The sequence below is a fragment of the Sphingobium sp. VMM genome (assembly GCF_056790315.1).
Map to the genome: position 1 here is coordinate 229,768 of NZ_JBXGSI010000005.1, position 51,352 is coordinate 281,119.

Annotated in this window: 36 protein-coding genes, 1 tRNA gene and 1 pseudogene (1 of these 38 cut by a window edge); 20 read left to right on the top strand and 18 right to left on the bottom strand. The window is 64.9% G+C overall.

The annotated features are described in order from the left end of the window. A protein-coding gene (locus tag ACUCV3_RS08995) for an amidohydrolase family protein (protein WP_279730874.1) crosses the window boundary here: on the top strand, window positions 1-783 show its 3' portion. Its footprint begins 693 nt before the window's first position; the window shows 783 of its 1,476 coding nt (coding positions 694-1,476); its start codon lies beyond the left edge, outside the window; it ends in the stop codon at window positions 781-783. Window positions 784-825: 42 nt separating this feature from the next. Here the strand turns inward: ACUCV3_RS08995 and ACUCV3_RS09000 are convergent, their stop codons facing one another. After that, window positions 826-2,379 (bottom strand): S10 family peptidase, encoded by a 1,554-nt coding sequence (locus tag ACUCV3_RS09000; RefSeq protein ID WP_279730872.1) that lies wholly within the window; start codon window positions 2,377-2,379, stop codon window positions 826-828. Window positions 2,380-2,484: 105 nt separating this feature from the next. On the opposite strand from ACUCV3_RS09000, the gene ACUCV3_RS09005 reads away from it, so the two are divergent. Next, on the top strand, window positions 2,485-3,567 hold the full coding sequence (locus ACUCV3_RS09005) for an alpha/beta fold hydrolase (protein WP_482240573.1): 1,083 nt from the start codon (window positions 2,485-2,487) through the stop codon (window positions 3,565-3,567). A 4-nt stretch (window positions 3,568-3,571) separates the two neighbouring features. Here the strand turns inward: ACUCV3_RS09005 and ACUCV3_RS09010 are convergent, their stop codons facing one another. From ACUCV3_RS09010 to ACUCV3_RS09025, 4 genes are all read right to left on the bottom strand, one after another. Further along, the gene (locus ACUCV3_RS09010; protein WP_482240574.1) at window positions 3,572-5,074 is read right to left on the bottom strand and encodes a peptide MFS transporter; all 1,503 of its coding nucleotides are present in this window, start codon (window positions 5,072-5,074) and stop codon (window positions 3,572-3,574) included. Next, window positions 5,071-5,502 carry a YybH family protein gene (locus tag ACUCV3_RS09015; RefSeq protein WP_279776140.1) on the bottom strand — a complete coding sequence of 144 codons (432 nt, stop codon included), beginning with the start codon at window positions 5,500-5,502 and terminating at the stop codon, window positions 5,071-5,073. Before ACUCV3_RS09015 ends, ACUCV3_RS09010 begins: the two co-directional genes overlap by 4 nt. Window positions 5,503-5,539: 37 nt before the next feature. After that, the gene (locus ACUCV3_RS09020) at window positions 5,540-7,342 is read right to left on the bottom strand and encodes a DUF885 domain-containing protein (protein WP_279776136.1); all 1,803 of its coding nucleotides are present in this window, start codon (window positions 7,340-7,342) and stop codon (window positions 5,540-5,542) included. A gap of 85 nt (window positions 7,343-7,427) precedes the next feature. Next, window positions 7,428-9,836 carry a beta-L-arabinofuranosidase domain-containing protein gene (locus ACUCV3_RS09025; RefSeq protein ID WP_279730739.1) on the bottom strand — a complete coding sequence of 803 codons (2,409 nt, stop codon included), beginning with the start codon at window positions 9,834-9,836 and terminating at the stop codon, window positions 7,428-7,430. A gap of 115 nt (window positions 9,837-9,951) precedes the next feature. Between ACUCV3_RS09025 and ACUCV3_RS09030 the strand changes: the two genes are divergently transcribed. Further along, window positions 9,952-10,968 carry an Ldh family oxidoreductase gene (locus ACUCV3_RS09030; protein WP_482240575.1) on the top strand — a complete coding sequence of 339 codons (1,017 nt, stop codon included), beginning with the start codon at window positions 9,952-9,954 and terminating at the stop codon, window positions 10,966-10,968. A 15-nt stretch (window positions 10,969-10,983) separates the two neighbouring features. Here ACUCV3_RS09030 and ACUCV3_RS09035 read toward each other — a convergent pair whose 3' ends face one another. Both ACUCV3_RS09035 and ACUCV3_RS09040 read right to left on the bottom strand, forming a co-directional pair. After that, window positions 10,984-12,186: a M24 family metallopeptidase gene (locus ACUCV3_RS09035; protein WP_482240576.1), complete on the bottom strand. Its 1,203-nt coding sequence runs from the start codon at window positions 12,184-12,186 to the stop codon at window positions 10,984-10,986. A 3-nt stretch (window positions 12,187-12,189) separates the two neighbouring features. Next, window positions 12,190-13,440, bottom strand: a complete 1,251-nt coding sequence (locus ACUCV3_RS09040) for an NAD(P)/FAD-dependent oxidoreductase (protein ID WP_170978337.1) — start codon at window positions 13,438-13,440, stop codon at window positions 12,190-12,192. A 69-nt stretch (window positions 13,441-13,509) separates the two neighbouring features. Here ACUCV3_RS09040 and ACUCV3_RS09045 point away from each other — a divergent pair, with 69 nt between their 5' ends. The 4 genes from ACUCV3_RS09045 to ACUCV3_RS09060 all read left to right on the top strand — a co-directional run bounded on the left by ACUCV3_RS09045 (window position 13,510) and on the right by ACUCV3_RS09060 (window position 17,664). Further along, window positions 13,510-14,424 carry a dihydrodipicolinate synthase family protein gene (locus ACUCV3_RS09045; RefSeq protein ID WP_122928039.1) on the top strand — a complete coding sequence of 305 codons (915 nt, stop codon included), beginning with the start codon at window positions 13,510-13,512 and terminating at the stop codon, window positions 14,422-14,424. Beyond that, window positions 14,424-15,431, top strand: coding sequence for a 4-hydroxyproline epimerase (locus ACUCV3_RS09050; protein ID WP_048936521.1), 1,008 nt, complete (start codon window positions 14,424-14,426; stop codon window positions 15,429-15,431). Before ACUCV3_RS09045 ends, ACUCV3_RS09050 begins: the two co-directional genes overlap by 1 nt. A gap of 85 nt (window positions 15,432-15,516) precedes the next feature. Next, window positions 15,517-16,167 (top strand): GntR family transcriptional regulator, encoded by a 651-nt coding sequence (locus ACUCV3_RS09055; protein WP_279730749.1) that lies wholly within the window; start codon window positions 15,517-15,519, stop codon window positions 16,165-16,167. A gap of 51 nt (window positions 16,168-16,218) precedes the next feature. Next, window positions 16,219-17,664 carry an amino acid permease gene (locus ACUCV3_RS09060; protein WP_048936519.1) on the top strand — a complete coding sequence of 482 codons (1,446 nt, stop codon included), beginning with the start codon at window positions 16,219-16,221 and terminating at the stop codon, window positions 17,662-17,664. Window positions 17,665-17,716: 52 nt separating this feature from the next. Here the strand turns inward: ACUCV3_RS09060 and ACUCV3_RS09065 are convergent, their stop codons facing one another. Together ACUCV3_RS09065 and ACUCV3_RS09070 are read right to left on the bottom strand one after the other, a co-directional pair. After that, a complete protein-coding gene (locus ACUCV3_RS09065) occupies window positions 17,717-19,582 on the bottom strand; it encodes a gamma-glutamyltransferase (protein ID WP_482240577.1) in 1,866 nt (621 codons plus the stop codon). 80 nt (window positions 19,583-19,662) lie between these two features. Further along, window positions 19,663-22,722 (bottom strand): TonB-dependent receptor domain-containing protein, encoded by a 3,060-nt coding sequence (locus ACUCV3_RS09070; protein ID WP_482240583.1) that lies wholly within the window; start codon window positions 22,720-22,722, stop codon window positions 19,663-19,665. Between the two features lie 529 nt (window positions 22,723-23,251). Between ACUCV3_RS09070 and ACUCV3_RS09075 the strand changes: the two genes are divergently transcribed. The 10 genes from ACUCV3_RS09075 (at window position 23,252) to cobA (ending at window position 39,207) form a co-directional block, all read left to right on the top strand. Further along, window positions 23,252-25,141 (top strand): gamma-glutamyltransferase family protein, encoded by a 1,890-nt coding sequence (locus ACUCV3_RS09075; RefSeq protein ID WP_482240578.1) that lies wholly within the window; start codon window positions 23,252-23,254, stop codon window positions 25,139-25,141. Between the two features lie 13 nt (window positions 25,142-25,154). Continuing rightward, window positions 25,155-28,109, top strand: coding sequence for an amidohydrolase family protein (locus tag ACUCV3_RS09080; RefSeq protein WP_482240579.1), 2,955 nt, complete (start codon window positions 25,155-25,157; stop codon window positions 28,107-28,109). Between the two features lie 74 nt (window positions 28,110-28,183). After that, the gene (locus ACUCV3_RS09085) at window positions 28,184-28,765 is read left to right on the top strand and encodes an ANTAR domain-containing response regulator (protein ID WP_069338431.1); all 582 of its coding nucleotides are present in this window, start codon (window positions 28,184-28,186) and stop codon (window positions 28,763-28,765) included. Then, window positions 28,762-29,976 (top strand): CmpA/NrtA family ABC transporter substrate-binding protein, encoded by a 1,215-nt coding sequence (locus tag ACUCV3_RS09090; protein WP_279776137.1) that lies wholly within the window; start codon window positions 28,762-28,764, stop codon window positions 29,974-29,976. The genes ACUCV3_RS09085 and ACUCV3_RS09090 overlap by 4 nt, the downstream gene beginning before the upstream one ends. A gap of 219 nt (window positions 29,977-30,195) precedes the next feature. Beyond that, a complete protein-coding gene (locus ACUCV3_RS09095) occupies window positions 30,196-31,440 on the top strand; it encodes a nitrate/nitrite transporter (RefSeq protein ID WP_279731550.1) in 1,245 nt (414 codons plus the stop codon). 81 nt (window positions 31,441-31,521) lie between these two features. Next, window positions 31,522-32,727, top strand: coding sequence for a hypothetical protein (locus ACUCV3_RS09100; RefSeq protein ID WP_279731551.1), 1,206 nt, complete (start codon window positions 31,522-31,524; stop codon window positions 32,725-32,727). Between the two features lie 211 nt (window positions 32,728-32,938). Further along, the gene (gene nirB, locus ACUCV3_RS09105; protein WP_482240580.1) at window positions 32,939-35,452 is read left to right on the top strand and encodes a nitrite reductase large subunit NirB; all 2,514 of its coding nucleotides are present in this window, start codon (window positions 32,939-32,941) and stop codon (window positions 35,450-35,452) included. Continuing rightward, window positions 35,449-35,817, top strand: a complete 369-nt coding sequence (gene nirD / locus ACUCV3_RS09110) for a nitrite reductase small subunit NirD (RefSeq protein ID WP_004212514.1) — start codon at window positions 35,449-35,451, stop codon at window positions 35,815-35,817. Before nirB ends, nirD begins: the two co-directional genes overlap by 4 nt. Further along, on the top strand, window positions 35,817-38,426 hold the full coding sequence (locus ACUCV3_RS09115) for a nitrate reductase (protein WP_279731554.1): 2,610 nt from the start codon (window positions 35,817-35,819) through the stop codon (window positions 38,424-38,426). Before nirD ends, ACUCV3_RS09115 begins: the two co-directional genes overlap by 1 nt. Further along, window positions 38,413-39,207, top strand: a complete 795-nt coding sequence (gene cobA, locus ACUCV3_RS09120) for a uroporphyrinogen-III C-methyltransferase (RefSeq protein ID WP_279731555.1) — start codon at window positions 38,413-38,415, stop codon at window positions 39,205-39,207. Before ACUCV3_RS09115 ends, cobA begins: the two co-directional genes overlap by 14 nt. 45 nt (window positions 39,208-39,252) lie before the next feature. On the opposite strand, the gene ACUCV3_RS09125 is transcribed toward cobA, so the two are convergent. From ACUCV3_RS09125 to ACUCV3_RS09135, 3 genes are all read right to left on the bottom strand, one after another. Continuing rightward, a tRNA-Pro gene (locus ACUCV3_RS09125) sits at window positions 39,253-39,329 on the bottom strand. A 135-nt stretch (window positions 39,330-39,464) separates the two neighbouring features. Beyond that, window positions 39,465-39,677 carry a hypothetical protein gene (locus ACUCV3_RS09130; protein WP_004212530.1) on the bottom strand — a complete coding sequence of 71 codons (213 nt, stop codon included), beginning with the start codon at window positions 39,675-39,677 and terminating at the stop codon, window positions 39,465-39,467. A 158-nt stretch (window positions 39,678-39,835) separates the two neighbouring features. After that, window positions 39,836-41,209 (bottom strand): M20/M25/M40 family metallo-hydrolase, encoded by a 1,374-nt coding sequence (locus ACUCV3_RS09135; RefSeq protein WP_279731388.1) that lies wholly within the window; start codon window positions 41,207-41,209, stop codon window positions 39,836-39,838. Between the two features lie 102 nt (window positions 41,210-41,311). Here ACUCV3_RS09135 and ettA point away from each other — a divergent pair, with 102 nt between their 5' ends. Beyond that, window positions 41,312-42,997, top strand: a complete 1,686-nt coding sequence (gene ettA, locus ACUCV3_RS09140) for an energy-dependent translational throttle protein EttA (RefSeq protein ID WP_048936676.1) — start codon at window positions 41,312-41,314, stop codon at window positions 42,995-42,997. Window positions 42,998-43,285: 288 nt separating this feature from the next. Here the strand turns inward: ettA and ACUCV3_RS09145 are convergent, their stop codons facing one another. From ACUCV3_RS09145 to ACUCV3_RS09165, 5 genes are all read right to left on the bottom strand, one after another. Further along, complete coding sequence (locus tag ACUCV3_RS09145; protein ID WP_048936507.1) at window positions 43,286-44,287, bottom strand: cytochrome-c peroxidase; 1,002 nt, start codon at window positions 44,285-44,287, stop codon at window positions 43,286-43,288. 225 nt (window positions 44,288-44,512) lie between these two features. Then, window positions 44,513-44,911: a hypothetical protein gene (locus ACUCV3_RS09150; protein ID WP_482240581.1), complete on the bottom strand. Its 399-nt coding sequence runs from the start codon at window positions 44,909-44,911 to the stop codon at window positions 44,513-44,515. Between the two features lie 88 nt (window positions 44,912-44,999). Beyond that, window positions 45,000-46,010, bottom strand: coding sequence for an SMP-30/gluconolactonase/LRE family protein (locus tag ACUCV3_RS09155; protein WP_279731390.1), 1,011 nt, complete (start codon window positions 46,008-46,010; stop codon window positions 45,000-45,002). Then, window positions 46,007-47,110 (bottom strand): Gfo/Idh/MocA family protein, encoded by a 1,104-nt coding sequence (locus tag ACUCV3_RS09160; RefSeq protein ID WP_279731391.1) that lies wholly within the window; start codon window positions 47,108-47,110, stop codon window positions 46,007-46,009. Before ACUCV3_RS09160 ends, ACUCV3_RS09155 begins: the two co-directional genes overlap by 4 nt. A 28-nt stretch (window positions 47,111-47,138) precedes the next feature. Then, window positions 47,139-47,408, bottom strand: coding sequence for a helix-turn-helix domain-containing protein (locus ACUCV3_RS09165; RefSeq protein ID WP_004211034.1), 270 nt, complete (start codon window positions 47,406-47,408; stop codon window positions 47,139-47,141). 295 nt (window positions 47,409-47,703) lie between these two features. Between ACUCV3_RS09165 and ACUCV3_RS09170 the strand changes: the two genes are divergently transcribed. Together ACUCV3_RS09170 and ACUCV3_RS09175 are read left to right on the top strand one after the other, a co-directional pair. Continuing rightward, window positions 47,704-49,050: a GntT/GntP/DsdX family permease gene (locus tag ACUCV3_RS09170; protein WP_279776263.1), complete on the top strand. Its 1,347-nt coding sequence runs from the start codon at window positions 47,704-47,706 to the stop codon at window positions 49,048-49,050. An 84-nt stretch (window positions 49,051-49,134) separates the two neighbouring features. Beyond that, complete coding sequence (locus ACUCV3_RS09175) at window positions 49,135-49,812, top strand: FadR/GntR family transcriptional regulator (RefSeq protein WP_279729219.1); 678 nt, start codon at window positions 49,135-49,137, stop codon at window positions 49,810-49,812. Between the two features lie 574 nt (window positions 49,813-50,386). Here the strand turns inward: ACUCV3_RS09175 and ACUCV3_RS09180 are convergent. Beyond that, window positions 50,387-51,352: pseudogene (locus tag ACUCV3_RS09180) on the bottom strand (transposase); the annotation flags it as partial.

The window sequence follows — 51,352 nt, forward strand, 5'->3', positions numbered from 1 at the left end:
CATTTCATGATGCCCTCGCTGATCGGTTTCTCGCCGCGCCAGCAGGCGGTGATCGTGGCGGAGGCGCATAAGCGCGGCAAGATGGCCGAAACCCATGCCACCAGTTCGGAAGGGCTGCGCCTGGCGGTCGAGGCGGGGATCGACCTGATCCAGCATCCCGAGATATTGAGCCGCGACTATCCCGACGATCTGATCGCGCTGATCCTGTCAAAGGGGACGCTGTGCGCGATGCGGTCCAACATGGTCACCGGCGCGGTGCGACAGAAGCAAATCGCCAGGCGCGCCAGGGCGGTGGCGGACATTGCGCAGATGCCGCCGGCGCTGACCAGCACCGAATTGCGTCGCCGGGCGGCGATGCGCGGCGACGATGCGGAGATCGAGCGGCGCAATGCCGAGCGGCTGGTCGCGGCCGGATGCCCCGTCACGATCGCGACCGACAATTATCTGGGCGATGCGCCCGAGTTTCGCCGCAGCCCCAAATCGCCGGAGCAGGAGCCGGGCGAGGGGAGCCTGCTGGCGATCGAGGGGCTGGTGGAACTGGGCATGACGCCGATGCAGGCGATCGTCGCGGCAACCCGCAACGGCGCGCGGGCGGCCGGGCGACTACAGGATCTGGGCACGGTGGAGCCGGGCAAGATCGCCGACCTGCTGCTGCTCGATGCCGATCCGCTGGCCGACATCCATAATATCCGCCGCCTCGGCCGGCTGTTCGTCGCGGGGCAGGAGATTGATCTTCAGACCCTGCCGCAGACGCACCTGTTCATGGTCGCGGACAAGCGCTGAGCATAATCGGCGCCGCATCCTCATGGACGCGGCGCCCATAGATCACATGGCGCTGTCGTAGAAGGCCAGCAGGTCGCGGCGCAGGCCCTTCATCGACTCCGGGTGGATGTAGATCATGTGCCCGGATTCATAATAGCGATAGCTGATATTGGCCTGCAGCGCCTTGTCGAGCTGCATATGCTTCAGGTCATATTCGGCGCCGGCAAAGGGCGTCGCCATGTCATAATAGCCGTTGAGCGACAGCACCTTGAGATGGCTGTTGGTGCGCATCGCGCGGGCCAGGTCCAGCGCGGTGTCGGCTGCCGGCATCGGTCGGCCGCCGCCGCCCGGTGCGCGATGGCGCTGGTCCCAGGCCGGGCTGATCTCCTTGTAGAAATTCGGGCGGTAACTGAGCGGCGTCTTGTAGCCCAGCGTGCCGAACAGATAGGAATTGAGCGCCGCGATATAGGCGCCGCTGATCGATGTGTCGGCCGCGTCGAACTCGGGATCGGCGGCGCTGTCGTCGACATCGATGCCGACAAAGCGGGAATCCAGCCGGCCGACGGTGCGGCTGCTGTCGCGCATCAGCTCCTTGCGGAACCGGCCGAGATCGATGCGCAGCTTGTTCTGCAGGATGAAGCCCTTCGACAGGCCGGTATAGGCGGCCAGCTGGGTCGCGATCGCATCGCGCTCGCCATCGGGCAGGTCGTCGCCCTTGGCCAGCGCGGACAGATAGGGGCCCAGGGCAAAGGCGCGCACTTCGCTCAGGAACGGCTCCAGCGTCGCCGGCCGGTTGGGCAGGCGGTTATGATACCAGGCGGTCGCGGCATAGCTGGGCAGATAGGTGACGTTGATCTGGTCATAGCCCGGATTGCGGATGCCATAGTTCAGGATCGACGACAGCAGCACCACGCCGTTCATCTGCACGCCGCGTTCCTGCAACGTGTTGACCAGGCCCGCGGCGCGCAGCGTGCCATAGCTTTCACCAAGCAGGAATTTGGGTGCATTCCAGCGATTGTTGATCGTCAGATAGCGCTGGATGGCGCTGGCAAAGGCATCGATGTCCGGATCGACACCCCAGAAATCCTTGCCCTGTGCCTTGCCGAGCGGGCGCGACAGGCCGGTGCCGATCGCGTCGATGAAGACCAGGTCGCTGCGGTCGATCAGGCTGTCGGGATTGGGGCCGATGGCGAAGGGTGCGGGGCGGGCGGTATCGGGCGTGGGCGTATCCACCCGGACGGGGCCGAAGGAGCCGACGTGCAGCCACATGGTCGACGAACCCGGACCGCCGTTGAACAGGAAGGTAACGGGGCGTTCCTTCGCGCCCTTGGCCCGATCGGCGACATAGGCGGTGTAGAACATGCTCGCGATAGGCTCGCCGGCATCGTTGCGGATCGTCAGCGTGCCGGGCGTGGCGGTGTAGTGGATCAGCTTGCCGGCGACCGTCACCGACGCGCGGCTGGGCATCGCCTGTTCCTCGACCGGGGCGACGGCGCTATCGTCTTTCTTGGCCTCTTCCTTCTCCGCCGGGGCAGGCTTGTCGGCGGCGATCGACGGAGCAGCCAGTGCCGTCAGCAGCAGGGGAAGGGCGGAATATGCGATGTTTTTCGGGATCATGACTCTGCCTGTTGCCTAAATTTGCGGCGAACCGTACATCGTATACCAAATCTGTCAAATGCGCATATGCATCATCTTCGTAAAGTTCCAAGGGAGGACCAGAACATGAAGAACCGATGGCCCCGGCTCGCCGCCGCTGCCGCATTGCTGCTCGCCACGCCGGCACTGGCGCAGGGCTTCGATGCCGCGCTGGTCAAGCAGGGCGACCATGTCATTCGCGACTTTGCTTTCCGTTCGGGTGAGAAGCTGCCCGAACTGCGGATGCATTATCGCACCATCGGCACGCCGCATCGCGATGCCAAGGGGCGGATCGACAATGCGGTGATGATCCTGCACGGCACCGGCGGATCGGGCGCGCAATTCCTGCAACCGCAATTTGCCGACGAACTTTATGGCCCCGGCCAGCCGCTCGACGCGCGCCGCTATTTCATCATCCTGCCCGACAATATCGGCCATGGCGATTCCTCCAAGCCCAGCGACGGGCTGCGCATGGCCTTCCCGCATTATGATTATGACGACATGGTCGAGGCGCAGCGCCGCATGCTGGTCGACGGGCTCAAGGTCGATCATCTGCGGCTGACCTTCGGCACCTCGATGGGGTGCATGCACATCTTCGTCTGGGGCGAGAAGCATCCCGGCTTTGCCAGTGCGCTGATGCCGATGGCGTGCCAGGCAGCGCCGATCGCCGGGCGCAACCGGATGTGGCGCAAGGCGGCGATGGACGGCATCCGCGCCGATCCCGCCTGGCAGGACGGCAATTACAAGGCGCAGCCGCTGCTCGGCCTGCGCACGGCATCCAGCCTGTCGCAGATTGCCGGTGCCGCTGCCTGGTACATGCAGGTGCAATTCCCCACGCGCGATGCGGTCGACGCCTATTGGAAGGAACGGTTCGATCGCGACATCGCCAGCCGCGACGCCAATGATTATCTCTATCAACTCGATTCCTCGCGCGATTATGACCCCTCCACAGATCTGGAGAAGATCAGTGCGCCGATGACCTGGATCAATTCCTCCGACGACTTCATCAATCCATCAGAAATGGGCATGGCCGAAACGGCGGCCAAGCGGCTGAAGACCACCCGTTACAAGCTGATCCCCTATTCGCCCGAGACGCGGGGGCACAGCACCCACACTTGGGCGAAATTCTGGAAGGATGAACTGGTCGCGCTGCTGGCGCGGAGTAACTGACCTTTTATCGGCCGCCTTGTTGCATGAGGCGGCCGATACGCGGCGATACGATCAGGATGATTAGGCCGATCAGCATGGCAAGGCCGCCGATCCGGCCATAGGCGGCGAGCACCGTGCTGGCCTGGTCTGCCCCCGCCGATGCGCCGATGGCGGCGGCGATCACGCCCGACATGAAATTGCCGCCCGCCGTCGCCAGGAACCAGGTGCCCATCATCAGCCCCAGCATATGGGGGGGCGACAGGCGCGACATCGCTGCCAGTCCGACCGGCGACAGGCACAGTTCGCCCATGGTGTGGAGCAGGTAGAGCAGCAGGATGAAGAGCATCGGCATCTTCGCCCCCGGCAGCATCATGCCCGCGCCGACCAGCAGCAGGAAACCGGCGCCGACCTGGATGATGGCCAGGCCGAACTTGGCGGGGGCGGATGGCTCCAGCCCGCGCCGGCCGAGCTTCAGCCATAGCCAGGCGAAGAAGGGCGCGAGCAGGAAGATGGAGAAGGGGCCGACCGCCTGGAACAGCGAGGCCGGCACGGTGATGCCGAACAATGTACGGTCGACATGCCGATCGATGAACAGGTTGAGCGAGGAGCCGGTCTGTTCGAACAGACCCCAGAAGACGGGCTGCACCACCAGCAGGAAGATCGCCACCAGCAACCGCCCGCGCGCTGCGGGATCGAGCTTCAGGCAGGCATAGGCGACCAGGCCGATGCCCATGGCAAAGCCGCTGGCGCTCAGCAGATAGCCGACCGTCGCGGGGCTGGCGAGCAGGGCCAGCATCGCTGCGGTGAAGGGCAGGGCGCTGGCATAAAGCCAATATTCGCGCCGGATGCCGAACAGCGGGCTGGCCACCCAGGCCGGATCGGGCGCCTCGCCCTGGCCCTGCAACAATGGCCTGCCCATGACGAAGACGATGATACCCAGGATCATGCCCAGCGCGGCCGCGCCAAAACCCCAGGACCAGCCGATTGTTTCGCCCAGCAGGCCGCAGACGAGCGGGCCGAGTGCGCCGCCAAGGTTAATGCCCATGTAGAAGATGGTGTAGGCCGGGTCGCGGCGCATGTCGTCGCGGGGATAGAGCTGGCCGACCAGCACCGAGACATTGGCCTTGAGGAAGCCGGTGCCGACCACGATCACCGCCATGCCGGCGAGGAAGATGCGGGTCGCGCTCTCACGGTCGCTGCCCAGCGCATCGAGGCCGAGCAGGATATGGCCGCAGGCGATGACGATGCCGCCGAACAGCACCGCCTTGCGCGCGCCGAGGTAGCGATCGGCGAGCCAGCCGCCGACCAGCGGGCTGACGAACACCAGCGCGATATAGGCGCCATAGAGCATGCCCGCGCGCTCGTCGGAGAAGAGGAACTGCTTGGTCAGGTAGAAGATCAGCAGCGCCCGCATGCCGTAGAAGGAGAAGCGCTCCCACAATTCGGTGAAGAAGAGGATGAACAGGCCGCGTGGATGGCCGAGGAAGGTGGCGGTGGCGTGATGATCGGCTGGGGGCATGGCGCTCATTGGCAATAGGCGGGGTGGGTCGCGTCCGGCTCGAACGCGGACACATGGTTGAGAGCGATCACCCAGCGGCCCTCGACCTTGCGCATCAGCCGCGTGTTGATGCCGGACTGGCCGGGTTTGGCTGCAAGGTGGAAGCGGCTGATCAGCTGGGCCGCGTCGGGTGCCAGCATCTCGATCCTGATGTCGCAGAAATGGAGCGTGCCGCGCGTTTCGGGCGAGGCGCCATAGTCGCGGACATAATGGTCGAGCGTGCCCTGCCAGTCGCGCTGGAACTGGCCGCGCGACACGAAGGTGACGCCGGGGTTGAGGAAGCCCGCCATATAGCCGCGAAAATCACCCCGGTTCCAGGCAAACTCCATGTCGGCGATCACCTGCCGGATCGCCGCCTTCTCGGTCTCCACCGAAGGGGGGATCGGCGCGGCGCCCATGCAGAGCGCCGCGCCGATCAGGGGGAGGAGAATGCGCTTACTGCGCCGCACCGGACGCCCCGGCTGCGGCCTTGGCCTTTTCCGCCTGGATGAAGCGGTCAAGCTCCGCCTCCATCACCGGCAGCGGCACCGACCCCATGGTGAGCAGCGTGTCGTGGAACGGGCGCTGATCGAACTTGTCGCCCAGTTCCGCCTCGGCCTTGGCGCGCATCTTGCGGATCGACAATTCGCCCAGCTTGTAGGCCAGCGCCTGCGCCGGCCAGGCGATGTAGCGATCGACCTCATTGGTGATGTCGAGCTTCGCGAGCGCGGTGTGGCTGGCCATATAGTCGATCGCCTGCTGGCGGGTCCAACCCATGGAGTGCATGCCGGTGTCGATCACCAGCCGCACCGCGCGCCACATTTCGAACGTCTCGCGGCCGAATTCCTCATAGGGCGTCTCATACATGCCCAGCTTGGTCCCCAGCCATTCGGTATAAAGGCCCCAGCCCTCGCCATAGCCCGAGAAATAGGTCTGGCCACGGAATGCCGGGCGGTTGGGGGCTTCCAGCGCGTAGGCGGCCTGGAAGCTGTGGCCCGGATTACATTCGTGCAGCGTCAGCGCGGTCAGATTGTAGAGCGGGCGCGAGGGCAGGTCATAGGTGTTCATCAGGCAGGATTCGAGCCCGCCGCGACCCGAGGTGTAGATGGGCGCGATCTCATCCGGCACCGGCAGGATGGTGAAGCGATAGCGCGGCAGGTTGTTGAACGTGTCCTTCAGCTTGCCGTCCATCTTCTTGGTGACATAGGCGGAATAGGAGAGCAGCTCGCGCGGGGTCTTGGCATAGAATTGCGGATCGGTGCGCATGAATTCCAGGAACTCGGCGAAGCTGCCCTGGAACTTGGCATCAGCCATCGTCTTCTTCATGTCCGCATCGATGCGCGCGACTTCCTTGAGGCCGATCTCGTGGATCTGCTGGGGCGTCAGGTCCAGCGTCGTATATTCGCGGATCTGGTCCTGATAGAAGGCCTTGCCGTCGGGCAGCGAGTAGGCGTCGATCGTCTTGCGCGCCTTGGGCATATATTCGCCGCGCATGAAGGTCAGCAGCTTCTGATAGCTGGGCGCGATGGCGTCGCGGATCAGTGCCTGGGCCTGCGCCTGCATCGCCTGGCGCTGGTCGGCCGGGATGGTGTCCGGCATCGCGGCGAACGCCTTGTAGAAGGGATTGTCGGTGCCGGCGGCCAGGAACGGCTCGATCGTCTTGTCACGCCCCTCGATCGATACGCGCGGCACGGTATAGCCGCGCTTCAGGCCGGCCTGCATGTTCGCGATCTGCTCGTCGAAATAGCGCGGTATGTCCTTCATCCGACCGAGATAGCGGCGATAATTGTCGGCGCTGGAGAAGGGCGTGCGCGGGTTGAGGCCGGTCCAGAAGAAGGTGTCGCTGTTGAACGGCGCCTCATAGGTCTTGTATTTGATCTTGGTCGCATTCTCCCAGACCGATGTCTTGAACACCGCCTTGTTGATATATTCCTCATGCGACAGCTGGGCGTCGGGAATCTGGTCGAGCTGTTTGAGGATGTCGCTCCAATAGGCATAGCGGTGCTGCTGGGTGGCGGCGGTCACGCTGGGCAGATGATCGTCGGCGCCGCCTTCGGTCCGGCCGCTGCCGGGCAGGCGGGCGAATTCCTTCTGGCGCCAGCTCCATTCGGCGTCATACAACGCCTTGAGTTTCAGGTCGGCGGCGGTCGGCTGTGTGGCCGGTGCATTGGTGGTCGGCGCCGTCTGGGCGAGGACAACCGGGGCCGTGCCGGTGAGCCAGGCGATGGCGAGCAAGGATGCGGCATGGGGCATTTTCATAAATGTCTCTCTTCCCTGTTCGGCGAAGCGATCCGGCGCCCCGCTCCTATCAATAATGTATACGATATACCTTGGTTAAGGCGGGTCAAGTGCGCGTTTCGCCCGCGGGCGTGAAAATGCGCGCGCCGAACATCGGGCCGGCCCGCGTCATGCCGGGGGCCGGCTGGACGCGGATCATCACCGTGCTCTTGCCGCGCGTCAGCGCCTCGGGAATGGCGTAGGTGACGTCGAAAAATTCGCCGGGCCGGTCGGCATCCAGTTTCTGCGTCGCGATCTTCTGGCCGTCGACCAATATGTCGAACAGCCGGTTTCGCTCCTCGCCCCAATAAGTGGCCTGCAGGATCAGCGGGCCGGGCTTCACCTTCATGCGGAACTGGAAATGGCCGTCGGTGCGCGCATCGCGCCCATGCCGTCCGCGATAGGTGGTGGTGTAGGAGAGTTTGGCTTCCAGCCCATGGTCGCGCTCGGGCTGCATCTCGCCCAGATGCATGACGTCGACCGAGCGCCGCTCCAGGTCACGGAGGCGCGCCTGCTCGACGGCAAAGGCCTGCTGCTCGACGCCCCATTCCTGCTGGGTGAAGCGCTTGAAATAGACGGCGGTGCGGCGATCGCGCTGCTGGAAGAAGGGGGCGAAACTGAGGTCCGCCGGCTTGCCGATGCCGGCGGTGCGATAGGCGGGCACGGCGGCGGTCGTGGCAGAAAAGCCCTGCGTTACATCGGCGGCGACCAGCGCCGGGGCGGGACCGTCAAAGGGCTGGTCGGCCGCGCCCAGATCGGCCGCCAGCACGACCGGGCCGTGGAGCAGCGCGATGGTGCGGGCATCATCCGGCGTCGCTTCGATCCGCAATGCCATCGGCAGGTCCAGCGTCACCCGGTCGCCGGCCTTCCACTTGCGATCGATCAGGGCATAGCCATCGGCGATGCGCGGGGCGGGCAGGGGCGTGCCGTTGACGGCGATACGCGCGCCCTGGCACCAGCCGGGGATGCGCAGCGCCAGGGTAAAGCGGCCGGCCCGCGCCAGTTTCGGGATCGACAGGGCGATGTGGCCGTCGAACGGATAGCCGGTCTCGATCCGCAGCTTTGCACCCCGCGCCGCCCAGTCGGCTTCGCTGGGGATATAGAGATTGGCGATCAGCATGTCGGCCGGCCGGTCGGCATCTTCCCACCAGATGGATTCGCCATGCTTGGCATGGCTTTCCATGCCGCTGCCCACGCAGCACCAGAAATCGTCGAACGGTTCCGACCAGACGCGGTGCGCCCCCGACATCAGCGGCACCATATAGGCGAACATGCCGGTGGCCGGGTTCTGATGCGCCAGGATATGGTTGATATGGGCGCGCTCATAATAGTCGAACAGGCGCGCCTCGGGCTTCCAGGCATAGAGATGCCGGGTCAGCTTCAGCATGTTGTAGCTGTTGCAGCTTTCGCAGGTCTGTTCGGTGATATGTTTGGAAATGGTGCCGGGATCGGGGAAATATTCCCGGTCGGCATTGCCGCCGATGACATAGCTATATTGGCCGACCACCGTCTCCCAGAAGAAATTGGCGGCGATCGCGTCTGCGGCATTGCCGGTGATCTCGTGCAGGCGGGCAAGGCCGATGAGCTTGGGGATCTGGGTATTGGCGTGGATCCAGGGCAGGCTGTTCTGTCGCTGGGCCAGCGGATCGAGCACCTTGCGATGGCGCAGCCGCGTCGCCAGCGCCAGCCAGCGCGGATCGCCGGTGCGGGCGTGCAGTTCGGCGAAGCTCTCGTTGATGCCGCCATGCTCGCAGTCCAGCACCTGCTGCACCTGTGCATCGTCCAGTTTCGCGAACACGCCGTCGATATAGGCGGCCAGGGCCAGCGCGACGCCGCGCGCCTGGCTGTTGCCCAGATGGGTTTCGGCGTCGAACAGGCCGGCGAACAGCTTGTGCCAATTATAGAAGGGCACCCAGCAGCCGTTGAGATCGAACCCGGCCGATCGGATGTCGCCGCGCATGATCTCCGGAAAGATCAGCCTGCCATCCTCGATCACATCGTCGTGGCGACGGGTGAAGCCCGCGACATAGCCGTCGCCGGCTGCCGCCTGACAGGCGGCCAGTTCGTCGATGATATAGGCGGCGCGGCGGGCGCATTCGGCGTCGCCGGTCTGGGCGTGCATCAGCGCCAGCGCGGTCAGATAATGGCCCAGCGTATGGCCGGCGATGGTATCATTTTCCCAGCCGCCATAGATGGCCCCCTTGGGCGTCAGGCCGGCATGTTTGCGGAAATTGTGCAACAGCCGGTCCGGCTCCAGCCGCAGCAGATAGAGGCGATTGCCCTCGACCGCGTCGGCAAAGGGGGAGGGGAGAAGCCGGGTCGCCTGCAGCGGCAAGGCGCGCGCCGATTCGGGCAGCGCACTGCCGGTTGCGGCATGGGCGACGCTGCTCCATCCCTGCCAGGCGGGGGCCGTCGCGACGGCGGTCGCGGCCAGCAACATGGCCCTGCGGCTGAGGGGCGTGTGACGGTGGGACATGGCGGCTCCGGCTTGTCTGCAATCGTTATACGGTATACGATATTGCGATTATGGTTCGGGATCAAGACGGAGGATGCATGTCTATCTTCAATGCCGTGGCATGGGGCATAGCAGCATGAGTGCTGACGAAAGCGTTACGCTGACGCTGCAACAGGTTGCGGATCTGGCACATGCGGTGCTGCGCCGCCATGGTCTGGCGGAGGCGCATGTAGGCCCGGTCGCCGCGACGATCATCGCCGGCGAGCGCGACGAATGTGCGTCGCACGGCGTCTATCGGCTGCTCAACTGCGTCCATACGCTGAACAGCGGCAAGGTTGTGCCGGATGCCGTGCCGGTGGTGCATCATGTTTCGCCCGCGCTGCTGCGCGTGGATGCGGCCGGCGGCTTCGCCCAACTGGCTTTCGCTACGGGATTGCCTTTGCTGGTTGAAAAGGCGCGGACGATGGGCATCGCCGCCATCGGCATCAATCGCTGCGTCCATTTTGCCGCGCTCTGGCCGGAGATTGAGGCGCTGACCGATCAGGGTCTGGTCGCCTTCGCCTGTACCCCCAGCCATGCCTGGGTCGCGCCGGCCGGCGGCACCTCGCCGCTGTTCGGCACCAACCCGATCGCCTTTGGCTGGCCGCGTCCCGGCGGCGATCCCTTTGTCTTCGATTTCGCCACCAGCGCGGTCGCGCGCGGCGAGATCGAACTGCATCGCCGTGCCGGCAAGCCGATCCCGGAAGGCTGGACGATCGATGCCCAGGGCCATCCGACCACCGACGCGGAAGCGGGCCTGGCCGGAGCGCTGCTGACCTTTGGCGGGCACAAGGGATCGGCTCTGTCGGCGATGGTCGAACTGATTGCCGGGCCGCTGATCGGCGATATGACCAGTGCGGAATCGCTGGCGCATGACGATGGCGCCAAGGCATCGCCCTATGGCGGCGAACTGATCATCGCCATCGATCCCGCCGGCTTCCTGGGCGCGGCGGCCGCCGAGCATATGCAGCGGGCCGAGGCGCTGTTCGACGGCATTACCGGTCAGGGCGCACGCCTGCCATCGCAGCGGCGCTTCGCGGCGCGTCGTCGCACCCCCGATCAGGGCTGCCGCATTCCCCGCGCGCTCTATGAGGAACTGGCGGCGCTCAGCTGAGCGCCGCCAGCGATTTCAGGCAAAAGGCTGGTCGATCGCGACCGAGGGCGGGGTGAACCAGGCCGCCCCGGTATCGGTCACGTAAAAATGATCCTCCAGCCGGACGCCGAAGCGATCGGGCACGACGATCATCGGCTCGTTGGAGAAGCACATGCCCGGCTCCAGCGGGGTCATGTCGCCGCGCACCAGATAGGGCGCCTCATGGATCGACAGGCCGATGCCATGGCCGGTGCGATGGGGCAGGCCGGGCAGGCGATAGTCGGGGCCAAGGCCTGCCGCCTCCAGCACGCGCCGCGCTGCCGCGTCGATCGCGCCGCAGGGGATGCCGGGCTTGACCGCGTCGAACGCGGCCTGCTGCGCTTCCTTCTCCAGTGCCCAGATGCGCCGCTGCTCCGCGTCCGCCTCGCCATAGACATAGGATCGGGTGATGTCGCTATGATAGCCGCCGATGGTGCAGCCGGTATCGATCAGCACCATCTCGCCTTCGGCCAGCACGCTCTCGCCCGGCAGGCCGTGGGGATAGGCGGTCGATCGGCCGAACTGGACGATGCAGAAGCTGCTGCCCGACGCGCCCAGCGCCCTGTCTGCGGCCTCGATGAAGCGGCGCACTTCGGTTGCGGTGATGCCGGGGCGCAGGATGCGGGCGGCGCGGCGATGCACCTCCAGCGTCATCGACTTGGCCTGCTGCATCAGCGCCAGTTCGGCGGCCGACTTGCGGCTGCGGCAACCGTCGATCACGGCCGAGGCGGCGATCAGCGTCACATCCGGCGCGGCGGCACGAATGCGCTCGACGAACAGGAAGGCCATGGCCGGATCGATCCCCAGCCGGGCGACGCCCAGCGTCTTGAGCGCGTCGGCGACGAGGGCGGACGGGCTTTCATCCTCTTCCCACAGGCGCAGGTCGCCGGCGTCGATCTTGAGGTCGGCTTCCAGCGATCCGCGTTCGAAGCGCGGGCAGATCAGGATCGGCTCGCCGGTGAGCGGCAGCAGCATCGCCACCAGTCGCTCGCTTGCGCCCCAGGGCACGCCAGCGAAATAGGCAAGACTGGTCCCGGCATCGATCAACAGCGCGTCGAGCCCTTCCTGCGCCATCAAGGCGCGAGCCTTGGCAATGCGTGCCTGATATTCGGCGGCGGCGATGGCTGGCGCGCGATCGAGCCAGGGCTGGAGGCTGGCCAGTTCGGTGGCGGCGTCGGAGCCGCCGATCTGCTGTGTCATAATCTATCCTTCAAAGCGGCGGAGCGAAAAGGGCGTGGCGTCGACCGGCGGCGGTGCGCCGGTGGCAAGCGCGGCGATGATTTCCCCGGTCAGTGGTCCCAATGTCAGCCCCAGATGCTGGTGGCCGAACGCATAGAGCAGGTTTTCCGCCCGGTCACTCCGGCCGATCGCGGGCAGATAATCGGGCAGGGTCGGGCGCGCGCCGATCCAGGGCCTGGCATCCACCTCGATCGGTAGGCCCAGTGCCGCGGCATGGGTGCGCAGCCGCTGCCATTTACGCGGGTCGGGCGGGGCGGAGAGGCTGGAAAATTCGACGAAGCTCGCCGCGCGGAGCCCACTCTCGAACCGGGTGACGATCATCGATCGATCCTCGAACACCACCGGCGGCATGTCCATTGGCCAGCCTTTGGGCGCGGTTGGCGTCTGCAGATGATAGCCGCGTTCGGCGATGATCGGCACCTTGTGGCCCATCGGGCGTAGCAGGACATCCGATGCTGCGCCGGTCGCGACGATGATATGGTCCGCGTCCAGCGTCTGGCCGTCGGCCAGCTGTACCTGCGCCTGTCCATCACGGGTGGTAAGCGCGCTAACCTCCGCCTGCTCGATCCGCCCGCCTGCCGCCAGCAGCGCATCCCTCAGATCCTGCGCCAGCCGGGTCGGGTCGGCAATGCGGCCACTGCCCTCGCAGCGAATCGCGCCGATGATCGGATGGGGGAACAGAGCTTCGAGCAGGGCAAGCTCACGCGCCGTCGCATCGCGGAAGCGCGCCGTGCCGCAATCGGCGGCCATCCAGGCACGGCGCCCGGCCAGCGCGCTCGCCTCGCTTTCCCAGACGATGAAATGCCCATCCTCAATCAGGCGGCTCGGCCCCGCGCACAACGCGTCGATCCGATGCCAGGCCGGCATCGCCTGACCCAGCATGGCTTTCAACGCCTTGCGTCCTGCCGCAAAGCGCGACGGGCGCGCGGCATTCAACAGGCGCAGTGAAAAGGGCACCCAGCGGCCGACGTCGCGCCAGGGCAGGCCGAGGGCGCCGCCGCGCCAGAACAGTCGCCGGGGGAAGCTCTTCACCGTTGCCATCGATGCGAGCGGATCGATCTGCTCGACCGCGACATGGCCTGCATTGCCCCAGGATGCACCGCGCAGCGGGTTTTCCCGTTCGATCAGCAGTGTTGAAATTCCCTTTTCCTGCAATCGGATAGCGCAGGATGTTCCGACGATGCCGCCGCCGATGATGATCGCTTGTTGGGTCAATTGACTTCTTTTCACTTGGCGTTGACGATTAGATACCGTATACGATCCTCAGTTTCAACGGAGGCTTATGTGAATTCCTCAAAATTGACGTGGCGTGGTGTCTACCCTGCCGCCACCACCCAGTTCACCCCCGATCTGGACGTTGATATCCCCGCTACCCAGGCTGTCCTGGATGCGTTGGTGAAGGATGGCGTCGACGGTCTCATCATCGCCGGCACCTGTGGTGAGAACAACTCGCTGGAGCCGGAAGAAAAGCGCGCAATCGTCCAGGCGGCGGTCGAGGTCGTGGACGGCCGCGTGCCGATCCTGGTCGGCGTGTCCGAATTCACCACCCGTCGTGCCGCTGCCTTCGCGCAGGACGCCGAAAAGCTGGGCGTCGACGGGCTGATGGTGCTGCCTGCCATGGTCTATGTGCCGACCGTGGGCGAACTTTGCACCCATTTCGAGACGGTGGCCAAGGCGACGTCGCTGCCGATCATGCTCTACAACAACCCGCCGGCCTATCGGGTGAATATCGGCATCGACGCGCTCACCCGCCTCGCCGACACGCCCAACATCGTCGCGGTCAAGGAAAGCGCGCCCGATCCGCGTCGCTTCACCGACCTGATCAACGCCTTTGGCGACCGCTATATCCTGATGGCGGGCCTGGACGATGTTGCGTTCGAGGGCCTGTTGCTGGGCGCGCATGGCTGGATTTCCGGTCTCACCAGCGCCTTCCCGCGCGAATCCGTGGCGCTGGTCGCGGCGATCAACCGGGGCGATCTGGAAGAAGCACTGCGCATCTATCGCTGGTTCATGCCGCTGCTGCACCTCGATGCCGATCATGATCTGGTCCAGTCGATCAAGCTGGCCGAAAGCATCATGGGACGCGGCACCGAGCATGTTCGCCTGCCGCGCATGCCGCTGGAAGGCCAGCGCCGCGCCGACGTCATCCGCTGGGTCGAGCAGTGCGCTGCCACCCAGCCCAGCCTGACGGCGGTCTGATGTCCGCGGTGCGCCACACCTTCTTCTGCATAGACGGCCATACGGCGGGCAATCCCGTCCGTCTGGTCGCGGGCGGCGCGCCGCTGCTCAAGGGAAAGTCCATGGCGGAACGCCGCCTGGACTTTCTCGACCGCTTCGACTGGATCCGAACCAGTCTCTGCTTCGAGCCGCGCGGCCATGACATGATGTCGGGCGGCTTTCTCTATCCGCCGACGCGCGACGATACCGACATCGGTATTCTCTTCATCGAGACCAGCGGCTGCCTGCCGATGTGCGGCCATGGCACCATCGGCATGGTGACGTTCGGCCTGGAAAATGGCCTGATCCAGCCGGCGACGCCGGGCAGGCTGCGGGTCGAAGTGCCAGCCGGCGTCATCGACATCGATTACACGACCGACGGCAAGCGCGTGACATCGGTCAAGATCCGCAATGTCCCCGCCTATCTGGCGGCGGAGGGGATCGCAATCGATGTGCCGGGCTTCGGTCCGCTCAGCGTCGATGTCTCCTATGGCGGCAATTATTACGCGATCGTCGAACCGCAGGGCGCCTATGCCGGCCTCGACGACCTCGGTGCATCGCGCATCGTGGAACTGAGCCGCACCATTCGCGAACTGGTGCGCGCGCAATATCAGCCGGTCCATCCGCTCGAACCCAGCATCAAGGGGGTGAGCCATGTCCTGTGGGCCGACCAGCCCAAGGGCGAGGGTGCGGACGGTCGCAACGCCGTCTTCTATGGCGAGCGGGCGATCGACCGCAGCCCCTGCGGCACCGGAACGTCGGCGCGGCTGGCGCATCTGGCGGCCAAGGGCAAGCTGAAGGTCGGCGACCGGTTCGTGCATGAAAGCTATATTTGCAGCCGCTTCATCGGTCGGGTCGAGGCCGAGACGATGATCGGGGACCAGAAGGCGATCATTCCCTCGATCGAAGGATCGGCGATCGCCACCGGCTTCAACACCATCTGGGTCGATCGCGAAGACCCGTTCTGGGCCGGCTTCACGGTCGTATGAGACGGGCATTGCAGAGCGGACGGAAGGGATCGTCCATCATATACGAAGTTGTATTCCGCCATCCGCTCTGTGCTATGTTCGCCGCATGAGCCTAGTCATCCGAAACCTGTCCGACCAGCTGGTCGATCTTGTCCGTGAGCGCATATTGTCCGGCCGGGTGCCGCCCGACGGGCCGATCCGTCAGGACGCGCTGGCCGCCGAACTGGGGATCAGCAAGATTCCGCTGCGCGAGGCACTCGCCCGACTGGAGCAGGAAGGGCTGCTCAAGTCGCAGGCCAATCGCGGTTTCTTCGTGCGCAGCCTCAACCGGGTGGAGGCGGACGAAGTCTATGCGCTGCGCCTGAAGCTGGAGCCCGATGTGATGGCGTTGGCCGCCGAACGGGCGGGCGAGGCGGAGCATCAGGCGGCGATCAACACGCTGGCCACCCTCTATCAGGTCACCGACGAAGGTGGCGACGGGGTGGGGGCGTTCAACCGCGCCTTCCACATGGCGTTGCTGCGTCCCAGCAGCCAGCCGCTGTCGGTCAATATTCTCGAACGGCTCCATATCCTGTCGGAACGCTATGTCCGCAAGCATCTGGAGCCGCTTGGCCGCGACGAACGCGCCAATGACGAACATCGCGAGATGCTCGACGCCTGGCTCGCCCGCGACGGCCAACTGATCCGCGAACTCACGGTCGCACATATCCGCAAAACCATGGACGATCTCATGGTTCAGCTCGACGCCGACGACTGAACCATAACCGAGCAACCGGAACGTCCATAAGAACAGGGAAGGAAATTTCGGTTGAGCACTGGATTTTGGGGACCGATCAAGCCGATCGGCGCCGGTCATCACGCGCAGCATCAGCAGTTGCGCAAGACATTGTCCTGGCCGCATCTGATCGCGCTGGGGGTCGGGGCGATCGTCGGCACCGGCATCTATACGCTGACCGGCGTGGGCGCCGACCGGGCGGGGCCGGCGGTGATCCTGGCCTTCGCCATTGCAGGGGCCGTGTGCGCCTGCGCGGCGCTGGCCTATGCCGAACTGGCCACGCTGATCCCGACCGCAGGCAGTGCCTATACCTACACCTATTCGGTGCTGGGCGAGACGCTGGCCTGGGTCGTGGGATGGAGCCTGATCCTGGAATATTCGCTGGCGTGCAGCACGGTGGCGGTCGGCTGGTCGGGCTATCTGGTCGGCTGGATCCAGCAGGCGGGGATCAGTCTGCCGCCGATGCTGCTGGCCGGGCCGCATGGCGGCGGCATCGTCAACCTGCCCGCCGTGCTTGTGGCACTGGCGATCGCGGGCATGCTGATCGCCGGCACGCGGGAAAGCGCGACGCTCAACATCGTTCTGGTCGTCATCAAGCTGACCGCGCTCGCCGCCTTCGTCGCGCTGGCGCTGCCCGCCTTCCAGTCCGACCATCTCCAGCCCTTCATGCCCTATGGCTTCGTCAGCCATGTGGAAGATGGCATGACCCGCGGCGTGATGGCGGCGGCGGCGATCGTCTTCTTCGCCTTCTACGGTTTCGATGCGGTCGCGACCTCGGCGGAGGAAGCGCGTAATCCCGGCCGTGACCTCACCATCGGCATCGTCGGATCGATGGCGGTCTGCACCCTCATCTATATGGCGGTCGCGGTCGCCGCGATCGGCGCGCTCGACTATCGGGCGCTGGCCGGTTCGTCCGAACCACTGGCGCTGGTGCTGCGCACGCTGGAGCATCCGGTCGCGGCCTGGCTGGTGGCGGGCGCTGCGCTGGTCGCGCTGCCCTCCGTCATCCTGGTCATGATGTATGGCCAGAGCCGCATCTTTTTCGTCATGGCGCGCGACGGCCTGCTGCCGCGTTCGCTCAGCAAGGTGTCGGAAAAGACCGGATCGCCCGCCCGCATCACCGCGATCACCGGTGTCTTCGTCGCGGCCGTTGCCGGCTTCTTCCGCCTCGACGAGATCGCCGAACTGGCCAATGCCGGCACGCTGATCGCCTTCATCGCGGTCGCCGGCTGCATGATGGCGCTGCGCCGCAAGGCGCCGGAAATGCCGCGCGTCTTCCGCTGCCCACAGCCCTATCTGGTCGGTACGCTGGCGATTATCGGCTGCATCTATCTGCTGATCAGCCTGCCGGAAAAGACGCTGCTGCGTTTCGGCCTGTGGAACCTCGTCGGCCTGGCCCTCTATTTTGCCTATAGTCGGGGTCGCAGCCTGCTGCGCACCACCGGCCATGCGGCCAGCGAGGAAGGCTTGCCGGAATAGGACAACCGTAACGCAAGCCGGTCAGCCGCGTCGCCGCGACTGGCCGGCTTGCTCAATAGCCCACAGCATAGCCCATGCGTCGGGGATCGGCGCCGGCCATGCGGGCGCCCGACGCATCGGCCAATATGCCCTGCACGCTGCCGATCGCATAGGGGCCGACCAGCTCGACCTTGTGCCCCACTGCGGTCAGGCGCTGGATCGTGGCGTCCGGGAAGCGCCGTTCCGCCTGCACGGTGATCGCCGCGCCGGGCTTGTAGAAATTGGGATCGGCGTCGAGCGCGAAGCGCGGTGCTTCGATCGCGGCCTGGATCGGCAGGCCGCGATCGACGATATTGATCAGGAACTGGAACTGGGTCTGGCCGATCGTCTCGCCGCCAGGCGATCCGAAGACCAGTTTCAGCCGCCCCTTGTCGAGGACGATGGTCGGGCCATTGCCGAGCAGGGCGACCTTGCCCGGTGCGACCTTGTTGGGATGGCCGGCGTAGGGGGCGGACGAGCCCAGGCGCAGGCCGTTGTTGAACAATATGCCGGTATTGCCCATCACCAGGAAGGTGCCGAAGCCGCCGCCGACGGTGGTCGTGACCGCGATGGCATTGCCGTCGGCATCGACCGCCGACAGGCTGGTGGTATCGCCGCCGCGCGTGTGATCGTCGCCCTGATGCGCGAAATCCTGCCGTGCCCGTTCCAGCGCGGCCCGCTCGAAGGCGGCGGCATTGCCGCCTTCGGGATAAAGGCCCGCGCGGGCCGCATCGATCAGCTTGCGTCGCTCGGCGGCGAAGCGCTTGGACAGCAGTCCTTCGACCGGCGTCTGCGCGAATTTGGGATCGGCGGCATATTTATAGACATCCGCCTTGGCGACCTTGATCGCCTCGATCAGATAATGGGTGAAGAGCGGATCGTCGGCCGGCAGCGCGGCCATGTCGAACCCCTCGACCAGATTGAGCTGTTCGCACAATTCCAGTCCCGTGCGCGAGGTGAGCGGGCTGCAATAGACATCCAGTCCGCGATAATTGGTCGTGACCGGATCGTCCCAGCGCGGCTGATAGGCCCTGAGGTCATCGAGCCGCAGCCAGCCGCCGGTCTGTGTCGAGAAGCGGGCAAATTCCTGCGCGATCGGGCCGGTGTAGAAATAGTCATGCGCCGCCTGCAAGGCGCGATTCCGATCGGCTCCGCCCTTGAGCGCCTGGCTCTCCGCATCGGCAAGGGCCTGAAAGCTGCGGGCCAGATCGGGATTGCGGAAGATGGATCGCGGGGCGGGCGGCTGGCCACCGGGCAGGAAGATCGCCGCGCTGGTCGGGTAGAGCGACAATGTCTTTTGCGCGCGCGTGATGAACATGGCGATGGAGGCATCGAGCGGGTGGCCGTCGCGGGCATAGCCGATCGCCGGTTCAAGCAGGGTCGAGAGCGGCAATTTGCCGAACCGGCGGGCCAGCGCGATCCAGCCGCCAAAGGCGCCGGGAACGGTCAATGCCTTGGCGCCATGGTCCAGCGCCTTGGGATCGCCATCGGGATCGAGCAGGCGCGGCGCGCCGCCGGTGAAGGCCAGTGACTGGACCTTGCCGGTCTTGCGATCAAGGCAGGTGGCAAAGCCGTTGCCGCCCGCGCTGGATGCCCAGGGTTCGACCACGTTCATGACCGCCATCGCCGCGACCACGGCATCGGCGGCGGTGCCGCCCTGCATCAGCATGCGGGTGCCGGCCATGGCCGCCAGCGGATGGCCCGCCGTCACGCCGCCATGCGGCATGGGCACTTCGACCCGATGCGCGGCGACGCTGGCGCTGCCGGTGCGGGGCGCGTCGGGCGCGCGTGCGCCCGATTGGGCCAAAGCGCGGCCGGGCAGGGTGGTGAGCGCCATGCCGGCAAGGCCGGCGGCCAGCATTTCGCGGCGATCCAGGAAGGATGGGGGCGTATCGGACATGGCGGAGCGACCTTGCAGGGGAAGGGAAAAGGAAAAAATGGGCACGGCAGCATCGCGCCGTGCCCATGTCTTGCAAGCCTTTAGAAGACCTTCTTCAGGCTGGTGTACCAGTAGCGCGCCTGCGGCTGGTAGAGGTTCGACAGATAGCCGCCCGATGCCAGCGGCGGATCCTTGTCGAAGATGTTGCGCGCGCCGATCTGAACGGTGGTGCCGTTCAATGGGCCGTCATTCTTGAACGTATATTGGCCATAGAGATTGACCGTCGTCTGGCCCTTCACCGTCCAGGGATTGGCGGACGCATCGCGCACGCCATTTTCATAGACGCTGTCGATATACTGCGTGAAGGCGCCGATCTTCCACGGGCCGAGCGACCAGTCGAAGGTTGCCGAAAGCCGCCAGCGCGGCTGGCCATCGCGGCCGATGACGTCGCCGCCGCCCTGGATCGGCACGCCGGCATTGATCTCGCCAGCGGCCTGTCCCGCGATCACCTGCTGCACGCCCGCCGGGGCGTCGACATAATAGCTGATCAGGCGCGAGGCATTCACGTTGAGCGAGAAGGTGCCGACCGACGTCGCGGGCAGGAAATAGTCCAGATTGAAGTCGATGCCCTGAACGGTGACCGGCAGCAGATTCTGGAAATTGGCGACGACGTAGAGCAGTTCGCCCACCGGCGCGAGGCCGGTGCCGGCGACGCGGGCGATATCATCCGCGGTCGGATCGCGGCGGATGACGTTGGGGTTGCTGCTGCCCTGGGTGCGCAGCAGATAGTCGAGGTTGAGCGCATTCTGATAGTCAAGCAGGCCCACGACATTCTTCTGCTGGATTTTCCAGCGGTCGACGGTGAAGGTGACCTTGCCCAGGCCATCGCCCAGTTTCGGCGACAGCACGGCGCCGAAGCTCCAGCTGGTCGATTCTTCGGGCTTCAGGTTCGGGTTGCCGCCGCTGCGACGCAGCACGGACACGTTGCAGACCGCGCTGGAGAAGTTGGTCGCGCGCCCGGAGCGGACATCGGCGTCGCACAGCACATAGTCGAAGCCGCCATTGACGCGGTCGAGCGTGGAGGTGTTGATGACCTCCAGGTTCGGCGCACGGAAGCCCTGCGACCAGGAGCCGCGCAGCATCATGCCCTCCAGCAATTCCCACGATCCCGCAATCTTGGGCTTCGCCACCGAACCGACGTCGCTATAATCCTCGTAACGGCCCGCGACCTGGAAATTCAGGCGACGGAACATGGGGATTTCCATTTCCGGGCTGAAGATCGGGATGGCGAGTTCGGCATAGGCGGACTTCACATTGCGCTTGCCGCGCACGTCCGGGCTGGGGCTGGCACCGCCAAGGTCGGAGCCATAGAAAACCCCGGTGACCGCGTCGGTATAGGTGGTATCGACCCCGGCAATGCCGCCCTGATAGGTGGAGCGATTGTCATGATAGGTCTCGCGCCGCCATTCGATGCCGGCCGCGACGCCGATGCTGTTGTCGGCCCACAGGCCCAGCAGATTGGCGTTCGACACCTTGAAATCCCACAAGGCCAGCGAGGTGCGGGTCTTGCGGGTCGCCTCGATCATGAAGCTGTCGATCGTGGACTGGCTGTTGGGCGTGCAGTCGCCGATCGAGGGCGTGTCGACGCAGCCGCCGTTGAACGGATTATAGGCGTCGGGCGTGGTCTTGTTGATCGCCTGTTGCAGCAGCGTGTTGGAGAAATTCTCCTGCGTGTCCTTGGCCGTGGCCCAGGTGTAGAGGCCGGCCGATTCCCAGTCGAAGTCGCCGATACTGCCGCGCAGGCCGCCCAGGAAACGATATTGGTAATTGGTCACGTCGACCTTGCGTGATCCCACATCGACATAGCTGAGCGAGGTGATCTGCACCGGCAGGCCCTCGGCCGGGACCACCGAAAGATCGAGGCCGGGCAGGCGGTTGGGCGATCCGACCGGGCCGAGCGGGTTCCAATAGGCATTGGCCGCCACGGTGATCGGGATGTTGGCGAGCGAGCCGGGCGCGCCGATCGTCGAACTGGTCTTGCCGCGATAGAAGCCGACCTCGCCGAAGAAGGACAGGGCGTCCGACAGTTCATAGTTGATGTAGGAGAAGATATTGATGCGCTTGACCGAAGGCTGGGCGGTCAGGTCGTCGAAGGTCGCCGGCGAATTGAAGCGCAGGTTGGAATCCGCGCCCGACATTTCCGTCGCGCCATTGCCGTCATCATAGCAGGTGTCCGGCGTGCCCGACGCGATGCGACAACCGGCATTGGTGCTGGGCTGGATGTGGAACTGGCCCGAACTGTTGGTGAAGGCAGTGCCGTTGCTGGTGAGCGTCTGGTTGAGGAAATTGGCGCCGCCGCCGGCGCGGACGACGCGGAAGGTGCCCCAGGGCGTGCTGGTGCTGGTGCCGTTCCAGGCCGCCACATTGGCGAAAGAGGTGCCGGCGACATAGCCGCGCCGGTCGACGCTGGCGGTATAGTCCTGGTCGCTGAGATAGAGTTTCGATTTCTGCGCATAGCCGCCGAAGATCGAGATATTGCCGCGGCCTTCGTTGAAGTCGAAGCCGACCAGGCCATTGGCGGCAAATTCGCGCAGATTGGTGCCTTCCGCGCCGCCATATTGGACGTCGAACTTGGCGCCCTTGTAATCGGACTGGAGCACATTGTTGACGACGCCGGCGACCGCGTCAGAGCCATAGAGCGCCGCCGCGCCGTCACGCAGAACTTCGACGCGCTCGATATTGCCGACGGGAATGGTGTTGGCGTTGTAGCCGAAGGTCGGGACGCCGGAATCGACCACGCCGGTGATCGCCTGCGATGTCGGGTGCAGCACGGTGCGGCGGCCGTTGATCAGCAGCAGCGTATTGCCCTGGCCCAGGCCACGCAGCGAAACGGTCGATACGTCGCCACGCGCGGCATTGGCGTTGCCGCCGCCCAGCACCTGTTCGTTGAAGGTGACGCCGCCCAGTTGCGGGATGGAGCGATAGAGATCGGCACCCGAAACGGCGGCCACGGCTTCGATCTGCTCTTCGCCGACCAGGCTGACCGGCAGCGCGCCGGTGGTATTGGCGCCCTTGATCTGGGAACCGATGACGACGATTTCCGCAGCGGCCGGTTCACCGGCCTGCGGGGCGGCTTCTGTGCTGGACTGGGCCTGGGCCATGTCGGCCGTCAACGCCCAGAGACTGGCACTGGTTAGGGCGGTGGTTAAGGCGAAAAGCGTCTTTCCTCTTTCTTTCGTCATTATTGTTCCCCTGTGATGAAGCCTGAAGCTTCGCGCCGTTAGGCAAAGGTGCCTTTCCGGTTCAGAGATTGGGGAGGTCGGCAAATGTCGGCGCCGCACGACGCGTGCAGCGACCCATGTTTATTGATGACCGTTCAGATAGTGCATTTGCAGGCCCTCCCGAAAAACTGGAGTTCCGGCATCATCCCTTGCGTGGGAAATCGTTGCTGCTGTCGCCCTCACGACGGCAAGGCTTTTTCCGGGCACAACACCCACCATTGTGCGCGTTCATTGCGCTAAAACTGATGGGCATGAAATTTCCGCCATATGTTTCGAAATATTTTTGAAATAAAATCGGATTTACCGGTATATAGCGGAAAAACCGGGTTGGCTCGTTGTTGTGCGTATCGGCTGGCAAACGCCTTCCCTCGGGTGATGCCGGACAGGCCGAAAACAGGGGATTCCATCGATGAGCGATAACGCAAAGCAGGGGGTGACCCGGCGGGAGTTCGCGGCGTCGGCCATGGCCGGTGCGGCCTTGGTCGCGGGCGCCGGGCCAGCCTCCGCCCAGGCGGGCAATGCGCCCGCAAAGTCCGGCAAGGCAGCGATCGAGCCAACCAGGTTGGTTAGTGCAGGCGAAACGCTGCGGCCGGAGATCGTCGGCCAGTTCGGCATCGTCGCGGCAGGGCGCCATTATGCCGTGGCGGCGGGGACGCGCATCCTGCTGGCCGGCGGCAATGCGACCGATGCGGGCGTGGCGGCGGTCTTCGCTGCGGCCGTGACCGAGATTTCGCATTTCGGTTTTGGCGGTGAAGCGCCGACCATCATCTATGACGGCAAGACGAAGAAGGTGTCGCTGATCAGCGGTCAGGGCGTCGCGCCGGGCCTGGCCACGCCCGACAAGTTCGCCGATGCCGGCGTCATTCCGGGCAATGGCCCCAATGGCGGCACCGTGCCGGCGATGGTCGATGCGATGGCGCTCGCGCTGCAGCTCAACGGTACGATGGGGCTGCACCAGGTGATGCAGCCGGCGATCGAACTGGCCGACGGCTTCGTCATGTATAATTTCCTGGCCGAAGTGTTCGTCAGCCAGCAGAAGGCGACGTCCAAATATAAGGACGCCTACGACGCCTATTATCCCGGTGGCCAATTGCCCAGGACCGGGGAGATTTTCCGCCAGCCCAACCTCGCCCGCACGATGCGGATCATTGCCGATGCCGATGCCGCAGCGTTCAAGAAGAACGGCGATCGCAAGGCGGCGATCCAGGCCGGGCGCGATGCCTTCTACAAGGGCGACATCGCCCGCCGGATCGGCGCCGCGATGGAGCGGGACGGCGGCCTGATGCGCTATGAGGATCTCGCCAAGTACAAGGGCAAGGTCGAGGCGCCGGCGATGACCAGCGTCTTTGGCTATCAGGTCTGCAAGGCGGGTTTCTGGAGCCAGGGGCCGGCCATGCTGATGGCGCTCAACATTGCCGAGGCGGCCGGGATCGCGACGATGGAGCCGGGCTCGGCGCCCTATCTCCACACCGTTGCCGAGGCTATCAAGCTCGCCTTCGATGATCGCAACATGTATTTTGGCGACCCCGATTTCGCCACAGTGCCGATGAAGGGGCTGTTGTCGAAGGACTATGCGGCGCAGCGGGCCCGGCAGATCGGCCCGCGTGCCTCGCTGGAGCATCGCTTCGGCAATCCCTGGGCATTCGAGGGCAGGGCGCGGACCACGCCGCAATTCACGCCGCACATGCTGAAAGCCCCGCCCAAGCCGACCGCCGACACGACCGCGATCGAAGTGGTGGACAAGGACGGCAACCTCTTTTCCTGCACGCCCAGTTCCGGCTGGATGCTGGGCGGCGCCTATATTGCGGGCGATACCGGCGTGCCGATGAGCAACCGCCTGACCATGTTCGATCTTGATCCGGAAAGCCCCAACGTCCTGGTGCCGGGCAAGCGGCCGCGCACGACCCTGTCGCCCTCGATGGTGCTCAAGGACGGCCAGCCCTATCTGGCGATCGGGACGCCGGGCGGCGACAATCAGGATCAGCAGATCATGAATGTGCTGCTGCGGGTACTGGCCTTCAACCAGCCGCTTCAGGCGGCGATCGAGGCACCGCGGATCAATTCCAATCATTTCCACGGCTCCTTCGGCATCAAGAAGGATGAGCCGGGCGTGCTGGAAATCGAGGATCGCGTACCCCAGGCGGTGCGCGACGATCTGACCGCGCGCGGTCACAAGCTGGACGTGCTGGGGCCGTTCGCGGTGTCGACCGGCATCGTCGCTACCGGCGTGGTGCCAGGCAGCGGCACGCTGCGCGGTGGCGCGGATGTGCGCCGCGAACGCTATATATTTGGTTGGTAAGGGGATCGATCCGATGAAATCTGCCTTCAAGCTTCTGTCGCTGGCCCTGCTGTCGGCGGGCGCCGTCCAGGCCTATGCTCAGCCCGCCAATCTGCCCCCGCCCGGCGGCGAGACCCCGGTTGCCTTCGATGTGCATGAAGGCACGTCGATGGCGGTGTCGGTGTCGCCCGACGGCAAATGGCTGGCCGTGGACCTTCAGGGGAGCCTGTGGATCATCCCGACCAGCGGCGGCAAGGCGAAGCGGATCACCGACTATTTTAACGATGCCCGCCAGCCGGTCTGGTCGCCTGACGGTTCGCGCCTCGCCTATTTTTCCTATCGCGACGGCAATTATGATCTCTGGACGATCAAGCCGGACGGCAGCGAGATGCGCAAGCTGACCGAGGGCGCCTATGATGATCGCGAGCCGGCCTGGTCGCCCGATGGCCAGACGATTGCCTTCTCGTCCGACCGCAGCGGCAATTACGACATTTGGACGCTGGACATCGCCAGCGGCGCGATGAAGCAGGTTAGCAGCAACGGGCGCGAGGATCGCATGCCCAGCTGGTCGCCCGACGGCACGCGCATCGCCTATTCCGGGACGGATGGCGCCAAGACCGCCCTTTATGTCACGGCCCTCGCCGATGGGCAGGAAAGCCTGTTGAAGCAGGTGCAGGGCAAGATCGATGCCCCTTCCTTCGGCCCCGGCGGCGAGCTTGCCTATGTGGTGCAGGACGCGCAGGGCAGCCGTCTGGAAATCGATGGCAAGGCCGTCAGCGGTGCCGAGAATGTCTTCCCCTTCCGTGTGTCCTGGGGGAAAGGCGGTTACTATTATGTGTCCGACGGCAAGATCCGTAGCCGCAAGGGCGCGAGCCTGTCGACCGTCAACTTCGCCGCCACGCTGGAGGTGGTGAAGCCCAGCTACACCCGCGCCAAGCGCGACTGGGATTCGACCGCGCCGCGCAAGGCGCTGGGCATTGTCCACCCGACCCTGTCGCCCGACGGCAGCCGCATCGCATTTGCCGCGCTCGGCGACCTCTATGTCATGTCGTCCAAGGGCGGGGTGCCGGAGAATCTGACCAAGGATGGCGCGCTCGACACCGATCCGGCCTGGTCGCCCGATGGCCAGAGCCTGGTATACACCTCCGACAAGGGCGGTGGCCTGCCGCAGCTGTGGATCCGCGACCTGAAGACCGGCAAGGATCGCCGGCTGACCGATATCGACACCCAGCCGTTGGGCGCCGCCTGGTCGCATGACGGCACGCGGATCGCCTATATCGATGTCGACGGCCGCTGGGGCGTCGCCGGCCTGTGCGTGGTCGATGTCGCGACCGGCAAGATCACCCGCCTTCAGGGATCGCTGGGCCAGCCCGGCAGCCCCAGCTGGTCGCCCGACGGCAAATATGTCGCCATCCCGCTATCCTACAAATATTCCAACAGCTTCCGCGAGGGCACCAACCAGGTCTACATGGTGCCGACCGATGGCGTGGGCAAAGCCTTCTGGCAACTGCCCGAACCCAATATGTCGATGGATACCCGCGCCGGTGGTGGCCCAACCTGGTCGCCCGACGGGACGAAGATGGCCGCCATCTATGAGGGGCTGCTGAAGATCTGGCCGGTGGCCGCCGACGGCAAGCCGCTGGGGCCGCCGCGCTCCTACACGTCCGACATCTCCTATTTCCCGAGCTGGGCAGGCGACAACAAGACGATCCTGTTCCAGTCGGCCGACAAGCTGAAGTCGCTCGACACCGAAACCGGTGCGATCACCGACATTCCGCTGGACCTGACCTATCGCATCGCCAACCCGACCGGGCGCACGGTCATCCATGTCAGCAATCTGGTCGACTCCGTCCATGACGTGACCCAGCATGACAAGGACATCATCGTCGACGGCCACCGCATCGCCGAAATCCGCGATCATGATCCCGCGCTTCATCAGGCGGAGCATTTCGTCGATGGCACCGGCCTCACCGCCATTCCCGGCCTGATCGAACATCACTCCCACGCCCAGAAGGATTTCGGCTCCAATCTGGAACGAGCCTGGCTTGCCTATGGCATCACCACGGTGCGCGATCCGGGTACGCAAATCTATGATGCGGTGGAGGATCGCGAGGCGGCGGAATCGGGCGTGCGCCTGTCGCCGCGCCTCTATGTCGCGGGACCGCTGCTCGAATGGCAGCGCGTCTATTACAAGATGGGCGTGGCGGTCTCCAGCCCGGCCCATCTGGAGCGGGAATTCACCCGGATGCGCGCGCTCCATTATGACATGATCAAGAGCTATGTGCGCATGCCCGACCTGTTCCAGCGGCAGATCGTGCGCGCCGCGCATGAAATGGGCATACCGGTCAGCGGCCATGAAATCTTCCCGGCGGCCTTTTCCGGCGTGGATGGCACCGAGCATATGGGCGCGACCAGCCGGCGCGGCTATTCGCCCAAGCAGGGACCGCAGGGCATGGCCTATGAGGATGTGATCCAGCTTTTCGGCCGCAGCGGCCGGACGCTGACGCCGACCCATTTCGGCGCGATGACGCCCTATCTCGCCAAGCATCCTGGCTACAAGGACGACCCGCGCCTCAATCTCTATCCGGTCTGGGCTCGGGAAACGATCACCGAAGCCGATCCGATGGCCAGCATGCTGCGTCCGTTGCTTGAGGGGCAATATAAGAGCCTGAAGAAAATGTATGATGCCGGCACGCTGGTGACGGCGGGCACCGACACGATGATCGCCAACAACCTCCATGCGGAGATCTCCTCCTATGTCGACGCTGGCCTGACGCCGTTCCAGGCGCTCCAGACCGCGACGGTCAATTCGGCGAAGGATCTGAACCTGGATGCGGGCACGCTGGAGGCCGGGATGCTGGCCGACATCGTGCTGGTCGATGGCGATCCGCGCGCCGACATTGCCAACACCTTCAAGGTGAAGAAGGTGATGATGAACGGCGTCATCCATGACGTGGACGACATCGTCGCCGGCGGCATGCGGAAATGATCCGGCGATTGCTGTTCGCTTTCGATTGACCTGAGCCGTCGGACTGCTGCTATGGGCGTATCCAAAGGGGCGCCATGCGAATTGTCATCATCGACGACAGCGGATTGAGAGCGACGGTCCTGGAAGAGGGGCTGCGTGAGGCGGGTTATGACGATATTCATATCGTCCCGCCCCGCGGCGCCTTCGTTGCCCGGCTGGAGCGGATGGCGCCCGATGTGGTGCTGATGGATCTGGGCAGCCCCAGCCGCGACACGCTGGAGGAGATGCTGACGGTGAGCCGCGCGCTCGCCCGACCGATCGCGATGTTCGTCGATCAGTCCGATGATGCGATGATCGGCGCGGCGATCGATGCCGGGGTGTCCGCCTATGTCGTAGATGGTCTGCGCAAGGAACGGGTGAAGCCGGTGCTGGAACTGGCGGTACGGCGCTTCAATGCCTTCGCCCGGATGCAGACGGAACTGGACGAGGCGCGCACCGCGCTGGCCGACCGCAAGGTCATCGACCGGGCGAAATCGATCCTGATGAATCAGCGCAGCCTGTCCGAGCAGGATGCCTATGCGCTGCTGCGGTCGAGCGCGATGAACCAGGGCAAGAAGATCGTGGATGTGGCGCAGGCGCTGATTACCGCCAGCGACCTGCTGGGAGGGGGCATATGAGCGAATTGTTGCGGATAGCCTTTCTGCCGCTGACGGATGTGGCCGTGCTGGCGGTCGCGCGCGAACGGGGTTTTGCCGAGGAAGAAGGGATCGCGCTCGATCTGGTGCGCACCACCAGCTGGGCGACGCTGCGCGATCGGCTGGTCTATGGCCAGGTGCAGGGCGCGCAGATGCTGGCGCCGCTGGCCGTGGCGGTGACGCTTGGTCTCAGCCAGCAGCCCGCCGCACTGGCTGCGCCCTACAAGCTCAACGTCAACGGCAATATGCTGGTGATGGCACCGGACTTCGCCAAGGCACTGGAACCGGACATCGCCCGGCGGCTCGCCGATCCGCTGGGCACAGCCCATGATTTCGCCGCCGCGATCGGGCTGTGGCGGCGCAAGCCGGTGATCGGTGTCGTCCACCGCTTTTCCAGCCATGCGATCATGTTGCGCTATTGGCTGGCGAGCGCGGGCATCGATCCCGATCGGGATGTCGTGCTGCGCGTGCTGCCGCCCTCGCTGACGGTCGAGGCGATGCGGGCGGGCGAAATAGACGGCTTCATCGCCGGCGAACCCTGGGGCAGCGCGGCGATCGAGGCCGGGCTGGCTGAAACCGTCGCGATCGGCGAACGCATCTGGCAGCGCGGCGTGGAAAAGGTTCTGGCCTTTCGTCAGGACTGGCTGGAGGCGAACCCGGAAACGGTCGATCGCTTGCTGCGCGCGCTCGCCCGGTCGGCCGCCTGGTGCGACGATCCGGCGCATCATGAGGCGCTTGCCGATCTCCTGTCCGACCCCCGCTATGTCGATCAGCCGGCCGACCTGATCTTGCGCGCACTGTCGGGGCGGATCGTGGCGCGCCTCGGCGACGCGCCGATCGTCAATCCCGATTTCATGCTGTTCGCGCGCGAAGCGACCGCCTTCCCCTGGCGCAGCCAGGCGCTGTGGATCTATTCGCAGCTGGTGCGCTGGGGCATGGTTGCCCATGATGCGGAAAGTGCGGCACGGGCCGCCGCCGTCTTCCGGCCGGATATTTTCCGCCGGGCGCTGGCCGATAGCGGCCTGCCGATGCCGGGGGCTAGCATGAAACTGGAAGGGGCGCTCACGACCCCGATGCCGGTCGGTGCCCATCGCGGCGACCTGACGCTTGGCCCGGATCGCTTTTTCGACGGGCGAATCTTCGACCCCGAACGGATCGAGGATTTCCTGCGGGATTCTGCGCCGCTCCGTTGAAATGAAGGGCGAATTTGTGCCTTGCAACATAATGCATTCTACGGGATAAGATAAAGGATCGCGCGACGAGGCGCGTCCAGACGAATGCGCCGTCCCAAGGGTGGGATCGCCATTCCATCCATTTTTCGCAGCAAAGCCGCTGACCGGACCACGCCATGAGTGCGCGCGTCCGGCCTGCGGCTTTTTTCGTTTCCAATTCCATTGGTTGGGGGACGCATCATGGCTACTGCTTATTGGGACCGCGAAGGGGAGGCCGCATCGGCCCCCGCCACGACAAGCTTCTGGAAGGCCGGCCACGCGCCGACCCTGATTGCCGCCTTTCTCTATTTCGACCTGGCCTTCATGGTCTGGGTCTTGCTGGGGCCGCTGGCGCCGATGATCGCCAAGACGCTGGCGCTGACGCCAGCGGAAAAGGGCCTGATGGTGGCGACGCCAACGCTCGCCGGCGCGCTGCTTCGCGTCGTCAACGGCCTGCTGGTCGATCGCATCGGCCCGAAGCGGTCGGGCGCGATCAGCCAGATCATCGTCATCGCCGGCCTGTTCCTGGCCTGGCTGATGGGCGTCAACAGCTTCGGCGGCACATTGGTTCTGGGCGTGATCCTGGGCTTTGCCGGCGCCAGCTTCGCGATCGCGCTGCCGCTCGCCAGCCGCTGGTATCCGCCCGAGCATCAGGGTAAGGCGATGGGCCTTGCCGGCATGGGCAATTCGGGCACGGTGCTGGCCTCGCTGTTCGCGCCGATGCTGGCCAAGGCCTTCGGCTGGAATGCAGTGCTGGGCCTGGCCTGCATCCCGCTGTCGATCGTTTTCGTCGCCTATATGATCATGGCCGAGGATGCGCCCAATGCGCCGCCGGCCAAACGGCTGGTCGATTATTTCGAGCCGCTCAAGACGGCGGACGCCTGGTGGCTGATGGCCTTCTATGCCGTGACCTTCGGTGGCTTCGTCGGGCTGGCGGCATCGCTGCCCATCTATTTCACCGACCAGTTCGGGCTGACCCCGATCATCGCGGGCTATTGCACCGCTGCCTGCGTCTTCGCCGGGTCGCTGGTGCGGCCGATGGGCGGCGCGCTGGCGGATCGGATTGGCGGCGTGAAGGCGCTGATGATCGTCTATGTCGTGGCGGCGCTGGCGCTGGCCGGCGTGTCGCAGGCGACGACATTGGCCAGCGCGTTGGCGCTGTTCGTCCTCGCCATGCTGGCGCTGGGCACCGGCAACGGCTCGGTTTTCCAATTGGTGCCGCAGCGTTTCCAGGCGGAAATCGGCGTGATGACCGGCCTTGTCGGCATGGCGGGCGGCATTGGTGGCTTCTACCTCGCCAGTTCGCTCGGCCTTGCCAAGCAACTGACCGGCAGCTTCGCACCCGGCTTCCTGATCTTCGCCGGTCTTGCCGTGCTGGCCCTGCTGGGCGTGGTGTTGGTCAAGGCGAAGTGGCGCGCCAACTGGACCAGCGGCGCCCGCATCTGAGTTGGAGAGGAGGGCGGCGGCCTCTTTTGAGGGCTGCCGCCCCGAGCCACGCTCTTTCCGTCCGAGGGGGGACGATCATCCATGAAATATCTTCTCGCAACGACGGCCGCGCTGGCCGTCGCCGGGCCTGCTTGTGCCCAGCAGATCGACCTGAAACCCGTCGCCGAGGCGCGGCTGCGCTACGAACATGTCGATCAGGATGGCCTGGCGCAGCAGGCCGATGCGCTCACCGTCCGGGCCCGCGCCGGCCTGACGGCCAGCAGCGGCGCGCTGTCGGCGACATTGGTGGGGCAGGGGACATTGGCGGTCATCGACCGTTATTTCGACGGTTTCGACAATGCAGCGACCAAGCCGCTGGTGGCCGATCCGCAGAATGTCGCCCTCTATATCGCCCAGTTGCAATATCGGACGAAGGCGCTGACCCTGACGGGCGGACGGCAGAAGATCGTGCTGGATGATGAGCGCTTCGTCGGCAATGTCGCCTTCCGCGACAATGGCCAGACCTTCGACGCGGTGCGTGCCGAACTGACTCCGGCCCAGGGGCTGAAACTGGATGTTTCCTATGCCTGGAGCGTACGCACCATCTGGGGCTTTCAGGGCAAGGGCGCGCGCCAGCAGGCGATCAGCGGCGACAATATCCTCGCCAATCTCTCCTATGCCACGCCGCTGGGTATGCTCAGCGGCTTTGCCTATCTGGTCGATCAGGACGAGGCGGCGGTGCAGGCCTATCGCCTGTCGAGCCAGACCTATGGCGTGCGCCTGGCGGGCAACCAGCCGCTCTCCAAATTTGCGAAGTTCGCCTATCAGCTCAGCTATGCCCGCCAGTTGGATTATCACCGCAATCCCAATGACTATGCCGCCGATTACTGGCTGGCCGACGCCACGCTCGACCTGCACGGCTGGAAGCTCAATGCCGGCTATGAGGTGCTGGGCGCCAGCCATGGCGCTGCGCTCACCAGCTTCCAGACGCCGCTCGGCACCAATTTCAAGTTCCAGGGCTGGGCCGACAAGTTCCTGACCACGCCCGCCAACGGCATGCGCGACCTCTATGTCGGTACCGGCTATGGCTGGAAGCAGGTAGGGCCGCTGTCGGGGGTCGCGCTAGCCGCGACCTGGCACCGGTTCGAAAGCGATCGGCTCGACCAGCATTATGGTAATGAGTGGGATCTGATCGCATCTGCGAAGCTGCGCAGGACCGCCCTGTCGGTGCGCTACGCCCATTATGATGCGCGGGCGATGGCGACCGATACCGAGAAATTGTGGCTTCAGGCCGACTGGAGCATCTGATTGAAAAGCCATGAGAGGAATCGCTTGAGCGTTCGGGCGATTCCCCATATGCTGCACTGCAAGGGACAAGGATGTCCCGCTTCACATCGCTGCGACGGTTCAGGGTAGGACCGGCAAGGCACTAGATGATGGCAAAGCCGCCATCCAGACTCTCGGGTTTCAATCCCCGAGGGTCTGGATGGCGGCTTTTTTCTTTTCTGGAGTAACGGGGATGGACTTTCAGGACGGGATCGACCCGGTCACGCAGGATGAGGACACTGTCCTGCCGCCCTTGGGGCAAGCACGCGAGCATCTGGTCGTCATCGGCAACGGCATGGCCGGCTGCCGCGCGGTCGAGGAATTGCTGGCCCGCGATGCGGGACGCTATCGCGTCACCATCTTCGGTGCGGAACCCTATGTGAACTATAACCGCATCATGCTCTCGCCGGTGCTGGCAGGCGAAAAGACGTTCGAGCAGATCGTCATCAACGACGCCGCCTGGTATGCCGACAATGGCATCGAACTGATCGCCGGCGATCCGGTAAAGGCCATCGACCGCGCTACGAAGACCGTTTCCAGCCAGTCGGGCCGCACCGTCGGCTATGACAAGCTGCTGATCGCGACCGGCTCCGACCCGTTCATCATCCCGGTGCCCGGCAAGGATCTGCCCGGCGTCATCAGCTTCCGCGACATGAAGGATGTCGACACCATGCTGGCGGCCGCCGCGGAAGGCGGCAGCGCGGTGGTGATCGGCGGCGGCCTGCTCGGCCTCGAAGCCGCCCATGGCCTGACCCTGCGCGGCATGAAGGTGACCGTCATCCACCTGATGGACACGCTGATGGAGCGGCAACTGGACGAGGCGGCCGGCTGGCTGCTCAAGACCGCACTGGAAGGACGCGGCCAGACCATCCTGACCGGCGCCAATACCGAAGCCATTTATGGCGATGGCAAGGTTGAGGGCGTAAGGCTGAAGGACGGTCGCGAAATCCCCGCCAGCCTGGTGGTGATGGCGGTCGGCATCCGCCCCGCGACCGCGCTGGCCCGCGACGCCGGCCTGGCCGTCAATCGCGGCATCCAAGTCGACGATCATATGGTCACCAGCGATGCCGATGTGCTGGCGGTCGGCGAATGCGTCGAACATGACGGCAATGTCTATGGCCTGGTCGCGCCGCTGTGGGACATGTGCCGCAGTCTCGCCGACGGCCTGACCGATCAGCATAGCGGCTACAAGGGCTCGGTCACCTCGACCAAGCTTAAGGTCGCGGGGCTGGACGTCTTCTCCGCCGGTGACTTTTCCGGCGGTGAGGGGTGCGAGGATATCGTCCTGCGCGACGCCTCGCGCGGGGTCTACAAGCGGGTCATCGTCAAGGACGACAAGCTGATCGGCGCGGTGCTCTATGGCGATACCGTCGACGGCGGCTGGTATTTCGATCTCCTCAAGCGCGAGGAAAACGTTGCCGACATGCGCGACATGCTGATCTTCGGCCAGGCCTTCGCCTCGGGAGGGGGCGCGCTGGACCCTAAGGCGGCCGTTGCAGCGCTCTCGGACGAAGCCGAGATTTGCGGCTGCAACGGCGTCAGCAAGGGCCAGGTCGTCTCCTGCATCGCCAAGGGCGCACACAGCCTGGATGCGGTCCGCGCCACCTGCAAGGCGTCGGCCAGCTGCGGCAGTTGCACCGGCCTGGTCGAGACATTGCTGGCGCTGACGCTGGGCGAGGACGTCCAGTCGGGGCCGAAGACGATGTGCAAATGCACCAGCTTCACCCATGATGATGTCCGTCGCGAGATCGTCGCGCAGGACATGCGCTCGATCCCCGAAGTCATGCAGAAATTGAACTGGTCGACGCCGGAGGGCTGTTCCTCCTGCCGCCCCGCGCTCAACTATTATCTGCTCTGCGCGCTGCCCGGCGACTATCAGGACGACCAGCGCAGCCGTTTCGTCAACGAACGGATGCACGCCAACATCCAGAAGGACGGCACCTACTCGGTCGTGCCGCGCATGTGGGGCGGGCTCACCAACCCCAAGGAACTGCGCGCGATCGCCGACGTGGTCGAAAAATACAACGCCCCGATGGTCAAGGTGACCGGCGGCCAGCGGCTCGACATTTTCGGCATCAAGAAGGAAGACCTGCCCGCCGTCTGGGCCGATCTCAATGCGGCCGGCATGGTGTCGGGCCATGCCTATGGCAAGTCGCTCCGCACGGTGAAGACCTGCGTGGGGTCGGAATGGTGCCGCTTCGGCACCCAGGATTCGACCGGCCTTGGTGTCAAGATCGAGCATATGACCTGGTGCTCGTGGATGCCTCATAAGTTCAAGATCGCGGCGTCGGGCTGCCCCCGCAATTGCGCGGAGGCGACGATCAAGGATTTCGGCGTGGTCTGTGTCGACAGCGGCTACGAACTGCATGTCGGTGGCAATGGCGGTATCCATGTCCGCGCCACCGATCTGCTTTGCAAGGTCGCGACCGAGCAGGAGGCGCTCGATTATTGCGCCGCCTTCATCCAGCTCTATCGTGAGGAAGCCCGCTATCTGGAGCGCACCGCGCCCTGGATCGAGCGCGTCGGCGTCGATTATGTGAAGAGCCGCATCGTCGCGGATGATGTCGGCCGCGAGGCACTGCGCGCCCGTTTCCTCTTCTCGCAGCAGTTCATGCAGGATGATCCCTGGGCGCGCCGCGCCGCCGGCGAGGACGCCGAACTGCATCAGCATCTGGCCGAAGTGCGCCCCATGGAGACCGTCGCATGATCCCGAACACCCAAGTCGGCACCTGGCTGGATATCGGCCCTGTCGATCAGATCTCGCCCGGCAATGCCCGCACCCTGCCGGTGCGCGGCGGCGAGGAAATTGCCATCTTCCACACGCAGGACAATCAGTTCTACGCGCTGGTCAACAAGTGCCCGCACAAGCAGGGGCCGCTGAGCCAGGGCATTGTCCATGGATCGGTCGTTGCCTGTCCGCTGCACAATTGGAACATCTCGCTCAAGACCGGCAAGGCGCTGGGCAGCGATGAAGGCTGCGTGCCCACCATCCCGCTCAAGGTGGAGGCGGGCCGCATCTTCCTGCTGCGCGAGGCGGTCATTCCCGTGCCCAGTGCGGCAAAGGCGGCCTGATGGCACAGGCGATCCGCACCACCTGCGCCTATTGCGGCGTCGGCTGCGGCATCGCCGCCACGCCGACCGGGCCGCGCTCGGTGATCATCAAGGGGGACGAGGCACATCCGGCCAACGGCGGACGCCTCTGTTCCAAGGGCACCCATCTGGGCGAGACGGTGGCGCTGACCGGCCGGCTGCTGCACCCGATGATCGGCAAGCGCCGCGCCAGTTGGGACAAGGCGCTGGATCTGGTCGCGAAGAAATTTCGCGAGACGATCGAGCGTCACGGCCCGGACAGCGTGGCCTTCTATGTCTCGGGCCAGTTGCTGACCGAGGATTATTATGTCGCCAACAAGCTGATGAAGGGCTTCATCGGCTCGGCGAACATCGACACCAACAGCCGCCTGTGCATGTCGAGCGCGGTCGCCGGCCACAACCGCGCCTTTGGCGAGGACGTGGTGCCGGCCAGCTATGATGATCTGGAGCAGGCCGACCTCATCCTCCTGGTCGGCTCCAACACCGCCTGGTGCCATCCGATCGTCTATCAGCGTATCCAGGCTGCCCGCGCAGCGCGCGGCACGAAGCTGGTCGTGATCGACCCGCGCCGCACCGAAACCTGCGAGGGCGCGGACCTTCATCTGCCGATCCGGCCCGGCAGCGACGTCGCGCTGATGACCGGGCTGCTCGCCTGGTGCGACGCACAGGGCGTGACTGATCCGACCTATCTGGCCGATCATGTGAACGCGCCCGACGGATTCTGGGATCATGTCCGCACCGGCCATGACCTGTGGACGACGGCCCAGGCCTGCGACCTCGACCCGGCGCTGCTGAAGGCCTTTTTCGAGCTGTTCGCGGCGATCCCGCGCACCGTCACCCTGTTCAGCCAGGGCATCAACCAGTCGATCCGCGGCACCGATCAGGTCAATGCGATCATCAATGTCCATCTCGCCACCGGTCGCATCGGCAAGCCGGGCGCGGCGCCCTTTTCCATCACCGGCCAGCCCAATGCGATGGGCGGGCGTGAGGTTGGCGGTCTCGCCTCGACGCTCGCCGCGCATATGGACTTCGCGCCGGAAAATGTCGCCCGCGTCGGCCGCTTCTGGGCCGCGCCACAGATGGCGACCAAGCCGGGGCTGAAGGCCGTCGACCTGTTCCGCGCGATCGATGAAGGCCGGATCAAGGCCCTCTGGATCATGGCGACCAATCCCGCCGTCTCGCTGCCCGATGCCGGCCGGGTGCGTGACGCGCTGGAGGCGATCCCCTTCCTGGTTGTGTCGGACATCATCGCCGACACTGACAGCTCTACCCATGCCCATGTCCGCCTGCCGGCCGCCGGCTGGGGCGAAAAGGACGGCACGGTCACCAATTCGGACCGCACCATCAGCCGCCAGCGCCCGTTCATGGCATTGCCGGGCGAGGCCCGGCCCGACTGGTGGATCATCACCCAGGTCGCCCGCCGCATGGGCTGGAAAAACGCCTTTGCCTATGATCGGCCGGCTGACATCTGGCGCGAACATGCGCGTCTGACTGCCTATCAGAATGAGGGGCAGCGGCTGCTCAACCTGCGTGCGCAGGCGGCGATCGGCAACGATGCCTATGACGCGATGGACAGTTTCCGCTGGGGTGGGGTGCCCTTTGCCGATGGGCATTTCCCCACTCCGGACGGTAAAGCGCGGTTGGTGCTGACGAGGCAGATGGATTTGCAGGGGCCGCTGCGCGACTGGCCGCTGACGCTCAACACCGGTCGCTATCGCGATCAATGGCATACGATGACCCGCACGGGTCTGGCGCCCAAGCTGGCGCGTCATCGCGAGGAGCCGCTGGTCGAAATCCACCCGCAGGATGCCGATGCGCTGGGCCTGGCCGATCGCGATCTGGCGCGGGTGTCGACCGCGCAGGGCAACAGCATCTTCCGCGTCAGCATCAGCGACGGGCAGCGGCCGGGCGAAATCTTCACCCCGATCCACTGGACCGACCAGATATCGAGCGGCGGGCGTACCGGCCTGCTACCGCGTCCGCTGGTCGATCCGCATTCCGGCCAGCCCGGCTTCAAGTCGACCCCGGCCGCGGTCGAGAAGGTCTCGACCCAATGGCAGGGCTTCCTGATCCTGCGCGGGCAGGAGCCAGTGAATCTGCCCTGCCTCTGGGCAACGCGGGTCGCGGTGCCGGGCGGGGCGCTCTATGAACTGGCCGGCAATGGCGATGCCGCCCGACTGGAAGCCTGCCTGCCGAGGGGCGAGCGGGTCGAGGCGATCGATCATGTGCGCGGCAGTCGCCGGGTCGCGATCATCCAGGACGGCCGGCTGGCCGGCGTCCTGTTCGTCACCCGCACCGGCCTGTTGCCCTCGCGCGACTGGCTGATCGGCCAGTTGGCGGCCGACGATGTCGGCGCCACCGTGCTGGCCGCCCGCGGGCCGGGCAGCCAGCCGGACAAGGGCGCCACCATCTGCGTCTGTTTCGATATCGGCCTCAACCAGATCGTCGCAGCGATCCGCGATCAGAAGCTGGTCGACGTGCCTGCGATCGGCAAGGCGCTGGGCGCCGGCACCAATTGCGGTTCCTGCCGCCCCGCCATCGCCAATATCCTGGCCCAGACATCTCAGGAGACATTGCATGCAGCCGAATGACCTCATCGCGCCGGGCGACGTCTGGCTGGTCGGTGCCGGGCCGGGCGATCCCGACCTGCTGACGCGCAAGGCCGAAAGGCTGATCCGTGCGGCGGACATCATCTTCTATGACGCGCTGGTGGGGCAGGGCATATTGGACCTCATTCCCGATCATGCCGAACAGGTGAGCGTCGGCAAGCGGTCGGGCCGCCATTCGAAGGATCAGCAGACGATCGACGAAATGCTGGTAGAGGCGGCGCTGGCGGACAAGCGCGTGGTTCGGCTGAAGGGCGGCGACCCGGCGATGTTCGCCCGTTCGACCGAGGAAATGACGGCGCTGCGCGCGGTCGGCGTTCGTGTTCGGATCTGCCCCGGCATCACGGCGGCCAGCGCCGTCGCGGCGTCTGCGGGCATTTCCCTGTCGCTGCGCGGCATTGCGCGCCGGGTCCAGTTCGTGACGGCGCATAGCCGCCGGGGCCAGGCGCTGGATCTGGATTGGGATGCTCTGGCCGATCCGGCCTGCACCCTGGCCGTCTATATGGGACGCGAGGCCGCCCCGGAACTCAGTCGCGCGCTGATCGCTGCGGGCTTGCCGGGCGCGACCCCGGCGCTCATTACCTGCGATGCGTCGCTGCCGCAGGAACAGCAGTTGCGCACGCGCCTCGATCTCCTGCCGCTGGTGACGCAGGCTTTTGCCGATGATCGCCCGACCCTGATCCTGATCGGCGAGGCGGTGGCTCAGGCCGACATGGCCATGGCTGGCGGGACAGAGGATGTCCGACGATCGATGCTGTCGCGCTGAAGCAGTAACAGCGACGCCGTATATCCAACTGATAATATTTGGAAATGGTCGGGGAGACAGGATTCGAACCTGCGACATCCTGCTCCCAAAGCAGGCGCGCTACCAGACTGCGCTACTCCCCGATGCACGCGCGCCTTAGCGTTCGAGCGCCGCCGGCGTCAATGCCCGAAAATCATGTCGAGCCACATATATTGCGCGGACAAATAAAAAGGGCGGACCATATAGGCCCGCCCTTCGAAATCTCGCCGTGGCAGAGATTAGTGCGCGTTCGCAACGTTCTCAGCAACGTTAGCGGCGTTAGCAGCTTCGTTGGCGGCGTTCGCGGCGTTGTCAGCAGCGTTGGCGGCGTTCTCGACAACGTTCTCGACGACGGCGTTCGAAGCGTTCGCGGTTTCGTTGGCCGGCTTCTCACCGCAAGCGGCGAGGGCCATCAGGCTGGCCGAAGCGAAAACAACAGCGATCTTCTTCATTGTGTACGGCTCCCATAGCATTATGCCGCGTCTGGCACGTTACAAATGTGACCCTACGCGAGCGACCCGCATTAACGTGTGCGCTGCACAAATCAATGCTTTTCTGACGTCGGTGAAACGGCAGAATCACGCGACGGGGCGTTCTCTACTATAAAAGTTCAGTTAATGCCCAATGTTTCTGGCGCATTCGCAGCAATGTTCAGCGTGACCGCCCAGGCGGCGACATTCTGGCGCAGCTGCGCGGGATCGATCTTATCCAGCGTGTCGTCAGGCGTGTGGTGAATATCGAAATAGCGGGTCCCGTCCTGCTGCAGGTCGATCACCGGAATGCCGGCCTCGACCAGCGGTTCGATGTCCGATCCGCCATGCGCCTTGTCACGGCTCGGCACGATGCCCAGCGGCGCCAGCCCCTGCGCGATCCTGGCCGAAAGCGCTTCATGACCGGCGGGCAGGGTGAAGTCGACTTTCCACACCTTGTCGGCGCCGAAGTCCGATTCCAGCACCAGCGCATGCGGCTCCTTGCCATGGGCGGCATAATAGGCGCGGCCGCCATTGCCGCCCACTTCCTCGGCGCCGGCGAACAGGACGCGGATCGTGCGGCGCGGCGTGCCGGCCTTGGCCACCTGCAACGCGGCGGCGGCCACGATGCCACAGCCCGACGCATCGTCGATCGCGCCGGTGCCCTGGTCCCAGCTGTCGAGGTGACAGGCGGCGATAATGACGCCGGCCTTGGGATCGCTGCCGGAGATTTCGGCGATGACATTGCCCGACGGCTGGTCCTTGGCGGTCTTCGACACGGCGGTCAGGTGGACGCGGACCGGTTGGCCGCGCGACACGATGCGCGCCATCTGCTCGGCATCGGGTACGCTGACGGCCACGGCCGGGATCGGCGTCACGCCATCGGCCCACATCTGCACGCCGGTATGGGCAATGCGGTGATGATCGGTGCCGATCGACTTCACCAGGATCGCGATCGCGCCCTTCTTGGCGGCGATGCTGGGGCCCTGGCGGCGCGCGGCGCCATAATAGCCATAGCCCGACCCGTCCTGGGCGGCGACCATGTCATGGCTGACGAACACGATCTTGCCCTTCACCGCGCTGTCCGGCGCGGCCTGCAGGTCGGCGATGGTCGGGAAATAGGCGATTTCACCCTCGATCCCCTGGGCCGGGGTCGATCCGCTGTTGCCCAGCGCCGCGACGACCAGCTTCTGCGGGAAGGGGGCGATGATCGCCGCTTCGTCATGGACGCGTTCCCACAGCGGCATCTTATAGGGTTCGATGCGGACATTGGCGAAGCCCAATGCCTTGAGCTTGGCGGCGGCCCATTCGCGCCCGCGCGCTTCGAGCGGCGTGGCGGCCGGGCGCGGGCCGACTTCGGTCGTCAGCCCTTCGGTAATGTCCCAGGCGACATCATCCTTCAGGGCGGCTTCGCGAATCGCGGCGTCGCTGGCCGGAGCGGCCTGGACCAGAGCGGGAGTGAAGATGCTGCCAAGGAGCAGGGCGGCGAGCGGGCCCGATCGGATTTTCTGCATGGCTGAAGGCTTACTGAGACATACCCCATTTGCCAATGGCTTCCGCCTTCGCTAATTCGGCGCAAATTTTCCTGTCCATACCCTTTGGAGCTGCGCGAACCCATGTCCGCCTCATCGCAATATGCCTATGTCATGAAGAACATGACAAAGACCTTCCCCGGCGCGCCCAAACCGGTGTTGAACAACATCAATCTGCAATTCTATCGCGGGTCCAAGATCGGCATCGTCGGCCCGAACGGTGCGGGCAAGTCGACCCTGATCAAGATCATGGCCGGCATCGACACCGACATCAGCGGCGAAGCCTGGCCGGGCGAGAATGTCACCGTCGGCTATCTGCCCCAGGAGCCGCAGCTCGACCCGACCAAGAATGTGCTGGAAAACGTCAAGGACGGCGCCCGCGAGATGGCGGACAAGCTGGACCGCTTCAACGAGATCAGCATGATCATGGCCGATCCGCCGGAAGACGTCGATTTCGACGCGCTGATGGAGGAAATGGGCACGCTGCAGGAACAGATCGACGCCGCCGATGGCTGGACGCTCGACAACCAGCTCGAAATCGCGATGGAAGCGCTGCGCTGCCCGCCGTCGGACTGGTCGGTGGAAAGCCTGTCAGGCGGTGAAAAGCGCCGCATCGCGCTCACCCGCCTGCTGATCCAGAAGCCGGACATCCTGCTGCTCGACGAACCGACCAACCATCTTGACGCCGAAAGCGTCACCTGGCTGGAAAACCACCTCAAGGAATATGCCGGGTCGGTGCTGATGATCACCCACGACCGCTACTTCCTCGACAATGTCGTCGGCTGGATCCTGGAGCTCGATCGCGGGAAATATTTCCCCTATGAAGGTAACTACTCCACCTATCTGGAGAAGAAGGCCAAGCGCCTGGAGCAGGAAGACCGCGAGGCGACCGGCCGTCAGAAGGCGATCAACGACGAGCTGGAGTGGATTCGTCAGGGCCCCAAGGGCCGCCAGACCAAGTCCAAGGCGCGTATCGCCAAGTTCGAGCAGCTGGTTGCATCCCAGGAAAATCGTGCGCCCGGCAAGGCGCAGATCGTCATCCAGGTGCCTGAGCGCCTGGGCGGCAAGGTGATCGAGGCCAAGGGCATTTCCAAGGCCTATGGCGACAAGCTGCTGTTCGAGGATCTGTCCTTCATGCTGCCGCCCGGAGGCATCGTTGGCGTCATCGGTCCGAACGGCGCGGGTAAATCGACCCTGTTCCGTCTGATCACCGGTCAGGAAACCCCCGATTCGGGCGAGATCGACATCGGCTCGACCGTGCGTCTGGGCTATGTCGACCAGAGCCGCGACCATCTCGATCCGTCGAAGAATGTCTGGGAAGAAGTCTCGGACGGCCTCGATTACGTCAAGGTCAACGGCCATGACATGTCGACCCGTGCCTATGTCGGCGCCTTCAACTTCAAGGGCCAGGACCAGCAGAAGAATGTCGGCAAGCTGTCGGGTGGTGAGCGCAACCGCGTCCACATAGCCAAGATGCTGAAGCGCGGCGGCAACGTGCTGCTGCTCGACGAACCGACCAACGACCTTGACGTCGAAACGCTGGCGGCCCTGGAAGAGGCGATCGAGAATTTCGCCGGTTGCGCCGTGGTCATCAGCCATGACCGCTTCTTCCTCGACCGTCTGGCGACCCACATCCTCGCCTTCGAAGGCGACAGCCATGTCGAATGGTTCGAAGGCAATTTCGAGGCCTATGAGGAAGACAAGCGCCGTCGCCTGGGCGATGCCGCCGATCGTCCGACGCGCCTTGCCTATAAGAAGCTGACGCGCTGATCTGATCGGGAGGCTGGAAACGGCCTCTCGCTAAATGGCGTCAGAACAATGACTTGAAACGCCCGGTGCCCCTCGGGACACCGGGCGTTTTGTCGTTCCATCGCGCTGGCGGTAACGAAGTTGCAATATCTGCAACGCCGGTGCCGCCCTTCGCAATTGCGAAAGAACGCGCTGCGCTGCACATAGGAGAGGCCTTTCAGGCATCCTCTCCTAAAACTTATCAAGGCTGGCCTTTCGGGGCTGGCCCTTTTTTTGTCCTTCGAACGGGCGTTTTCAGGCAGGGCCAACTCACGCGGGAATCGGGCAGGTCGCGGCCGGCCGGGCCAACGCGGCATTCTTCAGGAAATCATGGTCCGTCAGCGCGTCGAGAAAGGCGAGCAGAGCAGGCATGTCGACATCGATCAGCATCGGCGCGGCGTGGCGGCGGATCGCCGATTCGATCGTCGGCGACTGGCCATCGTGCAGCCAGGGGCCAGTGACGGCGACATTGCGCAACGACGGCGTGCGGAACTGCTCGGGCGGCGGCTCGAAGCCCGGCGGCAGGGGCTTGCCGCCATAGGCCGCCGCATCGACCTCCTGCGGCGCAGCGGTGCCGACATAATGGGTCTTGCTGTCGGTGAAGTCCGGCCCGGAATGGCAGCTGCCACAGCCCGCTGCGGCAAATTGCCTGGCCCCACGCTGCGCCAGTGGCGACAATTTGCCGCGATCATGGGCGCTGCCGAAGGAGATCATCGTCCGCTGGAACGCCGCTAGAGCCGCGGTCACCCTTGCGAAGCCCAGGTCATCCGGTGCGTCGGGGAAGGCGGCCGCAAACATCCGGCGATAGCAGGGATCGGCGCCGATCCGCCGGGCCAGCCCGACATCGTCCTGCGCCAGCCCCATCTCGACCGGCTTGGTCCCGGTCATCGGCACCATCGCCTGCTGCTCCAGCGTCGAAAGGCCAGCCTCAGTCCAGGTCAGGCCGCTGCGCCACGCGACATTGGCAAGGCCGGGCACATTGCGCACGCCTATCTCGCCCATCACACCCCTATGGGTGGCCAGGCCATCGGCAAAGCCCTTCTCCTGCTGGTGGCAATCGGCGCAGGCCATGCTGTCATCGGCCGACAGGGTGCGATCATAAAAGAGCCGGCGGCCAAGCGCCACCTTGGCCGCGCTCATGCCGTTGTCGGACGGTATGGCGGGCGCTGCAACGCCAGCGGGCAGGGCAGGCCAGCGCCAGGCGGGGCGCGCAGCCCCTAGTCCCGTCGCCAGCAACGCCGCCCCGATGATCGCCGCTCCACCCACTCGCATCCGCTGTCCCCTTCCCCGCGCATGACGAACCAAGGCTGACCGATCCGCAGGCCGAGGTAAAGGGGGAGGGGGCGAGCGTACTCGATGGGAGTGGAGGATGATGGTCGTCGCCAGATGCTATTACTTCGGGCGACGTCGGAGGCTCTCTGTCGACCGAACGGCTGCTGAGGGTGGATAGCGGAATGTCGGCTATTGGGTATGTGGCAGCGCCTTGCTGACATGTCGCTATGAGCCAAGATCGTGTAACGCGAGAGCCAAAGATGGTGCCTTGATGATGGCGAAAGTCGCCACGCCGCTGCGCCAGAGGCGTTTTGGATACCCGGCCGGCGAAGGTGAGAAAGCCTCGAACCCGGCGACCTCGCAAAGGTGATTTTTCGGATCAGCGTCGATGACGGCGATGAGAATGTCGCCGTGGAGCGGATGTGGGTTCTCGTCAGTGAGCATATTGATGGCGGGTATATGGGTATGCTCGACAATGAACCCGGTGCCATCGCAGAGAACGATGAATTTTGGCTCGGAAAAGAGCTTCCATTTCCCGCGAGACGTGTCATCGATATCGAAGGAAAAGACGAGAAAGCTGTTGCACTTGCACGTCAGGAACCGCTTCGGCGTTGGTCGCCACAATAATTATATCCGATCTGCGAGAGCAAGGGCCGTGACTGACGTGGCGAATTGGTTGTCAGCTGTCAAAGCCCGACATCGTCATTGCTCGCTAGCCACTGCTCGATATCAGCGGCACTGCGGCCAGTCGGTCGGCCGACGTCAGGAACAATGTCTTGCGGTCCTCGCCGATACAGCAATTGGCGATCGCCTTGCCGGTGCGGATCTTGCCGAGCAGCCTGCCGTCGGGCGCGCAGACATGGACGCCGCCGGGGCCGGTGGCAAAGACGGTGCCGTCGGGCGCCGTCTTGATCCCGTCGGGCAGGCCCGGCTCGCCGGCCGCCAGTTCCTTGCCCATGTCGCGGAACAGGCGCTGCCCCGTGGGCAGGCCGTCCGCGCCCAGGCTGTAGGCCAGCACCTGCGGCCGCTTCTCGTCCGACAGTGCCAGATACAGCGTGCGGCCGTCGGGCGAGAGGGTGACGCCATTGGGCCGGCGATGGCTGCCGTCGATCAGCGTCACCGCGCCATCGGGCGTCAGCCGATAGAGGCCGTTGAAACCGATCTCGCGCAGCGATGACGTATCGCCATCGGTCAGGCCATAGGGCGGGTCGCTGAAATAGATGCTGCCATCGGCCGCGATGGTCAGGTCATTGGGGCTGTTGAAGCGCTTGCCCTGATAACGGTCGGCGAGGATGGTCCGCGCCTTGGTCTTGAGGTCCACGCGCACGATCGCGCGCGTGCCGCTGTCGGCGCCGACCAGATGGCCGTCCCTGTCGATCGCGATGCCGTTGAGGCCGGCTTCGCGTATCTCCTTGGGGATCGCGGTCTGCAGGCCCGAGGGCAAGAGGAAGGGCGAGACGCCATCCTTGCGGGTCCAGCGATAGACGATGTTGGAGGGCGGATCGCCGAACAGCAGCGCGTCGATCGGCGCGGCCCAGGTCGGCCCCTCGGCCCAGCGATAGCCCTGCGCCAATATCTCCACCTGCGCGCCGGGCGCGATGATGCGGTCCAGCGCCGGGTCGATCCGGTCGATCCGCGCGGCCGGCAGGTCGACGGCGTGGGCGAGCGCGTGGGTGAACGGCAGGGCGGCCATCCCGGCCAGCAGGGTGCGACGATCGATCATGCGGGCAGGCTAACCGAACGATGCTCCGCCGCCGAGCGATAGATCGCCTCGATTACGCGCAGGTCGGCCAGCCCCTCCTCGCCCGCGACGATCGGCGCGGTGCCGTTCGCGATACATTCGGGCAGATGGTCCAGCTGGGCGGCAAACTGGTTCTTCGCCGGCGCCGGCAGGCTGCGCGGCGCGGTTACGCCATCCTTGCGGATCATCATCGTCTGGCCGCTATATTGGGTCGCGGGTTCCATATCGATCCAGCCCTGGGTGCCGATCACCCGATAGCCATTATGGGCCGAGCTGTAGCTCGACACGCAATTGGCGATGATGCCCGACGGAAAGCGCAGCATGAAGTTTATCCGGTCCTCGACGGTGGCAAAGCGCGGATCGCTGCGGTCGGTGCTGGCGATGGCGCTGACCTCCACCGGCTCCTCGCCGGTCAGGTAGCGCGCGGCGTTAAGGCTGTAGATGCCGATGTCCATCATCGATCCGCCGCCCGACAGGGGCCTGTCGAGCCGCCATTGTCCGGCCTTGATCGGAAAGCCATGTTCGGCGGTGATGATCCGCGTCGGCCCGACATGGCCGCCGCGCGCCAGCTCGATCGCCAGTCTGTTATAAGGCTCGAAGCGTGAGCGATAGCCGATCATCAGCTTGCGGCCGGCCTTGGCGCAGGCGGCGATCATCGCCTGGCATTCGGCCACCGACACCGCCATCGGCTTCTCGCACATCACATGCTTGCCCGCCTGCGCGGCGCGGATGCTATATTCGGCATGCAGGCTGTTGGGCAGGACGATATAGACGATGTCGATATCGGGATTGTCGCGGATGCGGTCGAACTCGGCATAGCTGTAGCGATGCGTCTTGGGGATGCCGTACTGGTCGCCATATTGGACCAGCTTGGCCGGTGTGCCGCTGACCAGCGCGACCAGCTTCGCATGCTCGCAGCCGGCGAAATTGGGCATGATCTGCTGCGTGGCATAATAGCCCAGGCCGACAATGGCATAGCCCAGCTTGCGCTGTGGCGCGGCGCAGGCGGCGGTGCTGCCCATGCCGGCGAGCACCAGCCCGGCGCCGATGCCCCCCATCAACTCCCGTCGCGAACGATCCATGCGGCGTCTCCCGCCAAGAGGGCAATTTTCAGTCGGCGGCGCGGCTCAGCGCCGGACGCATCCAGCCGAAATGGCTGGCGGCGATGGCGACCTGGGTGCGGTTGCGGACGTTGAGCTTGCGCATCAGCGCGGTCATATGGACCTTCACCGTCGCCTCGGCCATGCCCAGCTCATAGGCGATCTGCTTGTTGAGCAGGCCGGAATGGACGCAGCGCATCACCTTCATCTGGGTCGGCGTGAGATGTGGGGCTTCGGGGACCATCTGGTCCTGGCGATCGAGAATGTGCAGATCCTGCATCCTGCCTCTCCCTGTGATTGATCCGCGTTGGGGCCTGGTTCGGCCCAGGATTCGTTAGCGCTAACGATAATGGAATCAGTCAGACAGGTTCAAGCGAAAATTTGCAATATTCGGGAAATAACCTAGCGCATGGCCGAAATGCGGCTATAACCTGTCTAACAGATTTTCGGGATTCGCCCTGCGGATGACCGGCTACGCATAGGAAAGAGAGGGTGGGGATGGCGTTACCATATCGTCGATCGGTGCCATGTGGCCGGGCGTTCAGCCAGGGCGGACTACAGGGAGGCATGATCCGATGACCCCCGCCGACTATCGCCTGCTGATCGCCGCCGTCATCGGCATCGCCCTTTCCATCGCCCTCATCATCCGCGGCCGGCTCCATCCCTTTGTCGGCCTGCTGTGCGGCGCCTTCACCGTCGGCCTGATCGCCGGCCTGCCGATGGAGGAAACTGCCAAGGCGGTCGAAAAGGGCGCGGGCACCATATTGGGCGGCACCGGCCTGGTCGTGGCGCTGGGCCTGGGCCTCGGCGCGATGCTGCAATTGTCGGACGGCGCCGGCGGCCTTGCGCGCTCGGCGCTGCGCATCTCCGGCGTGAAGGGGGCGCCCTGGGCCAGCCTGTTCACCGCCATCGTCATCGGCCTGCCGCTCTTCTTCGAGACCGGCCTCGTCCTGCTGCTGCCGATCGTCGCGTCGGCCGCCGCCGCGCTGCCCGCCGGGCAGAATGGCGATACCGCCAAGCTCAAGCTGATGCTGCCCGCGCTGTCGGGCCTGTCGGTCGTCCATGCGCTGGTGCCGCCGCATCCCGGGCCACTGCTCGCGGTCAATGCGCTCGGCGCCAATCTTGGCCTCACCCTTCTCTATGGCCTGATCGTCGGCATCCCGACCGCGATCATCGCCGGCCCCGTGCTGGCCCGCTTCACCGCTCCCGGCGTGAAATTGAACCCGCCCTTGCTCGATCCGGTGAAGGTCGATGTCGCCACCCCCTCGGTCGGCCGCGCGCTCGCCGCCGTGCTGCTGCCGGTGGTGCTGATCGCTGCGGGGCAGGCGGTGGCGCTGCTGCCGGCGTCGGTCGCGCCGCATTTCCACTGGCTCGGCTGGGTCAGCGACCCGGTCGTCGCGCTGCTGATCGCGGTGCTGGTGGCGCTGCCTTTGCTGTTCGGCCGCCGCATCACCGACGCGAAGATCCAGAACGCGATCTGGACCGAGGCGATGGTCCCGGCCGGCGGCATCATCCTGGCGATCGGCGCGGGCGGCGCGCTCAAGCAGGTGCTGGTGACGGCCGGGCTTTCCGATCTGCTGGTCCGCTTTGCCGCCGGCGGCGCGATCTCGCCGATCCTGCTCGCCTGGGGCGTGTCGGTCTGCATCCGCCTCGCCACCGGTTCGGCCACCGTCGCCACCATCACCACCGCCGGCGTGATGCAGGGCCTCGTCGCGGCCTCAGGCGTGGAGCCGGAATGGATGGTGCTGGCGATCGGCGCGGGCTCGCTCTTCTTCTCCCACGTCAATGATCCCGGCTTCTGGCTGGTCAAATCCTATCTCGGTACCGACATGCCGGGCACGTTCAAGACCTGGTCGATCATGGAAACCGTGGTCGCGGTGGTCGGCCTGCTGCTGGTGCTCGTCGCCAGCAGCATCTTCTGACCAGGGCGCTGCTGACGCTTGTCGTCAGCAGCCTCTCATGACTAGGAGGCACAGGATGTTGCCCAGCGATCCACAGGTGCGCCGATGAACCAGGCCCGATTGTCCGACCATGCCTATGCCGGCATTGTCGAGATCATCAACGACCAGGATCTAGCCGTCGGGGACCGCCTGCCGTCGGAGGCGGCGCTGGCGGAGCGGTTCGGCGTCTCCCGCGCGATCGTGCGCGAGGCGCTGGTCCGCCTCGCCTCGGACGGCATTACCGAGGCGCGCCGGGGTGCCGGCTCCTTCGTGAAAAGCCGCCCGTCGCAGCGCCTCGCCGCCTTCATGCCGGCGACCGAACTGCCGGCGACGCTCGGCAGCTATGAGGTGCGCTTCGTGCTGGAGGCGGAGGCCGCGCGCCTCGCCGCCACCCGCCGCAGCCCGATCGAAATGGCCCATGTCGAGGAGGGGATGGAGATGCTGCGCACCGCCCTGCTGTCGAGCGAGCCGGCCCATGCCGAGGATATGGAACTGCACCGCCGCATTGCCGAGGCGACCGGCAACCCGGCCTTCCTGATCGCCTTCGACGCGCTCCATGCCGATGTCGACAAGGTGATGCGCGCCGGCGTCGACATCAGCCGATCGCGCCCGCCCGAGGTGATCGCGACGATGCTGCGCGAACATGAACAGATCGTCGCCGCCATCCGCGCCCAGGATTCCGAAGGCGCGGCGCTGGCGATGCGCTGGCATCTGTGGGAAGGGCGGCGACGGCTGATGCCGTGAGGGTGGGCGGATAGCGGGCCTCTACCCTCGCCTGCTCGGAGGAAGAGAGTTTGCGACATTCGCTGAGGTGGCGGCGTTGGGTAGATAGCGAAAGGACGGTGTTGGAGTTAAACAGCTGAATTAACGCTCATTGCGCTATCGTCTGCTCCGATAAGCTGTAGTTATGGAGATAGACGAGCTACGCGGATGCTTGGTAACCATCTTGGCTGTTGAAGAGCGAGAAGCTACTGACTGGGTTGAAGTGGAGCGGCTGCCTATCGAGCTTCTGCGGGAACTGCCAATCGACGCCACGCCAGAAGCTGTTCATCGCTACCTTGATGACGCGGATATTCGCTCCCGTAAAAGCGCATGCGCAGCACATTAGAGGCAGGAGGTGCGTCGATACGTCGATTTCGGAGAGTGTGATGACAGCATTCCTGGTCCTTGGTAGGGATGTGCTCTATTCCTTCCGGCTGGCGCAGGCATTGTTCAATGGTTGTTGCTGTAGTGACGTGAATGTCTGCAAGTGATGGATAGTGTTGAAGAAGTCGGTGATTGTCAGTTTCTGACGTTGGGGTGAAATCGGTTCCCGGTGTCACGCTGGGGCAATGGCCGACTGGATCGGGATGAGTTTCGCGAGCTTGCGTAGGTTCTGGGCTGTGGCTGCGAGGTGGAACTCATCTTTTGCGCCATTTGGTCCTCGTAGGCGCAAGCGATCGAGCTTCAGGATACGCTTGAGATGGGCGAACAGCATTCTCGACCTTCTTTCGCTCACGCCGGAATGTGACATAGGCGTCGGTCTGGGACCGATCCCTCGCCAGATCGCGCGCGCCTTCATGGACTGATCGCATCACCTTGCGCGCGGGATGGCCGGGACAGCATTTGGGCTTGAGGGCGCAGGATTGGCAGTCGTGCTGACTGGCGCGGTAGCGCATGAAGCTATCCTTATCGACGCCGGGCCGTGGGCTGGCATAGTTCCTGCAGTGCTTGCCGCTGGGACAGGCATAGAGATCGTTCCGGTGGTCATAGCGGAACGCGGTGCGCTGGAAGCTGTCGGTCCTGCGGCTTGCATGGTTGAGGAGGCTCGATGCCGCGTTCATAGACGAGCCAGGCAAGATTAGCCGCATCGCCATAGCCGGTATCGGCAGCTAACCGCTGGGGCCAGATGCCGAAGCGCTCCTGTGTCCTGTCGATCATCGTTCGCTGCGCCGTTACCTCAGCCTGACGGATCGCGGTGCTGGCCTCCACATCTACGATCACGGCATTAGCCAGATCGATGAGGTAGTTGGTACTGTAGGCGAAGAAAGCCTGCCCACCATGGGCACCCGTCCAGCGTGCTGCCGGATCAGCCGGCCACAGATATTTGGGCGTGACGGGCGACGCCCTCCGAACGCAGCTTCGTCGAGCACCTCCAGATACTTACTCCCGAACAGCATGATTGATGATATCCGGCGGTAGCCCCTCTGCGACGGGAACGCCGCACTGGCGATTGGCGTCGGCCTTGATCAGACTGGCGTCCACAGCAAAGCCTTCGCCATCAACCAGTTCTTCCTGGATGCAG

What these genes read in the sequence shown, in the direction of transcription:
- ACUCV3_RS09090 (WP_279776137.1), top strand. Translation starts at nt 28,762, where the DNA reads ATGAGCGAATTGTTGCGGATAGCCTTTCTGCCGCTGACGGATGTGGCC.
- ACUCV3_RS09085 (WP_069338431.1), top strand. Translation starts at nt 28,184, where the DNA reads ATGCGAATTGTCATCATCGACGACAGCGGATTGAGAGCGACGGTCCTG.
- ACUCV3_RS09020 (WP_279776136.1), bottom strand. Translation starts at nt 7,342, where the DNA reads ATGAAAATGCCCCATGCCGCATCCTTGCTCGCCATCGCCTGGCTCACC.
- ACUCV3_RS09080 (WP_482240579.1), top strand. Translation starts at nt 25,155, where the DNA reads ATGAAATCTGCCTTCAAGCTTCTGTCGCTGGCCCTGCTGTCGGCGGGC.
- ACUCV3_RS09070 (WP_482240583.1), bottom strand. Translation starts at nt 22,722, where the DNA reads ATGGCCCAGGCCCAGTCCAGCACAGAAGCCGCCCCGCAGGCCGGTGAA.
- cobA (WP_279731555.1), top strand. Translation starts at nt 38,413, where the DNA reads ATGCAGCCGAATGACCTCATCGCGCCGGGCGACGTCTGGCTGGTCGGT.
- ACUCV3_RS09065 (WP_482240577.1), bottom strand. Translation starts at nt 19,582, where the DNA reads ATGTCCGATACGCCCCCATCCTTCCTGGATCGCCGCGAAATGCTGGCC.
- ACUCV3_RS09135 (WP_279731388.1), bottom strand. Translation starts at nt 41,209, where the DNA reads ATGCAGAAAATCCGATCGGGCCCGCTCGCCGCCCTGCTCCTTGGCAGC.
- nirD (WP_004212514.1), top strand. Translation starts at nt 35,449, where the DNA reads ATGATCCCGAACACCCAAGTCGGCACCTGGCTGGATATCGGCCCTGTC.
- ACUCV3_RS09115 (WP_279731554.1), top strand. Translation starts at nt 35,817, where the DNA reads ATGGCACAGGCGATCCGCACCACCTGCGCCTATTGCGGCGTCGGCTGC.
- ACUCV3_RS09130 (WP_004212530.1), bottom strand. Translation starts at nt 39,677, where the DNA reads ATGAAGAAGATCGCTGTTGTTTTCGCTTCGGCCAGCCTGATGGCCCTC.
- ACUCV3_RS09170 (WP_279776263.1), top strand. Translation starts at nt 47,704, where the DNA reads ATGACCCCCGCCGACTATCGCCTGCTGATCGCCGCCGTCATCGGCATC.
- ettA (WP_048936676.1), top strand. Translation starts at nt 41,312, where the DNA reads ATGTCCGCCTCATCGCAATATGCCTATGTCATGAAGAACATGACAAAG.
- ACUCV3_RS09165 (WP_004211034.1), bottom strand. Translation starts at nt 47,408, where the DNA reads ATGCAGGATCTGCACATTCTCGATCGCCAGGACCAGATGGTCCCCGAA.
- ACUCV3_RS09175 (WP_279729219.1), top strand. Translation starts at nt 49,135, where the DNA reads ATGAACCAGGCCCGATTGTCCGACCATGCCTATGCCGGCATTGTCGAG.
- ACUCV3_RS09005 (WP_482240573.1), top strand. Translation starts at nt 2,485, where the DNA reads ATGAAGAACCGATGGCCCCGGCTCGCCGCCGCTGCCGCATTGCTGCTC.
- ACUCV3_RS09030 (WP_482240575.1), top strand. Translation starts at nt 9,952, where the DNA reads ATGAGTGCTGACGAAAGCGTTACGCTGACGCTGCAACAGGTTGCGGAT.
- ACUCV3_RS09035 (WP_482240576.1), bottom strand. Translation starts at nt 12,186, where the DNA reads ATGACACAGCAGATCGGCGGCTCCGACGCCGCCACCGAACTGGCCAGC.
- ACUCV3_RS09000 (WP_279730872.1), bottom strand. Translation starts at nt 2,379, where the DNA reads ATGATCCCGAAAAACATCGCATATTCCGCCCTTCCCCTGCTGCTGACG.
- ACUCV3_RS09145 (WP_048936507.1), bottom strand. Translation starts at nt 44,287, where the DNA reads ATGCGAGTGGGTGGAGCGGCGATCATCGGGGCGGCGTTGCTGGCGACG.
- ACUCV3_RS09075 (WP_482240578.1), top strand. Translation starts at nt 23,252, where the DNA reads ATGAGCGATAACGCAAAGCAGGGGGTGACCCGGCGGGAGTTCGCGGCG.
- ACUCV3_RS09100 (WP_279731551.1), top strand. Translation starts at nt 31,522, where the DNA reads ATGAAATATCTTCTCGCAACGACGGCCGCGCTGGCCGTCGCCGGGCCT.
- nirB (WP_482240580.1), top strand. Translation starts at nt 32,939, where the DNA reads ATGGACTTTCAGGACGGGATCGACCCGGTCACGCAGGATGAGGACACT.
- ACUCV3_RS09095 (WP_279731550.1), top strand. Translation starts at nt 30,196, where the DNA reads ATGGCTACTGCTTATTGGGACCGCGAAGGGGAGGCCGCATCGGCCCCC.
- ACUCV3_RS09025 (WP_279730739.1), bottom strand. Translation starts at nt 9,836, where the DNA reads ATGTCCCACCGTCACACGCCCCTCAGCCGCAGGGCCATGTTGCTGGCC.
- ACUCV3_RS09160 (WP_279731391.1), bottom strand. Translation starts at nt 47,110, where the DNA reads ATGGATCGTTCGCGACGGGAGTTGATGGGGGGCATCGGCGCCGGGCTG.
- ACUCV3_RS09010 (WP_482240574.1), bottom strand. Translation starts at nt 5,074, where the DNA reads ATGAGCGCCATGCCCCCAGCCGATCATCACGCCACCGCCACCTTCCTC.
- ACUCV3_RS09155 (WP_279731390.1), bottom strand. Translation starts at nt 46,010, where the DNA reads ATGATCGATCGTCGCACCCTGCTGGCCGGGATGGCCGCCCTGCCGTTC.
- ACUCV3_RS09055 (WP_279730749.1), top strand. Translation starts at nt 15,517, where the DNA reads ATGAGCCTAGTCATCCGAAACCTGTCCGACCAGCTGGTCGATCTTGTC.
- ACUCV3_RS09050 (WP_048936521.1), top strand. Translation starts at nt 14,424, where the DNA reads ATGTCCGCGGTGCGCCACACCTTCTTCTGCATAGACGGCCATACGGCG.
- ACUCV3_RS09015 (WP_279776140.1), bottom strand. Translation starts at nt 5,502, where the DNA reads ATGGGCGCCGCGCCGATCCCCCCTTCGGTGGAGACCGAGAAGGCGGCG.